This window comes from Lysinibacillus zambalensis, assembly GCF_040183165.1.
GTDB lineage: Bacteria > Bacillota > Bacilli > Bacillales_A > Planococcaceae > Lysinibacillus > Lysinibacillus zambalensis.
Window position 1 is genome coordinate 1 of sequence record NZ_JBEGDG010000006.1, and the last position, 57,671, is coordinate 57,671.

Here is a 57,671-nt window from a genome sequence, read left to right on the forward strand (position 1 = left end):
GGATATCCCTCACCACTAACACTCATAAAAATATAAATTAAATTATTCTTTAAATAAGGTTGACTAATCGTAAGAAAGGGGCTGGGACAAAAAGATTTTAGCCAATAAAAAAACCGAACTATATACAGAACGCTCATTTTGTGTTTTGTATTAATTCAGGTTTCATTATTGCTTTGTAAATTTTTCAAAAAAATTATCCGGCTTTGATATGTCCCAGCCTCTTCATTCATTTTATACGGTTAAATACATCGATTTTTAAAAATAGACCTCATTACATACAGCTAATAAACTTTTTTATAGCTTCTTCTCCCGCATGTACCCATTTATTTTTATTCCTAATGTAACCGTCTTTATCAAGAGGTTCTTGAAATTGGTTAATTCCCGTGGTACTCAATAAAGAATTTTTATCCATATCCAAACCAATATTTACAACATGCTTTATAACGTATGGTTTACTGAAAATAATGGATGAATCGTATTGGTCGAGCTCTCCTTCCAAAACTGAAAATGGAACTCTTAAGTAAATGGTTTCTCCTCCTTCTCTCCACAAAATGGAATCAAAACATCCCCGATCATAATCCCAATTTCCCCCCAATGTATATCCTAGTTCTTTAATTCGGTAATTAATATAGCCAAAAGTAGTCCTCTTTCCTTCAAGCTCCGTTTGTAACTCTAACAATATATTCCCTCCTGGCTTAAAATACTTATTACCATTCTTACCAAAAAAATATATACGTATTCAAACTAATCAAAACAATAAATAGGCCAAAAAAGCATAAACAAAATATTTTTATAGATTTCAATTATAAAAGTTTTTTCAAAAAATCCGCTTTCCTTTATACAGGAAAAACGGACAGATGCCATACGTTTTTAGTTAGTTATATGTTCTAATGTGCAAATTCTAGCAAGGGAATGATCTATAACTGCCTATATTCCTTCGACTCATTGTCACGAAGTCTATTCGCTACATGGCATGGGATATGAAGCGTGGATCAGCAAATTTATGCTACAAACGATACAAGGAAGACGTAGAACAAGTAGGAGGCGTAATTTATTGCCTGTCGCGATTGGTCTTGTGATTACAACCATTGTGGCAGTATTTTTAATATAACATTGTAAAAGCAGGAAACTCTTCTAGTAGTTTCTTGCTTTTTCTCTTCCATACAATTACGATGGTATAATTTAACTGTATAAATTAGAAAGGTAGGTAATTCAATGAAAGTATCCTATTGGTGTGGAGATAAAATACGTTTAAGAGCGCCTAAGTCTGAGGACATTCGTATGTTTGAAAATTTAGATGATGATATACTAAAAAATCTTGATTCCATCGCTTTTCCTCGGACAAATCAGCAAATTGAAGAATGGATCAATGAAATATCATCACAAGGGGCATCTACAGTGAGTGATGATTTTTACTGGATTGCGGAGGATGCTTCGAACAATGCCGTGGGGACCATTGAAGTTTCTGGATGTGATGCCAAGAACGGGACCTTTGATTATGCTATATCGATATTTCCTCCATATAGAGGAAAAGGATATGCAAAAGATATGATTTTAACCATTTTAAAGCATTATTTCTTAGAACTTCGCTATCAGAAAGCAACCATTTGTGTTTACTCCTTTAACGCATCTTCTATAGCTTTACATAAAAAACTACGATTTGTGGAGGAAGGCCGCTTAAGAAATATGATATATACAAATGGTACCTTTTACGACGAGGTCTATTTCGGAATGACCAAGGATGAGTTTACTAAAATACATGCTAATTAATAAGAGATGGCTTCTGTATATTGCAGCAGCCATCTCTTTCTCTCTTAACGCTCACTATAATATTTATGCAAATTTTCATGTAACATCTGCTGTAGTTGATGTTCGATAATACTTAAAACATAAGCTTCACACATTATTTGTTCAACCTTTATAGAAATTTGTTGAAGGTCAAAGCTCTTTGCTTCAGCGGACTTAATAACAATTGCTTTTGAGTTAGGTTTTATATCAATTATCCCCTTCTTTTGAAGCTCCTTGTAGCTTTTATGAACGGTATGAAGATTGAGATTTGTTTCAGCCGCTAAATTACGAATGGAAGGCAATGGGTCACCATTTTGCAAGTTCCCTTTTGCTATTTCAAAAAGAAGTTGCTGGGTTAACTTCACATCAATTTCGCCTTGCGTAATTGCGTCCGGACGCTGTATCTTCATTCAGTAGGTGTTTGGACACCCACTGAATGAAGATACAAAGGAATGTTACTCTTTAGATCTAATTTCACATTCAATTGTTTAAGTATCCTTTCATATTCTTTCCTTCAAAAAACATTTTATAATTACTGTAATTGTACATAAAGTTACAATTACCAAAATAATTAGGGCTGTCATCGATGGAGAAACATTGAAAGTAAGCAAGCTAAAATGGAGAAGCCCAATGACAATCAATATCGGTAATCCATAAAGCAAGCTTATTAAAACTGTAGGATTTGATTTTATTGCCTCCGATGGATTAGACCATTCAAGTAATGGATGCCTTCTATCATAAAGCGGAGACAATAAATTATAAGTCATGACTAATAGTAAAGTAATCAGTAAATGCAGTACTGTTATAAAACCAGCTCTAGCAAATAGCATATAAATAATATAGCTTATTACAACCGATATCATGCCGATACATGATGAAGTCATAACTTTTGCTAGATAAACCTTTTGTGAATCAAATGGCAGTGTCATGCTAGATGCATAGTATTTCCCCTCTCTTGAATAGGGAGTCCCACTAATATTGTTCATACAACTCATCAACAAAACCATATAGACAAATAGAAAAGATTCGTTGTCCAACATCCATTCAACCTTTAAAATAGTCGTCTGTCCGAGAATTAAATAAATGATTGTACAAATTGGCGTTAAAACCATCCCTAAAATAGCTTGCATTTTAAAATAAGGTTCAGACTGAATAATCCAATATTCACGCTGCAAATAATTGATCCAGCTGCTTTGAATATCTCTCCCCCAAACTTTAGTCGTTTTTTCTATTCTACTTACAAGCAAGCCATGTTCATAATACTTAGACGCTATTATTTTTATAGTTGCTTTAAACAATACATAACATAGTACGAATAATAAGATAAAACTTATTGCCGTATTAAATGACAAAAGCGTCTCCACCAATGACTGTTGCATTGCAAAACGATAACCTATTTCTAAAAAATCAGAAATTGAAGCACTTAAGGATGATATTGTTGAAACATCTAATTTCACTAAAACAGTGCTGATTGCATGATTATTTTTTATTAGAAAGTACAATATTGGGCTTATACCAATACCTACTATAAGCGTCATCCTAACCAGTAGATATACGGATGCATTAATAAACACACTGCGAAAATGATTCAAAATGGACAACACTAATAGAAGGATTAATACAATTAAAACGTTCATGACAAGTAAAAATACTATTGATTTTATAGCAACACCTAGACTAAACTCTTTCAGGAATATCGAAAATGTAGGTATTGATAAAATACTTACCGCCATTATCGGTAGAGTTACTCCACTTATAATTTTAGACATGACAACCTTTTTCGCTGAAATCGGTAAATGAGCAAATATAGCAAAATCACTTTGACTAAACACTACCGAAATGGCAAAATACGAAATCAATAAATATGTCACACCATTTGAAAGAAGAACATTGTAAAATAAATACTCCTCTGGGGTCGCTATGAAATAGATAATGAAGGTAAGTACAAAATACTGCATGGCTACATAAATAAATGCAATAATTAGGAGTGCTTGAATTACTGGCTGCTTTGGCTTTGCATAAAAGGATGTTAAAAAGAATTTGATTAATTGCATATTATCCTTCATTAGCTTGTTTCTCCATAAAAATAGTCTCTAAGCTCCCATCGACTAGCAATTTCTCAACACGCTCATGTAAGACGATCTTGCCATCTTTTAAAAACGAAATGGATTGACAAATTTTCTCAGCAACATCTAACAAATGAGTTGAAAAGAGCACGGTCCCCCCTTTTTCAACATACTCTTTCATACAATTTTTAAAAGCAACGACAGCAAGTGGATCTAATCCATTTAACGGCTCATCCATAATTAGGATAGGCGGACTAATTGTAAAAGCAGTAATCAACGCAATCTTATGAAGCATTCCATAAGAATACGTTCCCATAGGTTTATAAATACTTTTTTCCATACCAAAGATGCTAATAAAGCTTTGTAGTTTTTCATCATCAGTCTTTTCATATAGCTTCAAAACAAAATGTATCCAATCATATGCAGCTATATTTGGAAATACATGAATCGTATCGGGTATAAAATAAAATTGCTTTTTATATTCTAGCGATTGCGATTTCGAAACATTATTAATTATTATTTTTCCGCAATTTTGTTCTACTAATCCAGCAATACAATTTAATGTCGTTGTTTTACCTGCACCATTCCCACCAACAAACGCAAGTATTTCTCCCTTTTCTATTTTTAACTCTACTCCTTTTAAAACCTCCTGCTGGCCATACGACTTCTGTAAATCTTGTATCGATAACAAATTTTTTCACCTAATTTCATTTAAAATTTCTTTTTCGCAATGAAACTTTGCATAGTAATGATCATCAATACAACTAACAGCAGCGTTACTACAATATTGATGCCAACCCAAGATCCCACATCACCCGACATTAAAATATTTGTTGCATACATACTATTACTAGCAGGATTCACAACATCTATTAATGGATGTAGGCCAGCGATAAAACGACAAATAAATAGGCTAACAATACTTATTAGTGCAATAAATGCAGGACTATTAAAAAATGTACTCATCATTGCGACAAACGTTATGATGAATAATAGCCAAACACAATAAAATGCTAAAGCCCACATAGCTTGCGTCATAGGAACCGAAGTAAATAAATACGCTGAATAGCCATAGGACACTGCATAGCCAAGAGCTATACATATAACCGCCAATATATAATGGATGATGATTTTACTATTTAAATAAGAAGATATCGATACTGGCCTTGTTAAGATAAATGCCATCATGCCATTCGCTTTTTCTCCTTGAATAATGCTCATAGTGGCAACGACCAAAATAATAATGCCTAGCTGATCAAACTGTGAATTTAATGTTGAGGCTAGTACCTCCTGTCCCACAGGCTTTGCCATCGTAGGATCAATTATTATACCCTCAATACCACCCGCTGATTGTAAAATAACAGGTAAATAATACATCATAATCGGCTGAGTTAGCCCTAGTAAAATAAATACGATTGGGAGCCAAAATATTTTATATTCCCTTGCCATTTGCTGTACTTCTTTTTTGCTTAATGCAATAAAAGCTCTCATTTTATTACACCACCAATTCCAAAAATATTTCTTCTAGATTGTCTTGAATACCTACTTCAAATTTAGTAAACATCACTTTTGAATCTAATCCATGTTGTATTAGTCGATTAGCATCTGTTTGCAAATTTTCAACGTGTATTTTGAAGCCATCTCCACAGTTTTCGATTTTCTTCACATATGGTAAATGTTCAATCATTGGTAACCACTGAAAATCTGCCTTTCTGATCACTAAAAAGATAGCTGATTCTTGATGGCGTTTTAGCAGCTCTGACTTTGTAGCATCTTCTATTTTGCAACCATTTTTAATCATCACAAAGCGCTCACAAATTTCCTCTGCATCGCTCAATATGTGCGTTGATATTAAAACTGTCGTTTCTTGTTTGATCTCTTTTAATAGATTTAACACTTCTCTTCTACCTATTGGATCTAGCGCTGATACCGGTTCATCCATAATCATTAAAGCTGGCTTATGCAATAATGCTTGTGCGATGCCAAGGCGTTGCTTCATACCACCAGAAAATGTCCCGACATGACTATGTGCTTCCTTCCCTAAGCCGACCTTTTCTAAAAGCAATGGGATTTCTTTCTTCAATTCATTCTTTGCTACGCCAGAAAGTGTCCCCATAAAGGACAATGTTTCAAATGCTGTCATCCATGAAAAAAAATTAGGATACTGAGGTAAGTAACCAATATGATTTCTCATAGATGAAATCTTTTGACCATCAAGAAGAATTTCTCCTTTGTCTGCATTCAGAATATCGGCAATGATTTGAATTAACGTGGATTTCCCCGCTCCATTTGGTCCAATTAACCCGACACATTCATTAACATCAATGACCATTGAAAAATCATTTACGGCTGTTTTTTGTTTAAACTTTTTCGTAATATTTTTAATTTCTAAGCGCACGTTTATTTACATCCTTTCTACCAATAATGAAGTATAGAACAGAACCAATTGAATTACAGAACAAAATAATAATGGTCCACATTAGTATGTTTTCTCTCGTATCGCGGTGCCGGTATAAGTCGAATAAAGCAACAATGATTAGAACAAATCCTACGAATATAAATGGCAAAATGATTGGAAGTATACTTGCCCAATCTATTTGCTGCAAATCATCAAAACCATAGTGTAATTTCATTTCTAAAACCCCCATTCATTATCATTATCAATAATGATAACAGAAGATGTAAAAAATTTCATTACCTTTTTACTGTACATCCTTTTAAAAAACCTATAGTATATTTTTTGGTAATGTTCTCATATTGATAACATTTGATTGCTTCCCTTGATTCCATATGATAGGAGGATCGTTTTATGCGGAATAAAGCAGAGGTATTAATGCACCCTGTGAGAATGAAAATTTTACAAGCTCTCATGCACGAGAAAGAAGATGGCTTAAGCACTTTGGAGATGATTTCTATCATAAAGGATGTACCTCAAGCTACTTTGTATCGGCACATTCAAATTTTAGTGGATGAAAACATCATAAAAATTGTGAAAGAGCGAAAAGTACGTTCTGTTACAGAAAAATTTTATGCAGTAAATGAAGGAGCAGAAAAACTTAATGAGGATGATTGGGCACAACTAACAATCAAACAAAAATTAAATTATGTTTCCTACTATCAATTAACTTTACTATCTCAATATCAAAATTATTTACATTCACTTGATGAAGAAGAAAGTCTTGCAGATTGTGCAACTTTTTCATTTATTGATTTAACGTTAACGAATGATCAATTCAATAAATTTGAAAATGAATTAAATGGTTTAATTAATAGATACTATAATATGGCCGACTCAAATAAAGAGACTGATACTGAGACAAAAACAATAGCAATAAATATTATTCCAAAACCTTAAGTAGTATTTTACATAAAGAAATGGAGAAGATTTATGAAAAAAAGTAAGTCAGTTGAAAACACAAGAAAATTTATCATGATTATAATTGGCGCCATCATCGCGGCATATGGACTAGAAGCGGTATTAATTCCGAATGATGTCATTGACGGTGGCGTGACGGGGCTTAGTATTATGGGCGCAACCCTCTTTGGTATTCCATTAGGCGTACTGCTCTTTGTATTAAACATTCCGTTTATTTGGATTGGCTACAAACAAGTAGGTAAAACATTTGCATTGATGAGTACTGCTGGGATTGCCGCTCTATCTATTTCCACAGTGCTTATGCATGATGTTAAAACAATTTTAGGTCCGAATGATCCACTATTAATTGTTTTATCTGGTGGTATGTTACTTGGTGTTGGGATTGGGATTGTCTTACGTAACGGTGGCGCTTTGGATGGCTCTGAAATTTTAGCCGTGTTACTTTCACGTAAGGTTCCGTTTTCAGTCGGGGATATTATATTATTTATTAATGCCTTTATTTTCTTAGGGGCAAGCTTTATTTTTGGCTTAGAGAGCGCACTATACTCAGCTTTAACATACTTTATTGCGAAAAACGTTATCGATATTATCCAAGATGGTTTAGAAAAATCAAAAGATGTTCGTGTTGTCAGTGCAAGATCAGAGGAAATTGGTGATGCGATTCAAGCTCGTTTAGGTCGTGGTGTTACATATACTAAAGGGCGAGGCGGTTTCTCCAATGAACCAACTGATATATTAAACTGTGTTATTAACCGTATGGAAGAAAATAAACTTGTATCGATTATTAAAGATATTGATGAAGGTGCCTTCATAGTTATTTCTGATGTTTCAGAGGTACGTGGTGGGAACTTCAAAAAACGTGATATTCACTAAAGTCTACTCACTATCCAAATAAAAAAACACACATTGCTAAATGATTTTAGTAATGTGCGTTTTTATTTTGGCGAATGCTTTTGTTTATTTTCTAGTCTTTCTTTTAAATCATTAAAGTCTTCGATTACATCTTCCATTGATAATTTTTTAGCTAATGCAATCCCCTTTTGAATAGATTTAGATGCTTCTTCAAATTTATTTGCTTTGATTTGGGCATCTGCAAGGCAATACCAATAAAACCAGGCATCCATATTTGAAATTTTTTCTTTATAAAACTTTTCGATGATTGGATAGTAATTAGAATATAATTCTTCGTTATAGACCAACTTTTCACCATTCCATTTTAATACATCCACTAAATAACTATCACCAATATACATTTGCCAAACTGCTAGACCAACTTTTTGTACTCCATTTACAAAGTCCATTTTGTGATAAGGAATTTCAGCAATCTTTTTGAATGAGTTATTAATCCATTGAAACACTTCCAGATTGCTTCCCATTGCCGCCCCAATCGTCACACCAAATAAATATTCTTTTGTGCCATCACCAGTAATATCTACCAAACTAGAAAAATCCAAATCGACTCCTTGCATTTTAGTTTCCCAAATCTTTCGCCAATCTGTATTGTGTTTTTTTAGCACTATAGATCCAAACTGAAAAGGGTAACCCTTTGCTTTAATGTTATAAGTGAATATTATTTCTTTCTGTCCATCTTGGTCTAAGTCATAAAATTGAATTGGCCGTGTGGAGAAAGGATTTTTAGGGCTTATAAGTGACGCATTCGATGGCATAAACCTACTAACTAAGTCTTCTTCATGGTTCTCCTTAGCGTGAACAAATATTGAAGTAAAACAAACTGTAAAAAGTAGCAATAAAGTAAATACTATCATTTTCTTCATCAAAATGTCCCCTTTTACAGCCAAATATAATATATAGTATTGACGTAATTAGAAAAGAAATTCTTCAATAAACTTGCAAGATGACGAAATACAATCAATTGCGTTAAAATATTTTCTAAAGACGATTGATGTATACGTATCTGTCTTTAAAGGGTTCACTATCCATCACTTTGACGATTCTATCCATCATTTTGATGGTTCTATCCGTCACTTTGACGATTCTATCCGTCATTTTGACGATTCTATCCATCATTTTGATGGTTCCATCCGTCACTTTGACGGTTCTATCCGTCACTTTGGCGGTTCTATCCGTCACTTTGGCGGTTCCATCCGTCACTTTGACGATTCTATCCGTCACTTTGACGGTTCTATCCGTCACTTTGACGATTCTATCCATCATTTTGATGGTTCTATCCATCATTACTATCATCATGATATAAAAAAGGAGACATAAATGGACTTATTTATCGCAAGTAATCGTCAATTACCTATCCGTTATTACGTTAATGAAGCGATTTGGATTCGTCGCGGTTGCTTAAGTTTACATCAATTAACGCTGCCCTTTTTTGTAGAAGTAGAAATGAAAGACCCACATCATTTATTGAAAATTACAGAATATGTTCAAGAGGTCCAAAAACAATATAGCTATACAGAAATTCAAATTATTATTAAGGACAAAAATATTTTTATGCACTTACAAAAGATACTCCCTCACACTAAAGCCAATCATATTCTCACTATTGAGCAACTAATTCACCCATGAAGAAAGGTAGCATTGTACTATTAGATGCTACCTTTCTATTTTTTATAAAGCTGTAATAGGCAGTTCGATGTTAACCTGCAACATACCATCCGTATACTTCGCGTCGATTTTGCCACCATGTAGTTCTACAATGCTCTTTGCAATAGCAAGTCCAAGTCCTGAGCCTTCCGCTACACTTGTTCTTGATTGATCTTTTTTATAAAATCTCTCAAATAAGCTCGTTAGCTCTTCAGATGTAAATTCATCACTTTCATTAGCAACACAGATTTGAACATTACTTTCTTTTCTTTTAAGAGAAACAAAAATCTCACCGTCACCTGTACTATATTTAATAGCATTCATTAATAAATTATCAAAGACCCTAACAATTTTCTCAGAATCCACTGAAGCAAAAATCCGCTCCTCTGAGAAATTTTTAATAAATGTACGATGGTTTTCCTCCGCTTGCGGAATCAACTCCTCAATTAATTGATCGAGAAGCTCATTCATACATACCTCCTGTTGCCCAAGGACAATGCTGTCATTCGTTAGCTTCGTATATTCAAATAAATCTTCAATCAGGTTCTTTAACTGTTCGGATTTTGAGAAAGCAATCTTTAAATACTCATCATATTGCTCCTTTGTGTCATACCTTTCATCTCTTAACAATCGTAAATAACCCATAATCGAAGTAAGTGGTGTTCGTAGGTCATGCGAAACATTCGTAATTAATTCATTTTTTTGTTTTTCAATCTTCCGTTCCATCTCTATATTCGTCATAATAGCTTCGGTCATTTGATTGACATTCTCTGTTAATAAAGCGATTTCATCTATCCCTTTTTTCTCAATGCGATAGGTTAAATCTCCTTTTGCGATTTCCATTACCCCCTTAGCAAGCGCCTCGATTTGTTTCATTTTTCTTTTCGTTATATAGAAGAATGAGAAAGCAAATACAACAATTCCAATAAATAAAGGGATAAAACCCTCTGTCGACTTTGCAATAACCGTCCCCTCGGGAATTCCACTAACGAACAAATAAAAGTTTTTATTATCTAAAGTTAATGGATAAAAGGCAATAAATTCTTGCCGCGATTGTTCGATTGCCGGTATCTCATAATTATAGAGTGGGTGATTTATCGCAAAATCCATTACATTTCGAATTTTATTATGTAAATCAATTTGTTCCTCTTCCACTTGTTTCGTCTTATACAATACCTTACCGCTCTCATCGGTAACTAACACTTTCAACGCACCTTGATATTGTGCTAATTTGTCATTTTCTGATTCAATCATTTTCTGTAAGGATTCTATACTATTATCATTGACAGCTAATTCTGCAACTTGCTGCGCTTGAAAATTTATCTGCTGCATCCCTTGACTATAATCAACTGTAGCTGTTTCATTGATATTTAAAACAAACGGGAGCGTGACCCGTGCGGCAAGTAGTCCTAAAAATGCACAAACAATAAAAGTCGTTAATAGTTGGACTCTAATACTTGCTCGTACTTTCGTAATAGCCTTTACAATAAGTATTTTTAGTTTACTTAGTAAGTATTTGAATAGCTTAATGATCTTTCTCAATTTTATAACCTACTCCCCATACTGTTTTAATATATTGAGGATTTCTTGGATTTGTCTCAATTCTTTCTCGTATTTTTCGTATATGTACCATTACCGTATTTTCAGACTGTATAGCCTCTTCCTTCCAAACCTTTTCATAAATTTGCTCAGCGCTCATGACTATGCCTTGATTTCTTGCAAGTAATTCAAGAATAGAAAACTCCCTTGGCGTAAGCTTTACCTTTTCATTGTTGACGATTACTTCATGTGTGTCGGTATTAATTCGCAGATCACCAATCTCTATCTCACTTTCATTCATACTATCTAGTCGATTCATTTTGATATATCTACGAAGTTGAGATTTTATGCGCGCAATTAGCTCTAAAGGGTTAAAGGGCTTTGTTACATAATCATCTGCCCCTATGGATAATCCCACGATTTTATCCATATCTTGAGACTTTGCTGACAGGATAATAATAGGCATCTCGGCTATTTCCCTTACCTTCATACACATTTCGATGCCATCCACGTTCGGCATCATAATATCTAGAACAATTAAATGTACTTTATGTTTCTTTAAAAGATTTAAGCCCTCCTCTCCATCACTTGCTTCTAGAATATCGTAGCCTTCATTTTTTAAATAAATAGCAATAAGATTTCTAATCTCTTTTTCATCATCAACTATCAGTATTGTTTCTTTCGTCATCTAATCCCACCAAATTTCAAAGTATTTTAAATTATCAGATGCCTATTAATCAGACCTAGCATCATAACACGAGGTTGATTTTCGTTCCAACTTGGCGCTTTCCTAGGGCGTTCAGTCTTCGTTCCAATCAACCTATTTCATGAAAATATTCCCACTCATAATTACAGTTCCTAATTTTAACTATTTTTTTATTTTTCGTATATAAAAATAATAAAATCACTCTGATACCGACTTTAATTTTCGTGTATAAAAATAATAAAAACATACTGCAATACTAACGAAAGCACCAAAGTAAATACCGTATTTCGTCGCTATCATGGAAATATTTTCAATGTGTTTTCCAAAGAACAAACCAAGTGTAAAGTAAATCAGTGTCCAAACAAAACCTGCTGAGTAGTAATACAAAGCGTATTTTTTAAATGACACGTTATTCATACCTACTAAATATGGAAGTATATGTCTCACGATTGGTATAAAATAGCTTATCACTAAAGCAAAATGACCGTACCTATCTAATAATTTTTTTGACTGTAATAAATATTTAGCCTTGTTCTTTTTCACCAATTTATCCAGTATTTTATGACCAAACACCTTTCCAAGAATAAACCCTAAGGAAAGTCCTGAAACTGCGCCAAGATAAGTTAGTACAAAAGCTTTCAACACACTCATTTTTCCTAACGATGATAAAAATCCACCACTCATCACAATCATCTCATCCGGAAGGGGCATACCAACGATTCCTAGCCATAAGCTGAAAAATAAAGCAAAATAACCGTATTGCTCAATATATGATAGAAGATCTTGTAATCCCATTAGCTAGCCCTCACATTTCCAAGTTTGCAGCTGAGTACATAGGCAGGTGGAAGGTTAATCCATACTTTTTCATGTGAAATGTCTTCAAAATAATTTTGGATAAATGATTTTCTAACAAGTGAATATTGGAATGTGATAAATTCTCCATCTTCTAAGCACTCCTTTACATTATGTAAAATACGTGATGAAATGGCAGGATTCAATGATGTAAAAGGTAATCCAGATACGACATAATCAATTTTTTTAATATTTAATGCTGACATATAATCGCATAAATCCTCTGCTGAACCATGTATTACGATTATACTCGGCTCATGTTCAAATTGTTCACGAAGCTTTTCACAAAAAACTTTATTATTTTCAATAAGAATTAACTTTGTTGACTGCTCTTTTCTTTTCACTAATTCTTTCGTAAATGAACCCGTACCCGGACCTAGTTCAACAATATACCGGGCATTTTCAAAAGAAATTTGGTCGACCATTTTTTTTGCTAATTTTTTAGAACTAGGTGAAATTGCACCTATCGTTTTTGGATGTTTTATAAATTCAGTAAGGAACGTTAACATACACTTTCTCCCCGATCAAAGTATTATTTGAATACTTTTAATATAAAGAGCATTTCTTAAAGATTTCCGAGGAGATTTCTTAAATTTTTCTTAAGAGACCAGAAAAGATTGTTAGGTCATTGGTTCTAATAATTATTTCCTTTACAAAATTGTCATACAATTGCTTCCAGTAGAATAGAAACCTATATAAGGAATAAATGATACGGAAAAATAAGTGGGGTGTGAAAGGATGCTTAAACTAAATAATGCAAAAGAATTGGTACTCGGAATCGTGCAACAAGACCCATTGTTTGTCGTAATACAAAATACACCTTCAGAAGAAATACTTTATAATGACGGCTATTTAGCGCATATTGAGGAAACAAATTATTATTCTACTTCAGAAGTCGCTAGCTGGTTTGAAATAACGGATGCGATGCTTCGCTATTATATTAAACCGTTCGAACAGTATATTTTTGATAATGCTACGAATAGCCCAAATACCAATATTCGTTTGAACCTTCCTGCCATCTTAAGACTTCGCATGATTTTACTGCTAAAAGATGAACACCGCGTTAAGGGCTTAAAGCTTTTACTAGGAATTGATGACAATGGTCAACACATCAAACACCAAATAACTGCAACAACTATGGGTACTGATGATTTAGCGAACAAGGTTGATGTTCTTGGAAATGTTCTTCAGCAAATGATACAAACTGGGCTTTTTAACATTCTTCCCGACGAAGAACATGGCACCCTACAAGTGACGATCAATCAAGACTTTCTCGCACAAAAAATTCAATTAGTATCCTCTGAATCGGATCTTCAAGTAGAAGAAATTCAAAAAGAAACAGCTGAGCTTAAGCTAGAAAACGAAAATTTACAAAAACAAATTTCAGAACTCCAAGAGCATAGTGTGAAGGATATTGTGCAAAAAATTCGTGAGCGTCATATTGAAAATGAAATTGTGTCGACATTACGGACAGAAGCACTACAGCAATATTCTATAGAGAATAATGCAGGCTATTTTAGAAAACTTTTTCGTTCCTCTCAAATTGAGATGGAAAAAGAGCAATTTGTGTTGGGTTATATTTCGAAGCACCTAGAAGAACGTTTAGAAGTAGCACTGAATAATTATTATGGCGAATAAATATCTTCAAGCTGTTGGTACATGTAAAATTGTCCTCACTTGGCGGAGAACATGATGGAGTCTTTTTAAAGAAACCATTCATGTTCTTTTTTTATATCGCACAGCCATTTAGCTCACACTGTTTAGTGTTGCATTGTATAGTAATTTATTTTTTAAAAATTAGTTTTATAATCATTATAAAGAACAGTCGAAGGGGTGAAATGTATGGCAATGATTGAGGTCAATAATCTAACAAAAAAGTTTGGAGATTTTTATAGTGTACAGAATGTGGACTTACAAATCGAAAAAGGTGAAGTGTTCGGATTTTTAGGACCCAATGGTGCAGGTAAATCTACAACAATTCGGCACTTAATGGGCTTCTTACAGCCGACACAAGGTCAGTGTTTTATTAAAGGGTTAGATTGTCGCCAATCTACAGCCGAAATTCAAAAATTCGTAGGCTATTTACCTGGAGAAATTGCATTTATCGATAAAATGACTGGACATCAATTCATCAAGTTCATTGCCCAAATGCGAGGGTTAAATGATTTAACAAGAGCTCATGAACTCATGCAATACTTTGAATTAAATGCTACTGGGCTTATTAAGAAAATGTCAAAGGGTATGAAGCAAAAAGTAGGTCTCATCTGCGCATTTATGCATAACCCAGAGATAGTTATTCTAGATGAACCGACAAGTGGATTAGATCCTCTTATACAAACAAAGTTTATCGATTTTATTTTAGCTGAAAAAGGAAAAGGAACGACCATATTCATGTCCTCTCATATGATTGAAGAAATTGAAAAAACTTGTGACCGTGTAGCAATCCTTAATGCCGGCAAGATTGTTGCAACGGAAGCAATCGCTGACTTAAAAAAGCGAAAATCTAAAAAGTATTTAATTGAATTTCAAAGCGAGCAAGAACTATCTCGTTTTTTAGGCGCGCAACATACTATAGAACAAATTGGACCAACACAAGCAATTATAAAAGTTCAGGGTAATGTCCAAACATTACTGCATACATTAACAGACTATAAAATTAATGACCTCGATATCATTTCACAATCTCTTGAAGATATATTCATGCATTACTACGAAAGTGGAGGAAAAGAGTCATGAACTTTACTTTGCTAAAACATGAGATGCTAGCTACTATTAAACTTTTTACTATTATACTCGCTGTATTAATGCTCTATATCATTAGTATTGTCTATATGTATAACCCTGAAATGAGCAATACTCTTAATAAGCTTACCGAAACAATGCCAGAATTGATGTCAGCATTTGGTATGAGTAACATAGGCAATTCATTAATTGAATTTCTATCTACTTATTTGTATGGCTTTTTATTACTTATTTTGCCGTTAGTCTTTATTATTATGTTGGCAAATAAACTAATGATGGGCTATATCGATAACGGTTCCATGGCATACTTAATTGCAACACCGAATACACGTTTTAAAATTGTCTTCACGCAAGCATTTTTTTTGATTGCCAGTATCTTTATATTGCTCACGGTAACAACTTTAATAGCCATCTTATTTTCAGGGATTCTATTTCCAAATGAACTGGATTTAAGTGCTTTTTTGACATTAAATATCGGTCTTTTTTTCTTACACTTTGCCATTAGTGGCTACTGCTTTTTAGTATCCTGCAGTAGCAAAGATTTAAGAACCTCTTATGCATATAGTACAGGGATTCCTATTCTATTTTATTTAATTCAAGCGCTTAGTAATATGGGTGGTTCTTTAGAAAAGCTTAAGTACTTCACCATTTACTCATTGTTTGCACCTGAAAAATTAATGACTCAAAATAGCTCGTCCATTTGGATGCTAGGAGCATTGTTTGTAATCGGGCTGCTATGCTATATGCTAGCTATTCGTGTTTTTGTTAAACGTGATTTACATTTGTAAAGCTAAACGTCAGAATCTGCTTGCTTTCTTGTAGCAAGCAGATTCTTAAACTTAGGAATATAAAAATTCATTTCTGCAAAGATGCCAAATTACCAATGAAGCGCAATAACCTAAAATGAATCATGGCTAACTCCTCCACATTTAAATTCTCATCTCCACTGCGTAACCACTCTTGAATAACACCTAAAATCGCGGAAGTTAAAAAAGCCTCAAAATATTGTAGAAACTCTGGGTCAAGCCCTTCTTCTCGAATCACAGAGATTTTATCCAAAATATGATTACTAAAAACTTTCTTCATTCTCCTGCTAAAGGCGGGGCTCCCCTGCTCCCCTAAAATAATTCGAAAAGCTCTTGCATGCTCTTTAATAAATTGAAATACTGTAATAAATGGCTGATATAGTTGGCCTATTTTTATCGAGTGAAAAGCATCTAGCGGTTGAACGTTTTTTACATAGCTCTCTAGTTCATTTAATAATTCCTGCTGCAAATCCTCCATCACTTCAAATTTATCTTTATAATGTAGATAAAAAGTTCCTCGATTAATGTTTGCAGTAATAGCTAGGTTTTTTACTGTTACTCGCTCAAAACCTACTTTCTCTATTTGTACAAGTAATGCAAGTTTTATAGCTCGTTTCGTTTCAAAATTCATGATATCGTGAATAGACATTTAGAACCCCCATTGTATTATCACTTTAATCCGTTAGTATTTAGCCATGTTGTTAGATGATTACCTCAATAATTACAACAAGTTCAAAAAGTAGTAGTCATTACAGCATTTACCTTATTTATCGGGTCTTTTTTATTAATTTCCAACAATCTAATTTAGTAAAATAGTTATTTTTTAAAATTTTTAGTCGGTATACATTCTTATTTGTTAAAAACTGCAATATTCCTCATCGAATTTGATGATTATAGCTACTATGTACAACGAATTTGTTTGGACTAGGCAATCTGATTTCATCTAGCTCGAAAATGTTGAAATCCAAAATCACTTAACACTTTTTAGTTATTTGTTTATTGTAATTCCCAATTCACTACCTTAAAATTTCAAGTATCAACACTGTGTTCAGTAAAGGAGAGATGGATATATGGGAAACAATGCAATTTCATTAAACTCCATAGAAAAAAAGTTTCACCAAAAACAAGTAATTGCCCCGCTTTCCTTAGAAATTCCTAAGGGACAGCTTATTGGCTTACTTGGCCCTTCAGGCTGTGGGAAAACGACGTTAATTAAAATGATTATGGGAATGATCAAGCCCGATAATGGTCATATTCAAGTGTTAAATCATACCGTCCCCCATAAGCAACTACTGACAGATATCGGTTATATGGCACAATCTGATGCACTGTATTTGGATTTAACCGGTGAAGAGAATCTCCATTTTTTTGCTAAGCTTTATCGATTATCCAAAAAAGAACGTGCGGAGCGTGTCAATTATGCTGCAGGCCTTGTTCATTTAAAGGATGATTTAAATAGTAAAGTGTTGAATTATTCTGGGGGAATGAAACGGAGATTATCCCTTGCCATTGCCCTTATCCAAAATCCTCAGTTGTTGATTTTAGATGAGCCAACTGTTGGGATTGATCCCGTATTGAAAAAAGAAATTTGGCAGGAGTTAATTCGTCTAAAAAAAGATGAGCATAAAACAATTTTAGTAACGACACATGCAATGGATGAAGCAGAGCGCTGTGACCAGCTAGCTATGCTACGTAATGGTCATATTATCGCGAATGGTACACCTCATGAATTGAAAGCTCATTATCAGGCAAAGGATTTTGATGAAGTGTTTTTAAAGGCTGGAGGTGAAGCACTATGAGAATCGGCGCAATTGTTACTAGAATTATGCAGCAAATGATACGTGATAAACGTACACTTGGCTTATTATTTTTTGCCCCTCTTCTTGTGCTTTCGTTAATGTATTTTGTTTTTAATAGTAACGAACCTGACATGACACTAGTCGTATCAAATGGTCCTGCATCAATAATCGAAAAGCTTGAAGATTCGGATTTTCGCGTTATCCCAAAAAATGATTTTTCTATTGCCAGTCTAAAAGATGAAAAATATGATGGCTGGTTAGCTTTTCAGCAAACTCAATTGAAGCTCACTATATTAAATGATGATCCTTCAACAGCTAAGGCTTTAAAGATGAAGCTTTCTCAGGTTTTACAGCCTGAACAATCTGCCATGATGAAGTTGACGACTGAATATGTATATGGCGATGATAATACCGCTATTTTTGATATTTTTAGCCCGATGCTAACAGGCTTCTTCGTGTTCTTTTTCGTCTTTTTAATTACTGGTATAGCGTTGTTAAAAGAACGAACTTCAGGGACTTTGGAACGCTTACTAGCGACACCGATTAAACGTTCTGAAATTGTTGCTGGTTATATGATTGGTTATGGATTGTTTGCTTTTATTCAAACGACTATTATTGTGCTATTCGGGGTTTATGTCCTTGATATTGTACACGTCGGCTCCATTTGGCTTGTGCTACTAATCAATATGGTTGTTGCACTAGTTTCATTATCATTAGGAGCTCTGTTATCAAGTTTTGCCGCTTCAGAGTTTCAAATGATGCAATTTATCCCGCTTGTCATTGTGCCGCAAATTTTCTTTTCAGGTATTTTCCCACTGGATAATATGGTGGAGTGGCTACAAAATATAGGTCGAATTATGCCACTATACTATGCCGCTGACGCGTTGAATGGGGTTATGTATAAAGGATATACCTTTAGTGAAATTCTAGCCGACTTAGCGATACTTGCTTGCTTCGCTCTTGTATTTATTACATTAAATATTGTAAGTCTCAAAAAATATCGATCATTATAATTGAAATGGTTCTGCTCAAAAATTGGGCAGAACCATTTCAATTATAAACTAGGATCATCACCCCACGCATGAAGATACAACACAAATATTCAAAAATAGGAAATTACACCAAAATTCCATTAGTAAAAGAACAAATATTCATCTATACTAATTTTACAGATAATGTCTTGAATTTCGTAAGTACGAACATATAGATACGAAAATGACTTACAATAAAAAGCCTAAAAATAAAGGTGTGTAAAGATGAATCCGATTATGGAAATACAGAACATTTCTAAACAGTATAGAGGTAAAAAAATCTTAGAAAATGCTACATTTTCTATTTACGCTAATCAAATTATAGCTATAGTAGGAAAGAATGGAGCAGGTAAGAGTACCCTTCTAAAAATTATTGCAAAATTAGTTGACGCTGACAGTGGTTCTATTGTGAAACATCGACAATCATTAAAAATTGGCTATGTGCCAGAAGTGACCCCTTCACATATTTTGTTTACGCCTGAAGAATATCTTTATCATATGGGCCGTATTCGAGGTATGACCACTAAACAACTTCAGCAAAAAATAAATGAGTTACTTGAATTATTTCATTTACAGGAAGCTCGGAACATTCGGATTGTTAACTTTTCTAAAGGTATGAAGCAAAAGGTTATGATTATGCAGGCAATGCTTGAAGACACAGATCTGCTAATCTTAGATGAGCCACTATCAGGACTTGATCCTAAAGCTCAAAGTGATTTAGAAGAAACCCTTTCGATATTAAAGGCTAAGGGGTTAAGTATCGTTTTAACATGTCACGAACCAAAATTACTTCAACATCTTGTTGATACCGTTCTTATTATTCAAAATAACAAAGTCAATCAAACTGATTCATTACATAAGAGTCATACATTGAAAAATAAATTAATTTTTGAGATTTCAAGCGTGAATTTATTGGATGACATGCTACCTATTCTTGAAATACAGCAACAACATCTTTTAGACAACGGTTGTTATGAGGTTATCACCATTATTAAGGCAGAGGAAACAGACAGAGTATTATTAGAGCTACTACACAAAAAAACCTCAATTAAACAATTAATCCCGATCAATGAAAAGGAGGAACAATTCTATACCCATTTTTAATGAGGAAGAATAGACGCCCATATGACTAGTTTATTACGTTATCAATTTATTAATTATTTAAGAACTTATCATTACGTTCCACCTTTTTCAATTTTCATATTATACCTTGTTGTTAATTATACTTTTGTACCAAATCCAATATTAGATAGTTATTCGTTTACAGCTATCATTCTATTTTTTCTAATGGGATGGTTTACAATTACACTATTTCACGCGGAAGATGAAGGACAAAAGGTAATTACAACACTTCATGCCAAAAGCCGAACACACTATAATTTAGGAATTTTTATAATTTGTGTACTCATTGGTTTTTTCTTAAGCTTTGTATCAGTAGTCTACCCTACTCTTATTGGCGCCTTTGGAGAAAAACCAAGGTTTATACATCAATTACTAGGATTCCTCTCACATTTTAGTTTAGCTGTACTAGCGATTGCACTTTCAGCTCTATTTACGAGAGAACTCGTTAAAAATAAACAAAATACTTGGTGGGGTGTACTTGGCATCTTAATTGTTTCTGTCGTGATTGCTACTTTAAAAGAAACAATTCTTCAGATCAAAGGGCTCATTTGGTTACTTCCCCCTGTCCGCCTTTCATTGGAAATGATGGGCTCAGAAGACTCCATTAAATCAATTCCTAGCAGTTTTTATTGGCAATTTATTTGGATCTTCGCCTATTCGGCCTTCGTCATCATGTTGTTCTTCCTCCTTTCGAATCGAAAAAGGAGATAAATATCTAAAGAAGGAGAGTTCTTATGGTTAATAATACTAGGGTGCTAATTGTAGAAGATGAAAGCGATATTGCAAATATCATAAAGGACTATTTAAGCGTCAATCATTTTGATCCTCATATCGCTGGAACTGGTCATGAGGCAATCCATTATATGAAAGAAAACTCTCCTGACTTTATCATTCTTGACCTTTCTCTCCCTGATTGCGATGGAATTAAATTATGTCGCCAAATTCGTGAAAATAGCAATGTTGCTATACTAATTTTAAGTGCCCGCAGCAGTGACACTGATAAAGTTCTTGGTTTAGGATTCGGTGCGGATGATTATATGACAAAGCCTTTTTCTTTAAGTGAGCTTGTGGCTAGAATAAACGCCCATTTGCGGAAACAGGATAGATGGCTACAGGACACTGCGAGCCAGATGGATATAATTCGAATCGATCATATGGAAATCAATAAAAATGAGTATACTTTTTCCTGTGATAAAAAGCATGTTCCTCTATCTGCAAAAGAATTTGAGCTACTATTTTTTCTAATGAAAAATCGTAATCAGGTTTTCTCCAAAAATCAGTTACTCGATGCCGTTTGGGGCTATGACGCATATGGTGATGAAAATACGATAACCGTTTACATTAGACGTATACGCGAAAAAGTTGAAAACGACCCATCTTGTCCTGTCTATATTCAAACAGTTTGGGGCGTTGGCTATAAATTTACTACTCAAAACTATTCGTAGGAGAGCGCAATGTATTTAAAAAATTGGATGAAGAGATGGTTATGGGCGATACTACTCTGTGTTTTAGTGTTGTTTATTTGTTTCCTAACACTATTTTTTACAAATTTAAATCGTAATGAGAAGCCAGAAAATGAATACGTTATTAATCAAATTCGTTTAGCAGTAAATGAACTATTATTGTACATAGAAGACCATTATACAAATCTTGAACAGAATCCAAATTTACGCAGTTCCCTCCAAGAAATGAGTAATAGTGAAGGAATAGATATTACAGTTGTTCAATTAGATGGGAAAGTTATTTTTAATTCAATCGAGGGAGACCCTTCACAGTTTATCAACTTAGAAGAGGATTTACATTATGATTTATTTACGTCTCAGCAACAACCGGGGATTATTAAAATTGCCTTTCCTATAATTAGTCAGACGAATGAACAACTAGGGAACGCTATTTTCACCATTGATAAAGATGTACTCTTACCCGTAGAACAGTCTAGTCTTAGCAATTTTATGATTTTATTCATAAGTGTTCTATTATGTTTTTTAATCATGGGACTTGCCTTGTACATTGTACGGAAGTCTAAAAAGGAGCTCCTTCTTCCTTTAAATCGTTTGAAAAAAAATTCTGAAGAAATTATCAAAGGTAATTATGAACAGAATATTGAATATTCGCGGGCAGATGAAATCGGTGAATTATATGCAGTGTTTGATCAAATGCGCTTGGAAATACAAAATCTTACGATACAACGAGATGAACAAGAACAAAACCAAAAAAAGCTTATATCTAGTATTTCGCATGAAGTAAGAACACCTCTAACAACATTAAAAGCTTATTTAGATGCTATTTCTGAGGGAATTTGTCCTAACATGGATTCGCTTATGTCGTATATTCAAATTATGCAGACAAATACAGAAAAAATGTCTCGGTTAATTGATGATTTATTTATTCACACCTTGAAGGAGCTTGGGCATATTCCGGTTAACTTAAAAGAGCAATATAGTAAAGATGTTTTTACGAATATTTTGCACCCCATTCACCATTATGCCCAAACGACTGGCATTCATTTTATTGAGCCAAAGTCTATCCCTAATGTACTGATTAGAGTCGATGAGCATCGACTAGAGCAGGTACTTTCAAACCTTATGACGAATGCACTAAAACATACTACTAAAGGTGATTCAATAACCGTTTCTATAAATATTGAAAGCCAATTACTTTACATTAATGTCATAGATACTGGTAATGGAATGCTTCCAGAAGATATGCCTTTTATTTTTGAACGCTATTTTAGAGGTATTCAGGCTACAGGTGAGACTGCTGCAAAAAATGAAGGGGCAGGACTCGGATTATCTATTTGCAAGCATATTATGGAAGCACATAATGGTTCAATTTCTTTTAAAAGTAAGCAAAATGTAGGAACAACATTTACGTTAACACTTCCTATTATTTAAATTTCGCAAGAAGAAAGAGAGTAAAACTTTAATCAGTAAGGGTTTTCTTAAGCCCCTACTGATTATTTGTCTCCATCAATCGGTATTCTATGGCGGTTAATGCCGGATAAAAAAGTACCTATTGCCCTTTATTATTACGATCATCTGATTTGTTTTGATGATATGTTATAACTAAAGAAATGGTTAGTAAGCTTCCAAAAAATGAATCTATGATGCGTACAACCATTACTCCATAGCTGCTAATTGGTACCCTATCGATCATGCACCAAAGACAAACATATAGTAGCGATAAAATAAATATTAATGCCCAAAAATAGAGTTTCTTTTTAGAGCCAATGTTCGAAGTATCTTCATTCTTATTTAATGATGCTTTGTAATACATATAAACGATAATTAGTGAAATCCCCAAAAGTGTACTACCATGTTGTAAAAATTTATAAATGGGTATTTGATAGCCATACAGATTGAAGGTATAGGTCAGAGTTGGGAAATTCCTTACCATAAATCCATTTGTATGTGTAAAAGAATCCCATACTACATGAGTTAACATTCCAAATAATGCTGAGTAACAAAAAATGACTGTCTTCCATTTTTTTCTTCCTGCCACTTTGTAGCTAGATGTATCCTGCAGAAAGTTAGGTAAATGGTGGATTACATTCAAACGTATCATTCGATGATACATAAAGTAAATCATTACTACTAATGGGAGATTGAATAGAAAAAAACCTGTGTAAGTATGCCCTATCTCTCCTATAGGTTGACCTCGTAAAAAATATTCAAAGTCAGGCGCCATACTACCTAAAACCATTGCGGAAAAATTAATATATTTACTTTTTCTGGTGAAAGGTAATACTGCCGCCGGATGAGCAAATGTTAATGGCATAGTATTCCCCCTTCTATTTAACTTCTTTCAGCGGGTGTCAAGGTATCGGAAAGGAGTTCTTTGTGCATGCACAAAGCCGATTCCAGACGCAATTATGCCTAGGCATAAATTGATCAATATATTTATTACAACGTTTTTCATTTCTAAAAGTTACTTAGAAATGTAAAGATCAGCTGATCCCTCAACAAATTTTTACGCTGTAATAATTTATTAATAATTTAATAAGGACCTTATAATAATTCCCCCTTACACTAAAGGAAATAAATTTGAAGGAGGTATTCTCGTGGATAAAGAAGTACTTATTCGTGCCCAAAATCTATGTAAGACATATTCCACAGGGAGTGAGCAATTTCATGCAATAAAAAATATTAATATCGAAATTTATAAAGGCGATTTCACTGTCATTATGGGGAACTCCGGTTCGGGTAAATCTACACTGCTTTATCTTTTAAGCGGTCTTGATTCCATTACAGCTGGTGAAGTTTATTTTCATGGAGAAAGGCTGGATACATATACAGAACAGCAGTTAGCTACATTTCGCTCTAAAAAAATTGGTTATGTTTATCAAAGTAGTAATCTCGTTCCGGATATGACATTGCTAGAAAACATCACTCTCCCAGGATACATTGCAAAATACCCTAAAAAAGATGTGATAAAAAAAGCGGAGATGCTATTAAATAAAATGGGACTTGAGGAACAACGGAATCGTTTACCTTCGCAAACCTCTGGTGGACAGCAACAAAGGGCAGCTATTGCTAGAGCATTAGTAAATGACCCAGAGATTCTGTTTGCAGATGAACCAACGGGTAGTTTAAATTACGATCAAGGTATAGCTGTCCTAGATATTTTAACGAATTTAAACAAAAAAGGTCAGTCTGTAGTAATGATTACGCACGATTTAAAAGCCGCCTGTCGTGCTAATCGACTTATTATCATTCAGGATGGAAAAATTGGAGGTATTTTAAACTTCGATCAATACGATAATGCTAGCATACAAGAGCGTGAGCATATTATCTTCTCGTATGTTGCGGGAAAGGAGTAAAATATGCGCGCAATTATTACTCTCTGCTTTGCACATATTAAGAAAAGGAAAATCCAAAATGTACTATTAGCAATCCTAATTATGCTATCTACCCTTTTATTAGCCACATCTGTAACAATTATTATGAATACAAGCAATATCTTTGAAAAAACACATCATGATTCAAATGGGGCACATCAAATTTTAACGATGGGTAAGGATATTCATAATCCAAACACTGTCAACAATTGGTGGCAAGAACAACAAGGGGTTTCTGCCTCGAATCTCATTCCTTATAGAAATTTATCTGGCTTCACAGCGAATGGTGCAGAAACGCCAAATGATCTCTACTTATTCATGATGAATACACCAAAAATGCCCTTTGCTATTGATCGATTACTATTTTCAGAGAGTAAAAATCAGGACTATCCTACTGAGGGAACGATTTGGATTCCAACATCGATGGCTTCTACTTCGAATATTTCACTTGGAGATGCTATTGAATTTAACACCGGCGAAAAAGCCTTTTCATTAAGCGTTTCTGGTATAGTTGTAGATTTGCCATATGGTGGACCCTTTTCAAATAATGCTCGTATTTGGATGAACGACACTGACTATCATAAACAATTTGATACGATGATAGGGTCTGAACAATATATGATGGCTCTCCGCTTTGATGATTATCAGCAAAGTGCAAACTATTGGATAGAATTCGAAAAATTTTTAAACGGCCCCTACCTTGAATCAAAAATGGAATACGTGGATCTCTATTCGTTTTATTTAATTATTAATAAAATTATCGGCTTTATCATGATCGCTTTTGGTGTAGCAATGTTATTCATTTCATTGTTTATTATTGGCTTTAGTATTTCAGATGCCATTTTAACTAACTATAAAACGATTGGTGTCATTAAATCTCTCGGACTTACTTCTCGAAAAATTAGTGTGACCTATGTTTTACAATTTGCTTTATTATCCGTGGTCTCGATTATTCCTGGCCTTATTGCCAGTACAATCCTTTCCAGAGTAATTATAGAAAGCTCTTTATCTTATTTAAAGTCCGAAAAACATTTAACGATTATTCAAGATATTAGAATCACCATGTTACTTGCTGTCATAATCCTTGTCATTGTTATTCTTACAGCGTTCATTTACTCAAACAAAACACGCCACGTTGAACCAGTACAGGCAATTAAATACGGTATGTCAGAATTTGCAAACAAGAAATTGAATCGGCGTTTAAATAACTCTAATCGCCTTTCTAATTTTGTTAATTTGCCGATTCAACTTCAAATTGGCATTAAAAACATCACTAAAAATATGAAAAGTTCCATTCTTATTATTGTTCTTACAGCCATTACTTCTGCTATTTTAGTGTTTAGTGCAGTCATGCTTAATAGCTTTATTTCCATCAAGCAAAACACACCAGCATTTGGCTACGATTCATCACATGTTGTCGTATCGGTTTCTAATGATGCAACATTTTCAAAACAACAGTTCGAACAATTTTTACGCTCAGATGAACGCATTAAAAATCACGCTTGGCTAGATCAATTTACAGGGGTTCTCCCTAATGAACCAAATCAACCGTTAAATATAAAAGTCGATACTCTTGAAGGTAGTTTTGATGCTGCTGGATACGAGACAATTTCGGGCCGTAATCCTGTAAATAAAAATGAAATATCCATAGGCCTTAATGTCGCGAAGGCTTTACATAAAAATCTAGGTGACATTGTGGAAGTCTATATCGAAGGCAAGCAGCATCATTTGATTGTTTCTGGTATCTATCAATCGATAGCAAATATGTCTAATTCTGCGAGAATTACCGCCGATGTTATCAAATTTTATAATGCTACCTATTCTGCTTCAAAACAAAGTATGATCAATTTGGTAGATGAGACATTATCAGATCAAATCGTTGATGATTTAAACAATAACTTTAAAAGCTCTGTCAAAGCTGACACACAACAAACATTATTAGATGATGTCTTTAAAGTGGTGGTCGCTGTTTTAATAATCCCATTATCTGTTATCGGAATTTTATTTATCACTGTAACATTCATCATTATTTTTAGTGTTTCTAGAATACATGTAAGAAAAGAAAGCGGAACTTACGGAATTTTTAAATCTATTGGTATGACCTCAAATACTATTAGATGGTCGATTACATCAGGAGTTCTGTTTCTTTCAGGGCTAGGGACTTTATTCGGAATTTTTATCGGTATAAAATTAATACCCTTAGCCTTACAAAGTATTCTTCTAGAATATGGCTTACTGGAGTTACCCCTTGCGATAAATTGGCCAATAACTATTGGATTATCTCTCTTAAGTGTTGTGGCAGCCTGTCTTGGTTGCTGGGTATCAACAAAAATCATCGCCAAAACCTCACCGAGAATTTTGCTTGTTGAATAAATATGCCCCCATCCTACCTTAGGTAGTGGGGGCATTCATTTTTATATATTCATAACTACCGGGTTCATGTTATAATATTCCAAAAAATAAAAGAAATTTACTTCTCTTGGTAATCATTTTGTCACTGTCATTTTACCAAGAGATCCTTTCTTTCTTAATGGGTATACCGACATCTGCCTAGCACAAATGTTTACAGTACACCGTTTAGACGAGAAAATAACTATCATATGTAAATATTTTTTGGGAGATGATTGTATGAAACGAGCACATATTCATGAATTAAATATTACTCGTGCATTAGCCATTTTAGCTGTACTTATTATCCATGCTACTAGCACACCTGTTACGGTTTTACCAAGTGACTCAAAACTATATCCGCTATATATATTTTTTAACATTTCCTCTAAATTTGCTGTCCCTGTATTTATTTTCTTAAGTGGATTTGTTTTATTTTACAATTATATACAAAAAGACTTAACAAAAGAGCTGGTCGTTAGTTTTTATAAAAAAAGAGTGACGCAAATTCTCATTCCTTATCTCTTTTTTTCTATTTTCTATTATGCTGCCATTCAAATTTTTTTGACGGGTGATTTATCATTAACATGGAATGCACTATTTAGTGTGGAATTTTTTGAAAAACTTTTAATTGGAAAAGCGTATACGCATTTATACTATATTTTTATTATTGTACAGTTCTATCTGATGTTCCCTTTATTCCTATATGTTTTAAAGAAAAAACCTGCCCTATCCTCTCATCTAATTTGGATTGGATTTGCCCTTCAATGGGGCTTTATTTTGTTAAATGCAGAGTTTTGGCAATATCCATATAGAGGGAGTATCTCATTTTCTTATTTTGCCTATTTCTTAGCAGGTGGATTTTTAGGCATCTATTTTGAAAAATACAAAAGATGGATCCATCTAAAAAAAGGGGATTTCCATATTGCTATCCTCTTTATCTGGATTATATGGCTATCTTCTACTATTTATAATGTATATTTATATTATTTTGTATTCTCATCTAAAACCTATTTAACTAACAGTACTATATTTGAAGTTGTTTTTCAGCTACAGTCTATAACAGCAAGCATTGTCTTATTACAACTTTCCTTCTGGATTTATAACAAATGGAATAAAGCGTTTGTAAATTGCTTGATTAGCTTAGGCACACTATCATTTGGCATCTATTTATTACATCCATATTTCCTTTTCCTTTATAGACAAATTCCTATAAGTGGAAACAGTATTTTATTTCATGTATGGAGTGTTGGTGGTTTTCTTGTTGCTCTATTCGTCACTTGGGCTATTGTATTTTTAATAGGAAGATATTTCAAATATCATTGGATTGCATTTGGACCTATTCCGAAAGAGTTTCCATACAAAAAGTAAGTATAACAAGACCTCGTACACGCGGTAGTAGCGTTTACGAGGTCTTGTTAACTATTTGCTTGGTCCTGCAAATCGCCCATTCAATTTAGTGCAATAATTTAAAAGAAAAGCTCTTACCTATCAAGTATGCTAAAACAACTCCAAAAAATCGTCTTCAGAACAAACAACAATACTATTTCTTCTTAGTAATGCAGTAGTTACGCCTACACCACCTAATTTTGTACCATTGAAATCACCATTGTAAATCATTGCACTGCCACATGATGGACTATACTCTTTTAATACAACCTTAGTTGCACCTATTTCAAGTGCTTTATGTAATGTTGCATATGCGCCCTTTAAATAAAGCTCCGTAACATCCCGACCAGATATTTCAACAACCCTCGCTCTTCCATCTAGAACGTCTTCACCATCTCCATCAACAATTTCAGCGGGCTCACGAGGTGTCGAAAAACCTCCCATAAGTTCAGGGCATACGGTTAACGCCTTATTTTCTAACACAAGCTTTTGAATTCTTTCATCTAAACTATCTGTTCCGTTATATCGTACCTTTAATCCCGCTAAACAAGCACTTATTAAAATCATACGCACACCTCATTTAAGTAATATCGTATAAGGAAAACTTTAGCTCATTAAATGAGTCTGTCAACATCTATTAAAATGCTAAAAAAACTTACTTACCCTACTTTATTCTCTTTTTAAAGAGTAATATTGATATTTTGAAACTGTTGTTTATTATTAGTAGGACAACCATTTTACTGGGGTTGCCTATTTCATTATCTAAATCTCTTTTATGAATTCATTCTATCATTTAAAAAGGAGGAAAAAGACTTGGTTGAGTTTACAATTTGTTTTCTTAAAAAGGGTGACCAAATATTATTGCTAAATAGGGATTTCCCACATTGGATGGGAGCTTGGAATGGGGTTGGCGGAAAGATTGAGAAAAATGAAACGCCACTTGCTGGTGCATTACGAGAAATTAAAGAAGAAACGGGCATCGTACTGGACGATATTACATTCAAAGGAAAAATATCATGGACGGATGGAACAACCGACTTTGGCTGTATGTATGCTTTTATTGCTGAATTGCCAGAATCTTATCCATATGTGACACCGATTAAAGTCGCGGAAGGCATTTTAGATTGGAAACGTCTATCGTGGATTTTTCATCCCGAAAATGTAGGAATAGCCGATTTAAAACATTACTTACCAAAAATGCTAGATGAAACAATTAACTATGAATATATATTTACATATAAAGATAGTGAATTGATTGACATTACGAGTACCCCATTCGTACAAACTGTTACTATCTAAGTAAAACAAGACCTCGTACACGCGATATTGTCGTATACGAGGTTTGGTTAATTATTTTCTTGGTAGTGCAAATCGCATTCTGCACATCGACCAATTCAAGGTTGTTTTTTGAATTTCATCATAGATGTTCCACAGGCTATCGACTATCCGTAATTCAACATTACATTTAAACATTTCATCAAATAAATTTTCTAGTTCAAATTTAGCTATAGGATATTGTGTTGTTTCACTCGTATAATAACCAGCATTTTTATCTTGTAGCGTAAATCCATTACTATCAAACTCATATAAGTAAAGTTTCGTATTTTTCATCGTCTCAAACCACTTGCTTTCAATTACGACAACATGCGAACATGATGCAGATGCTATATAGGCTCGTTTATCCTGTTCGGTTGTATCGGCACCAATATGATAGCAAACTCGCGGACAATTTCTAGGGGTTAAAAAATTAGGCAAACATGTATCGTTAATTGCCCATACTAGTCCTTTCTCTGGATCTAAATCTAGTCGATCAGGTAATCGGGGATGGAATACGGTAATATCGTTTTCCTCACTCACATGAAATATACGCACATGCTTCCCTCCTTTATTTTCTTAATTTAAATACAATAAAATCTGCACAATGCAAATCTTCCTCGAATTGTGGATACTTTATTAGCATCTCTTTTGAAGGCATCGGTTCGATAACGTCCTCTATAGAAAAGCCTGCTTGAATAATTGCTTTCATATAGCTCGTTAATGTTCGGTGATAAAATACAATTTTGTCATCGGAATCTAGTGGAAGCTTTTGATCATATACCCCTTCATAAAAATAACGCTGAACCTTCCAATACTGTTGGTCAAGCCGTTCATTTCTTATCCATCCACTATTCGGCGTAACAAAGCACGGGTGGAGAATAGAAAAGATGAAAGTACTATTAGGTTTTAAAAGACGATACATTTCACTTAAAGCTGCCTTATAATCTGCTAGATCTTGAAGGACCATATTGGAAACAATACAATCAAACTGTTCGTCTACTAAAAAATCTAGTTTTTCGCAATTTCCATGTTCATATTGTATCGGAACTTCCTCATATGTTCTTTCTCTAGCAATTTCTAGCATCTTTTCTGAATAATCAACTGCTGTGACAATAGCCCCTTTTTGAGCAAGTATTCTACTTAAATAGCCTTCTCCGCACCCTGCATCTAATAGCCTTTTTCCTTTCACCTCTTCTAATAATGAAAAAATGGCTGGATTTAATAATACTTCACGGTGTATGCCACCATGTTCATCGTAGTTTGCTGTAAACCTTTCTGCATGTTGATCCCAGCGTTTAATCGCCTCTTCTGTCGGTACTTTTCTTGCCATATAATTCCCTCATCTCTATATAGAATCGTAACGTTACGTCCCTTGTGCGCATTACTATTTTTTCATATATATCCAAAAAGTTATAGACTTTTATTTTATTTTTTTATATCATTTAGATTGAGGCACGGCATCTTTAAGCAAAAACATAAGCCAGAAATTCCCAATGGGATTTCTGGCTTTTCTTATTTAAGGATTAGATTGAGTTTTGATAGGTAATGCATTGTCTAAAGTGACCTGTCGTTTAACTGTGATCCATCTTCCACTTAACATGATAATTAATGCAAAAAATACAATGACTCCTGCAAAGACAAGCGCTGCTTTATAACTACTATAAACCGCCACAAGCTGGCTCGCGATGATTGGTCCGATAATTTGACCAAAAGCATAAAACGTTGTTAACAATGATACGACTGGACCGCTTTGTGTTGGGAATAGCTGACGTGCATAAGAGGTCGTTAACGTCACAATGCCTACAAATGTTAAGCCAAATAAAAATGAAGATAATAATACGCTCCATACTGTTTGTGAAAACACTGGCAACAAGATGCCTACTACTTGCAATACATAGGCAACAAACAAAATTTTGATGGCAGAAAATTTTTCTAATAATACAGTCCAAACAGGTGCTGACGGGATAGCCGCTACCCCAACAATGACCCAGCTATACGAAGAGTATGCTTGTAGTGAAGGAATATTATGAATGATATCGACTAAAAAAGTGCCTGTAATAATATAGCCTAATCCCTCAAAACCATATGCGACAATTAACCATGGCATAAAGCCCTTTGTCATTTTTGTATCAGAGGATTTAGCAGTTTTCACACTATCTTGTACATGCAAGCCTCTCCAAAGTATATATGTCACCACTAATAAAACAGCAGATAAAATCCCTAAGCCAATCCATGTACCTTGCCAAGCAAAACGCGCTTCAATAGCAGGGACTAATAAGCCTGAAATAGCAATTCCTAATCCAATTCCGCCAAATAAATAGCCTGACCATTTTGTGAGTGAATGCTTTGCTAAATAATCCATAATAATACTACATGTTAATACAAAAATCAGTCCCCCTGTAATGCCCGCAATTAGACGAAGCACAAGCCAAACACTATATACTTCAATGATTCCCATAAGAACAACAGAAAGGACATTTAAGACAACACTTAACAATAAAAAGTTCTTCTTTTGGCGATTAATAAACCCTGCCCACAATGCACCAATGAAATAGCCAATATAATTACTCGATGCTAAAAATCCTGCAACTTCAAACGAAAACCCGACATCATGACGCATAAATGGCAAAATTGGCGTGAATGCAAAGCGGCTAATCCCCATAGCCACTACAAGTAATAGCACCCCACCAAGTAAAATCCCGATGTGCTGTCGATTCATCTTGTCCCCACCCCCTAATACCTTCTTATAATTAAAAGGATACATAGTGAAAATTAATAAATCTAATATATAATTTATATAAAAGGATAAAAAATTTTTATATAAGGTGGGATACATAATGAATTTACATGCTCTTAGATTATTCACAAAAGTTGCCGAACTCAGTAGTGTTTCGAAGGCCGCGCAAGCACTAATGATTAGTCAACCTGCCGTTACCATTCAAATGAGAAATTTAGAAAAAGAACTTGGCCTAACCCTTTTAGAATCTAAAGGTCGAGGAATTACCTTAACACCAAACGGAGAATATTTATTTAAACAGGCACGACGGTTATTTGATTTAGAAATGGATATTGAAAATAAGTTGGAGCAATTAAAAAACACAGGTAATGAAGAATTACAGATTGCATCTACCCATGTTCCATCTCATTTTTTACTACCAAAATGGCTCGCAAAATATAAACAAGCCTATCCGAATACTCATATCCACATAAAAACGGCTAATTCCCAGCAGGTTATTGAAGAATTACTTCACTATAAGGTTGATATGGCTTTTATCGTAAAAGAGGATGGTCATCATCCAGATATTAATTATCAATTTCTCATGAATCTCGATTATTGGTTTATCGTCCCCTACGGTCATCCGCTGGCAGATCAGAAAGTGACATTAGTGGAATTAATGCAGCAGCCATTTGTTTCACGAGAAGATGGTAGCTCTACGAAAGAATATTTAAACGCTTTATGTAAAGTTCATAAAATCCCACCACCACGAGTAGGGCTACAACTGGACGGCATCAACGAATCCATTCACGCGATTGCAGCTGGATATGGTACGATGTTAGCTCCGTCCATAGCGGCTTCGGGCTTTATTCAACGACAGCAAGTAGCTCGAGTTTTTATAAAAGACATCGATATTCAGCGACCTATTTATCTTTGCACAAGAAAAAATGAACAAAATTCCTCTTCGACCTTTAATACTTTTATTAACATCATCAATGATTCAATTTCATAACAGATATTTTTCACAAGTTTGAACTACATAAAGTCCTAGTCCTAGATTGCTTAAATATTCGAATGCACAACTTTCAATTAAGATTGTGCATTTTCTTATTCGAAATATTTTCTGAAATTTCTGTCCGTTTTTCTATTTTTTTGTTATACTAGAGCAAAAAAGTAGGGATTAAAATGATATACGACGTAATTATAGTTGGTGCAGGCTCGATGGGGATGGCTGCAGGCTATCATTTAGCGAAAGCAGGAAAAAATGTCTTGATGATTGATGCCTTTAATCCTCCTCACGCAGAAGGTAGTCATCATGGGGAAACGAGAATTATTCGCTTTGCGTATGGTGAAGGCGCTAGCTATGTCCCTTTTGTCAAAAGAGCAGGTGAATTATGGAAAGAACTTGAAACGTTAACGGATGAAGCTTTATTTTTACAAACAGGGGTAATGAATGTCGGTGAAGAGACCCATCCTTTTATTCAAAATGTGAAAACAAGTGCTAGGCTCTATGATTTAGCATTAGAGCAGTATTCTGCGGCTGAAGCAATGATAAAATGGCCTGGATTATCCTTACCTGAAAACTTTGTTGCTTGCTTTGAGCCTACTGCCGGTGTCCTTCGTGTAGAAGCCTGCATTAGTGCTTATAAAAAATTAGCTATTGAGGCAGGAGCAACCTTACATACAAATGAAAAAGTGCAGAACATCAAAGCTGGAGAAATTGTCCGTGTCCAAACATTAAATAATATTTACGAAGCTAAACATTTAATTGTAACTGCTGGTGCTTGGGCAACTGAGTTACTACAAACAATGGACATCACCATCCCTGTAACACCGACGCGAAAAACATTTGCATGGTTTGAGGCTGATGAGCAGCTTTATCGTGAAGATATTTTCCCAGCCTATTGTTTTGAATTTACTGATTCCATGTACTATGGTTTTCCTAATATCGAAGGAGCAGGCCTAAAGCTTGGCAGACATGATGGTGGTGAGGCTGTCAATCCAAATGACCCGCTACGCCCATTCGACGAACAGGATGTAATAGATTTACAAAATTTTATCAATCGCTTTATGCCTCAGCACGGTGTCTTGAAATTCGGCAAAACATGTAAATATTCGATGACACCAGATGAGGATTTCATTATTGATTTTTTACCTGAGAATCGAAATATTATTATTGCAGCGGGCTTCTCAGGACATGGTTTTAAATTCAGTAGTGCAATGGGTGAAGTACTAGCAGATTTAACGCTAAACGGAAAAAGCATACAGGATTTATCACCCTTTAGGCTTAGTCGATTTAAGACAGACTAACACTTCCCTTCTATGAAATCCCCCACTCAATGCTCTTACTACAGTGTGCGTATTACTGGGATAAGACTGCCATAAAGGCAGTCTTATCCTGTTTAGGAAAACTTATTGTTTCATTATCTTTTTCTAAATAGATAAATGCATCCAACAAAACACCGTATAATAACCCAAGCACAATGCAAACGATATAGCTAATGAGCGTAAAATCATTAGCAACCATATACTCTCGTACTGTGCCGTGATAGAGCAGCCACGTGAAAAACGTCATCAATAGTCCCTTATTATCTTGACCTTTGTGATTCAACCCCTTATTCGAAAACCTTGTCTTTTTCTCTTAGAAGGTTCAGGATTTGCTGTTGCTTTTGTTTTTGTTTTTGTTGTCGCTTTCGCACAGATAATTTGCCACGGGACGTGGCGTTCTTAGACTAGTTCCTCTAATTTCAATGAGTGTTTAGACGCCCGCTGAAATAAGTTAAATCTATTTATGAATAGTATCCCTTTCTAGCATAAAATTAGGTATAATGCATTATAATTAACAGTTTCAAAATAATAGCCTATTTTCATCAAAGGAGGTAAGAAGTTGGTAAATATTTTAGTAGTAGATAACCATAAGGCTGTTGGTGAAGGAATAAAATTATTGTTAGAACAAGAAGGAATTTTCCATGTCACGGTTGTAAGAACTGATGAGGAATCTTTGAATGCTCTCTCGCAACAAACATTTGATATATTTTTATTTGATATAAACATGCCCTTTTTAAAGGATCTAGGATTGTTAAAAAAAGTAAAAAAATTAAATTATGATGTAATTAAAATTATCTACACAGGATACGACATTGAACCTTTCTTCGATATATTAGTAGAATCCGGGGTCTCTAGTTTTGTTAGCAAAACAGCATCTACAGAAAATCTTATTGCGGCAATATACTCCGCTCTAGATGGGAATGCCATGATGCCAGTACAATTATTACAACGATTAAAAGTAATTGATCGCCAAAAGAACAAAATGGAACTAATGAATCAGTTATTCCAATATGACCTCCAAAAAAATGAACTAGCCTTACTTAAATTAGTGGCCGCTGGAGAAACAAATAAAAAAATAGCAGAAAATTTATTTGTCAGTTTACGCACAGTCGAATATCGTTTAACAAAGATTTTCAAAAAACTACAAGTACATTCAAGAATAGAAGCAGTTAAAAAAATTAGGGACATTGGTTTGTTATAAAAAACCGCATATAAAGGGAATTTTTCTAATTAAAAACCATAAAAAAATGGGGAACCGAGAAAAAGATTATGGTTTTTTTGTGGTCATACAGTTACGATACCATGATAGAAGACATCAAAAATTTTATACCCTTATTTTGTAGAGAGTAGTGTATACTACTCTCTATTTTAATTAACACTTGATTGCAAGAACGTTATGTTTGTCACCAGTAAGCCAAAGAACGTTTTTTCATCGCTTCACGGTATTGCTCTGTTGAGATCGGCAATGCTTTATTTGTTTGGTAATCCATAATAACACCATATTTTCGAACAACATCCATTTGATTAATTTCACCTTTGTTATACATCTGCTCAACTTCAATTGGATCTGTTTCCAGCCATCGATGGCGGTTATTGCGGATATAATCGCGTTCTTTTACTGTTGCTGCCATATCAATTTCAAAGGCATCCATATCACGGTCAATTTCATGGATGACTACGCCATAATCAAGCTTTGCACGCTCAATCGAAACATATTCATCAATTACATCCTCTAAAACAGCGTTTACATCTCGTGCTAATGGGTCACCCAAACCACCGCCTCCAGCTGATGGACGTGTAAAGGAATCTCCTTTCTTCAACTCAACATTGGAGAAGATTGTGCCTAAAAATCTTTCTTCCTTTTTGTTTGGATTTAAAATAGCCCCTTGTGCAATAGAAGGTAATCCGCCCATAATGCCCCATGTAATGGAACGAGACCGATCACAGCAATAGGACATCACTGTTTGGTTTACATTCGTTAAAACGCCTCCCTTTTCTACACCACAGCCGCCACGGTATTTACCTGGACCAGCAGAATCTATAATGATTTCATGCTTGGTTGTAACAACTGGTGACAAACGTTCTTGCCCCTCGCATGGTTGAACACTCAAGCCTACACCGAACACTGGTGAGGTAGTATTCGCACCATCACGGTTAATACGTCCACCGTGGCCACCAGCCATCCAGTCATACCACATAAAGTATTCACTACCGTCTCTTCGTTGATCATACCCACCTACTAATAAATATTCTAAATTAAATGAACATGCGATAGCGCGTTCAGGCATAATATTTGACCATAATTCAAAGCAAGCATTCATAATTTTTTCAAACGCTCCTGAACAATAGCCAGAGACAGCTACTGGACTAGGTGCGTTGACGACAGAGTTTTCAGGGAGGAATATTTTCACAACACGATAAAATCCTGAGTTCAGCGGAATCTCTGGGAAAAATGTTTTGGTTCCTGCATAAGTACCAGAAAGCGCTGAGCCAAATCCTGCATTTAAAAAACAGCTAATATAAGGATGTGAATCACTTAAATCATAAGCTATTTCATCCTCCGTAATGGTCATTTTCACACGAATTGGGATGAGACCATCCCCTACTTGTGGGTCCATATCGATATAGTCCACCGTTTCCCACTGACCTTTTGGTAAAGCTTTAATCTTCGCTCTCATTAATCGTTCTACATAATTTTGAACTTCTTCAAAAGCTACTAGTACTGTCTGAATGCCGTACTTTTCAATCATTTCCTTGAGTTGTTTTTCCCCAACTTTCGCCGCTTCCACTTGAGACCGCAAATCTCCAATACGTTCTTCCGGAATACGCATATTCATAACAATAATCTTCACTACATCGGTTAAATATTGACCTTTACTATAAATGCGGACAGGGGGGATCCGTAGACCTTCCCCGTAATGTTCTTTAGCTGTAATATCAAAAGAACCTGGATTAGAACCGCCGACATCTGCCCAATGTCCATTTGTTTGCATGAGTGCAATTAGTTTATCATCATGAAACACTGGTAAAATCACACGTACATCACTGAAATGTGTTCCTCCACGATAAGGATCATTTACTAAAAATACATCACCTGGATGGATATCATCCGCGAAATCCTCTAAGACAGCTTTTGCCGTTAAATGTAATGTCCCTACGTGAACGGAAATATCTTGCGTTCCTTGCATAACGGTATTCCCCTGTGCATCGCATAATGCACAGCTAAAGTCTCGATTATAAATAACAAACGAGTAGCATGTACGCAGCATTTGTTCAGCCATTTGATCTACTAAATTGACAAAGCCGTTTTTTAACACTTCAAATGTTACTGGGTCTAGATTTTGGACCTTATGATTTGTCTCCAATTTCGTTGTACTCATCGCCCATTCCTCCTTATCGCTATTAGTTCACTGTTATAATGATATTTTTATAGACATCTACTTCCGCAGTAAATCCTGGTGGAATAACGGTCGTCGTATCTAGCTGATCGATAATAGCTGGACCAGCAAACTGTGTGTCAACAGGTATTTTATCGCGGTTATAAACGTTTGTTTCTATATATTTCCCCTCAAAATAAACAGGCCGTGTTTCTTTTAAAGCATCCTCCAGCGAGCCTTCAGCAACATATTGTGGGAAATTAGGCTTTGGTACTGTTCCTATAGCCGTTACTCGTAGGCCAAATATTTCTACAGTTTGATCCTTATCAGAAAATGCAAATTCGCGTTTATGTTCTTTATGGAAAGCTTCTAAAATAGTATCTAAGGAAGTGATTTGATCGGATACAAGAACAGCTAGAGATCTCCATTGTCCCTTATAACGCAAATCTATATAATTCGTTAATGTTGATGTGTTTTCTGCTATTCCTTCCTCTTCTAATAAAGCTCTTGCCTCTTCTCGCAATTCATTAAATTGATTTGTCAGCTCCTCTTCACTTACTTCATCAAATTTTTTCACATACGTTTTAGAAATATCATGGCGTACATCTACTAGTAAACATCCCATTGCTGCAGCTACACCTGGATGCGTAGGAATAATGACTTTTGGAATGTTTAAATCTTTTGCCAAATAAGCACCGTGTAATGGGCCTGCACCACCAAAAGCTACAAGTGCAAAATCACGCGGATCATAGCCTCTCCGTACTGAAATCAAGCGAACTGCATCACTCATATTGGCGTTTGCAACTTCTATAATGGCACTTGCCGCTTCTTCAACTGATTGATCGAATGCATTTGCGATTGTTGTCACAGCCGCTCTTGCCGCCTCTTTATTTAATTGCATCGTTCCATCTAACAAATCTACACCTAGGCGTCCTAACACTAAATTTGCATCTGAGTTTGTGGGCTCCGTGCCTCCTTGGCCATAGCAAGCTGGCCCTGGTACTGCCCCTGCACTTTGTGGTCCATTTCGTAAAGAACCGCCTTCATCTTGCCAAGCAAGGCTACCTCCACCGGCTCCTATTGTTAATATTTCAATGCTTGGGAAACCGATTGGATAGCCATATTCTATAGACCAATCCTTTGTGATCCGTATATCCCCCTTATACATCAGTGAAATATCAGTACTTGTACCACCCATATCTAAGCCAATGGCATTGTCAAATCCACACAGCTTTGCGATATGCTTACTTGCAATTGCGCCTGCAGCTATCCCGGAACTTGCCAATCGAGCAGCATAGCGAGGAACTGTACTTGAAGTCATGACACCGCCACCAGAGTGTAATACTAATATTTCATCGTCATAGCCCTTTTTCTCCATTTCAGTGCTTAATTTACTAATGTAATTACTCATAATTGGCCCAAGAACGGCATTAATAATTGTTGTACTCATACGCTCATGCTCAAAAATTTCCGGAAGCACCTCACTTGAAATACAAACATAAATATCCGGTAATTCTTCTTTTAAAATCTCTTTGACTTTCGCCTCATTTTCCCCGTTCACATAGGCATTGATGAAACATACTGCAATGGATTCAGTTCCCCGACGTTTTAACTTTTTTGCTAATAAACGAATTTCCTCTTCATCAATAGCCTGAAGAATATTTCCTTCATAATCTATTCGTTCTGTCACTTCAAATCGATCCCGTCGTTGAATATAAGGCTTCGCAGTATCTTTGTATGTGTCCCAAATATCTTCTTTCGTTCCCCGGCGAATTTCGATGACATCTCTAAAGCCCTTTGTCGTAATAAGAGCTGTTTTTGGCAGCTTACGTTCAATTAACGCATTCGTTCCAACTGTTGTGCCATGAGAAAAAATTTTAATATCCTTACCATTTAATGCTGCTTTTTCTACTCCATTTAATATTCCTTGCTCCGGATTTGAAGGTGTAGAGGACGTTTTTATAACGAATACTTCCCCCGTCTCTTCATTAAAAACAAATACATCCGTAAACGTTCCACCGACATCTATTGCTAAACGACTTTGTGCCATAGTTCTACCTTCTTTCGTTTAATAAATTTAAAACACCAATATTATCTTTTTGTATAAAGTTAATGCCTCAAGCGAATGCCCCAGATTTTTTTAAAAGATTGCACTACAATTTGAGAAAAATCTGGGTCATTACACCGAGGCATATGTGACGTATATTTTTTTGTCTTCTATTTTAAATTTCTTTCACGATAAACTTTTCACTCACTTTTTGTGCCAATCGTAATGGTTTTAAATGTTGTAAAGAACTCTTTCGCCGCCTGTCCCTGCTCACGGGCACCAGTACTTGAGTTTTTCACCCCTCCAAATGGTGCTTGAGGCTCTGCTCCACCCGTTTCATCGTTAACCTGTACAAGTCCAACTTCACTACGATTAATAAAATCAAATGCTTTTGGAATGTTATTTGTATAAATAGAAGCACTCAATCCAAAATTAGTATCATTCGATAATCGAATCGCTTCTTCATAATCTTTTACTTTGATGACAGCTAAAACTGGTCCAAAAATCTCATCATGAGCAATCGACATCTCGTGGGTTACATTCGTAAAGATGGTTGGATCAATATAGTATCCTTCTAACATACCTTTTGTAGGACCTCCGCCAAATTCAAGCTCCGCACCCTCATCTTTTGCTTTTTCGATGGCGGATAAAATAGAATCATACTGCCCTTTGGATGACACAGGCCCCATCGTGACACCAACTTCAATTTTTTTAGCTTCTTCGATTAATTGCTCTAATACCTTGTCATAAACTGTTTCCTCGATGTAAACTCGACTAGTTGCTGTACAACGCTGTCCCGTTTGCTTCATCGCACCTTCAATTGTTAATTTTGCAGCTTGATTTATATTAGCATCAGCTAAAATGATCGCTGCATTTTTGCCTCCAAGTTCGAGCTGAATTTTTTTATTCGTAGATCCAGCTGTATCTAAAATACTTTGACCCACACCATTCGAACCTGTAAATGTAATCGCCTTTACTTCAGGTGCCTCCAATAATACTTGCCCTACCTTTGAACCTCGACCTTGTACGACATTTAATACATTTTCTGGCAGGCCTGCTTGTTGGAATAATTGGCCAATCATTTTACCGGTTAAAGCGCTTTCAATAGATGGTTTCCAAACAACTGTATTGCCATATACTAATGCAGGTGCAATTTTCCATAGTGGAATAGCGACAGGGAAATTCCAAGGCGTTATGGCAGCAACGACACCAAGTGGTACTCGCATTGTGTACAATAATTTTGCTTCATTGGCAGAAGGTAATACTTCTCCTTTTGCACGCATTCCTTCTTGTGCAAAATAACGTAAAATGGAAGCACCACGTTTCACTTCACCAAGCATTTCATTTTTCGTTTTACCCACTTCACTCGAAGCTATTTCAGCTACTTTATCAATATTTTTCTCAAGCAAGTCTGCTGTCACACGTAAAATTTCTCCACGTGCAACAGAAGACGTATTTTTCCAACCTTCAAATGCATCCTGAGCTGCAACGATAACTTCTTTCGTTTCATCTATTGTCAAAAGCTCAACTTGGCCAATACATTGGGATGGTTTCGCCGGATTAAATTGCTCTCGTATTTCTCTAACGATCGTTGTCATGAAAATCCTCCTTCAAATAAAAATCATTTACACCTATATCAATTATGCCTCGGCATAATTGCGTCCGGAATCGGCTTTGTGCTACACAAAGCCGTTTCCGTGACATCCGCCGGAGGCTTTTTAACTTCTTTCAGCGTTTATAGCTGACGCTACCAAAACATTTGCTGAAAGAAGTTAAATCGCTTTTTCAACAATTGTTTTACGTATATGCTCAAATGTCTCGTCTAAAATACGTAACATTTCATCTAGCTCTACTTTTGATAGAATGAGAGGTGGAGAAAAAACAACTGTATCTTGATCATACGTAACCGTTCGTAGAATCAATCCTCGTTTCATCGTTTCCTGAACAAAAATCGGACTAAGAGCAGTCTCAAACAATTCACCCGTCTCACGGCTCTTCACTAATTCAATGGCTCCAAGTAATCCAAGCGTACGCACACGACCGATAAAGCTATACTTTTCTTGCAATGCTCGGAATCCTTCTAACATGGCATCCCCCATGTTTGCAGCATTTTCAACGAGATTTTCTTGCTCAAGAATTTCTATATTTTTCAATCCAACTTGGCAAGCGAGTGCATGACCGCTGTAAGTATATCCGTGCATTAATGTCCCTTTAGAAAGCTCACATAAATCTTGATGAATTGTTTCGGATATCGCCACACCACCAAGTTGAACATAGCCACTTGATACTCCTTTAGCGAAAGACATCATATCAGGCACTACCCCGTAATGTTCCATACCGAAGAATTTTCCTGTACGACCAAACCCCGTAATAACTTCATCCGCAATGAATAAAATACCGTACTCATCACAAATTTTTCGCACTTCTTTAAAATAATCTTTTTGTGGAATATTAACTCCACCTGCTCCTTGTACGGGCTCAGAAATAAATGCAGCGACAGTCTCAGGGCCTAATGTTTCAATCGTTTCACGTAAATTACGTACAGATTCGCTGTATACATAGTGGAAATCAGGGGCGTGTGAATTGGTAAAGTCACGGAATGCTTGTAAGCCTGTCGCACTTGTAGCCCCCATAGCTACACCATGGTATGAATGTGTACGAGAAATAATTTTTTGACGCTCTGGCTGCCCTTTAAGTAACCAGTAATGACGTGCTAATTTAATCGCTGTATCGTTCGACTCTGAGCCACCTGAAGTGAAAAATACAGTATTTAAGTCTCCCGGAGTTAAAGATGCGATTTTCGTCGCTAAACGGATAGCTGGTTCATTGCTAAATGATGCGAAGCAGGAACTAAATGCTAATGTAGAGATTTGCTCTTTCGCTACTTCGGCAATTTCTTTACGGCCATGCCCGATATTTACATTCCATAAAGACGACATGCCATCAATGTATATATTTCCTTCTATATCTTTTAAATAAATGCCATTGCCCTCTGTAAAAATGGCAGCTGGACCTTGTGTTTGCTGTTGTTCGATCGACGTTGTTGGATGTAGAAAATGTTTTTGATCTAACGTTTTTAACTCTTCTTTTAGTTGAACTGTCATTAATGCCAACCTCTTTTCGTTTAAAATTTCATACACTTTTTTAATAGCAATTCTCATGCCAACTGATGAAAAAAATCTCTTTTAACGAAAAAAGATGCTTTTAGCCTTCGTTCCTCTATCGCTGATCCCCAAGGAGTCGCCCAGCCTCCACTCCAATCAACTTATTATTATTGGCATACCTTTTAACAAAACAGATCTTTCTTTTTGTGATGAGTGAAAAAATCAAAACGCTTCACAACACCTGCAACAAAATGAAAAAGAGACGTTTTCTTTTTTGAAAATGTCTCTTTTCTTCAAAATCTATTAACATATTAACGATGTATTTCATCATTTTCCTTGTATTAATTAGTGAGTATTGCAATATTACTAATTATTGTGCTTGAATGAGATTTCGATGCGAAAATACATCACTAATCCTTATATGAAATTTGTTTCGTTAATTGGAACTTTTGTATTTTACGTACTAATGTTGATTGATCACAGCCAAGTGATTTAGCAGCCTGCCGGATACTCGGAAATTTTGATAGAGCTTCCTTAATAATCTTCTTTTCAAACGCCACTACTTGTTCCTTTAATGTACCACTAAACTTCGGGGTTACAACTTGTTCCTGGATGTTTTGTATTTCTACAGGATTTTCTATATCACGTATAATTGGGTTACTATCTAACTCTTGTTGCACAATATATGCTGTTATTTCTGGTTGAGTTGCTAGCAAGCAAATACGCTCAACCATATTTTTAAGTTGACGTACATTTCCTGACCAATCATAACACTCTAATATTTTCATAGCAGACGACTCAATTGTTCGATGGATCCCATATTTTTCTTCAACAACAGCTAAAAAATGGTAGACTAGCGGGATAATATCTTGACGACGATATCTTAAAGGAGGAATTTCAATCGGGATAATATTTAAACGATAATATAAATCCTCACGAAAATGACCTTGCCTCACCATTTCAGCTAAATTTCGATTTGTCGCAGCGATTATGCGTACATCAATTGGAATAGGTTTCCCACTCCCTAAACGCTGAACCTCAGATTCTTGGAGAACACGTAATAATTTCGCCTGTAGTAGTAAAGGCATCTCACCAATTTCATCTAAAAACACTGTACCACCAGACGCAATCTCAAATAACCCTGCCTTACCACCTCTTACTGCACCCGTAAATGCTCCTGCTTCATAGCCAAAAAGTTCAGATTCTAATAAATTATCAGGGATTGCACTACAGTTGATCGTTAATATTTGCTTATTATTACGCCGACTATTTGCATGAATTAGCTTTGTAATCTCTTCCTTACCAACGCCCGATTCGCCACCAATTAATACAGTTGAGTCTACCTCTGCAACTCTCATAACCCGCTTTACAACCTGCATCATTTCTGAAGACACAGCGATTAAACTACTTTTTGTTGTTTCTTTATTATGTAGGGCCTGTAGCTTATTTTTAAAATTCTCATTTTGAACTTCTAATTTTTTTACTTCTTTCTCTAACAGTTTTAATTGTGTCATATCACGGGTAATTGCTACTACGTATTGTAATTCACCGTACTCATCAAATATTGGCTTACCAGAAACTAAAAAGCATTTTCCATTAATAAACGTCTGCAAAATCGTAACTTTTTCTTTTGATTCAATTACTTTCATCGAAATGGAATCACTCATTAATCCTTCAGCGATTACGTCTTTTGCATATCTACCCATTAAATCAATGCCAACAATTTCAATATCAATATCATTTTGAAATAAAATTTTGCCATCGCTACCACATACTGTAACCCCATCAGATATGGAGTTTAATACTTTTATGGACAACGGGTTCATAAAATCTATATAGCTATACTGCGTGAATGGTTTGACATAAAATAAGCTACCTTGCGAAGTCTCTAATACATGAACAAAATAGCCTTCTACCTCAAAGCTTTCCGTTCCTTTACTATATTTTTTTATTATTTTTTCAAGAAGCTCTATTTGGATATCACTTTTAATCATGACCTCATCATTTTTTACAATAAAAAAATGCTCATCTTTATGTAGTTGAGTTATCGACATCTAGATCACTCCCTCTCGAACTTTAAATCTTTATCAAGTACTAGGTGTACTGGTTAACCATTCTTATCCATTCATACAAAAAAATTCGCTCTTTCTACGGGGCATCTATACTTCGCGAAAGAACTTAAAGCATCCTTTAAATTCTTTCGCGGCTTGATATCTCGCAGGAATATCGCGAATTTTTTGTATTTTATAGAATTCTACTCTGAGGCTAGCTTTTCCTCTATTTGCTCCGCAGGTCTTGTCGACAGCTTTCGCATGATCATGAACAACACAACTGAGCCAATTAGTACTAATGTACTTAAATAAAATTGTGAACGTAAAGATTCGATGAGCGCCTGGCAGAAATAAACGACTATTAAAATACCAATTGTGACATACGATAGATATGGAAATAGCCACATTTTAATCGATAATGCCTCCTCTGAAACTTTGTCATAATGACGTCGGAAACGGATTTGTGAAATAGCAATGAAAATATAAACTGCAATCATTAACCCTCCAACGCAATTCCCCAAAAAGTAGAAAATAACTTCAGGTGAAATGAAGTATAACATCGCACAAATATACGCAACCACCGTACTACCAATAACGGCTGGGACAGGCACACCACGACTATTTTTAATTTGTGAGAATATTTTTGGTGCATCGCCTTGACGTGACATTTCTAGTAACATACGTGAACTTGTATAAAGAGCGGAATTTAAAACAGAAATTAATGAAATGAAAATGACTATTTGAATAAGTTGAGCGGCAATTGGAAGCCCTGCCATTGTTAAAATATTTGCATAAGGTGCTGCCAACATTTTTGTATCATTCCAAGGTATAAGTAAAACCATAATAGCTACTGAGCCTACAAAAAATAAACCTAATCGAAAGACAACATTGCGAATAGCGCGGACAATATTTTTCGCTGGATTTTCAGACTCTGCTGCAGCGATGGCTGCAACCTCAGCACCACAGATCGAGAATATAACAAAGACAATTGCCGTAAAAATCGGGACAATACCATTTGGTGCAAATCCACCAAATTCCGTTAAAATACCTAATCCCTTCGGTTCAGAATTTGGCCAAATCCCTAAAATCATAGTTATACCAACTATTAAAAATACAACGATAGCTGTAACTTTAACGAAGGAAAGCCAATATTCAAATTCACCAAATGATTTTACTGAATAAATATTAACGATTGTCATTAATAACGTTATACCTATACTTCCAAGCCATATTGGAATCATCGGAAACCAATTGTGCAGCATTCCCCCTATAAGTGCTGCTTCTAACCCCACAATAAATACCCAGCTTGCCCAATAAAGCCAACCTACTGTAAATCCTGCCCATGGTCCAATATACTTCCCTGCATATGAGGCAAATGAACCTAACTCTGCTGAACCTCCCGATTTCTTTCCTAATACTATTTCTCCAGCTGCCATTTCACCAACCATTTGCATGATCAGAACTATGAGTAAGCACGCAATCGCATATGAAACCACCGCTGCTGGACCGGTACTTAAAATATTTTTCCCTGTCCCAACGAAAAGCCCTGTGCCAATAACACCACCAATGGAGATCATTGTAATATGCCGTGTTTTCAGTGATTTTTGCAAAGCCCCCATTAAACCACCCCTTTGTGTTTTATGTAGACATTTACTAGCCCCTTTCCTTTACTAAAATGTCTACCGTTTAATGAGCAATTCTGATGCCAAACCTATATAATTATCAAAAATTTCAAAATATTTTTATTTACATCGATTATTGTTGCCGAAAATTGTCTTATCACAAAAATTCAGGGATGAGGATGTTTGGACACCCGCTAGAATGAAGTTAAAACATATGCCTTGTATATGTTGATTGGAGTGGAGGCTGGGCGACTCCTCGGGGATCAGCAATAGAGGAACGAAGGCTAAAACCATCACATCCTGTGATAACGCATTCGTGACCAACATCCTGTTGCCCCAAGCGGCTCATCGGACGCCCCCCGGAAGCTCTGCTCTGTGCGAAAGCGTAGTGCTAACGTAGCGACAGCAAATGTTTTATCTGTGCGAAAGCGTAGCGACAGCAACAACAAAGCGCCCAGCCGGAACGGAAATCAACCTCACGCTATGCTGATGAGCTTTAAATTTACTTAGTTAGGAAAATCTACAAATCTTTTAATATGCAATTTTCAAGTTTTGATGCAAAAATACATCAATGACTATTCTTTTACATCATCTATCCTATCCATACATTCGATTAAAGGAACTCATAATATTCATCTCTTCCCTGTACTTCGCTACTGTTCGTCTGGATATTTGGATACCTTCAGCACCCAAAGTATTTGTAATCTGTTGATCAGTTAAAGGCTTTTGTTTATCCTCACCTTCGATCAACTGTTTGAGCCGCTTTTTAATATACATAATCGAATCCATTTTTCCAGAAATATTCATTACTCCTTTTGTAAATAACGATTGTAAAGCATACACACCATGAGGGGTTTTTATATATTTCCCACGCACTGCTCTGCTAATTGTTGATACATGTAGGCTTAAAATATCCGCTACATCTTTTAACCGCATTGGCTTCAATGACTCCATACCCTTACGGAAAAAATCTGCTTGCAATTCCACTAGCAATCTAGCTAACTCATACAGTGTTTTATCACGTTGTTCAATTCCTTGTAATAATAAAAGAGCATCTCTCATTGTATCTTTGAAATATGTTTTACAATTCGGATCATTTTTTAGCATTTCAACATACTGTTTATCGATAGTAACGACTGGTAAATATCCACGATTTAATTTAATCAGCCATTCCTCTCCTAATCTTTCTACTTCGATTTCTGGCATGACATATGGAATCGCTTCGAATTGATCTCCCATCATCACTGGATTTAAATTTTTTATATAGTGAATCGTTTTCTGCACTTCATGTAGAGACGTTTTATACTTTTTACTTAACTGTTTAATAGCTTGCGCTGCTACTAGCTCTAAATCCGTTTCGATAAATCGAGAGGCCAATTTTGGAGCAAGCGCATCACTGTCTACTTGAATGAGTAAAAACTCCTGATAATTACGTGCCCCTACTCCTACTGGCTCGAAAGTTTGAAGTAAGTCCAATAATGCCTCTACATGCATAACATCCGTTTTACATATAGTAGCGACAACTTCTAAATCAACATCTAAAAATAGACGTTCATCTAAGGATTGGATTAAAAACGTTAAAATTTTCAAATCTATAGAAGATAGATTTTTATGCATAGGTACTTGTTCCAGTAAGAACTGCTCATAGCTTTCTTTTACAGCAAACTTCATCTCAATGGGATTAAATGAATGATGTTGAGGCGCATAATGTTGCGCGGAATAACTTTTATCCGAATAGCTTGCTAATTGCATAATTTCCTCATAATGCATTTTCACCTTAGCATCAGTGACTACTAACAGTGGGTTTTCGTTAGCCTTATCATAAATATACTGTTCTAGCTCATTCGTTGTATATTGCAGTATTTCCAAATGCTGTACTAATTGTGGTGATAAAACTTGCATTATTTTTTGGGAAGTTTCGATAGCCAATTGCATACCCCACACCTCCAAAACAGAATTTTCTACATAGTAACATGTTTATTCTGTAACTTTCCATTTTTTAATCAAATTTTTATTTTTACACATAGCTCATTAGCAAAAGCTAAAAGTCGTATGGTGATACGTCATAAAACTTCTTTACTCCATCTATAAAATTTTCTAATAATTCCAAAAAGTAATTGACTACACATATTAGTAATCATAAAATACACATATACGATAATAATTACCACATTACGGTAAAATTTAAGGAGTGAATCAAATTGTTTCATTTACCAACTGTGCAGTTTACACAAGAGCAAGAGCAATTTCGCTTAGATGTTCGAACGTTTTTACAGGATGAATTAGCAAAAGGAACCTTCACGCCTAAATGTGATTCTTGGCTCAGTGGAGATGATCCTGAATTCTCTAAATTAATCGGTCAAAAAGGTTGGATTGGATTAACTTGGCCTAAAAAATATGGCGGCCAAGAGAGAAGTACTATCGATCGATACATTTTAACAGAGGAATTTTTAGCCGTTGGTGCCCCAGTTGCTGCACATTGGTTTGCTGATCGCCAAACAGGTCCCCTTCTTTTACGTTATGGAACAGAAGAGCAACGTGACTATTTCTTACCGAAGATTGTAAAAGGTGAATGCTACTTCGGCATAGGTTTGAGTGAACCGAATAGTGGTTCTGACCTCGCTTCGGTCAGCACACGTGCAGAAAAAGTAGATGGTGGATGGATTGTCAACGGTCAGAAAATATGGACGAGTAACGCACATCTCTGCCATTATATGGTTACTTTAGTACGGACTAGTCCTTTCGATGGCAAAAATAAACATGCTGGGCTCAGTCAGTTGATTGTCGATTTACATGCAGAAGGTGTAACTGTTGTTCCCATCAAATTTTTAACTGGTGAACATCATTACAACGAAGTGTTCTTTGACAATGTTTTTGTACCTGACAATATGGTTGTTGGAGAGGTTGGTAATGGCTGGATTCAAGGATTAGCAGAACTTGCGTTTGAGCGCAGTGGCCCAGAGCGAATATTGAGTACCTTCCCATTAATCGATGAGCTTATTCAAGAGTTAAAGCGCCAAAATAATTTAGAAGGGTTACAGCAAGCGTCTAAAATAGTAGCTCGACTTTGGGGTTTACGTAATTTATCAATTGGTGTAGCTCAACTTCTAGAATCCGGTAATGGTGATGATGTATCTATTCCTGCAGCACTTGTGAAGGCTCTCGGTACGAAATTTGAGCAAAGTATTCCTGAAATCACACGCTTAATCGTACAGACTTATCCAACACTTGACGCGCATCGTAAAATTGATCGCTTTATGGCTGAATCTATTTTACATGCACCAGGTTTTACTATTCGAGGAGGAACTTCAGAAGTACTGTATGGCGTTGTAGCGAAAGGGGTTATAGCACAATGAGTGAAATGAAAGACATGATCGTTGATGTTGTAGAGCGTATGTTAAAAGAAAAAGTTGATAAAGATTTAGTCGATACAGTGGAACAAGGTAATTGGGCACCAGAACTTTGGGAACTGTTTAAAGAAAATGGAATGACTGCTGTAGCTATTTCAGAAGGAAATGGCGGTGCTGGTGGCGACATAGAGGATTTATTAAATATTGTTCGTTTAACTGGAAAATACGCTGCACCGATTCCATTTATAGAAACAACATTTGCAAATTATTTATTGCAGTTTACGCAGTTACAAGTCATTGAGGATTTGGCTACGTATATGCTATGCCCTAATCAAGCCTTTACGTTAGAAAATGGGAAATTAACGGGAGAGGCGATTCAAGTCCCTTGGGCACGTCATACAAAACACCTAGTGACACTTGCCAATAGTACGGAGGGTACACATCTTGTAGAAATAAATTTAAGCCAAGCTGAAATTAAGCTAGGTAAGAATTTAGCAAGCGAACCGCGTGATACCGTATTATTCCAACATGCTACGGCTTCACAAGTATCCGCTGTGTTACCTGCTGATAAGGTACACACTATAACAACACTTAATTCTGCGTTCCAATTAGCACTGATGACCGGTGCGATCGATAAAATAAATGACTTAACTATTCAATATACGAAAGAACGTGAGCAGTTCGGTCGACCGATTCATCGCTTCCAGCTCGTTCAACAGCATATTGTAAATTTAGCAGGTGAAACGGCGATTGCTCTTGCAGCATTTAATAATGTTACAGAAGCCCTTCAGATGAACAGTCAAAATAGTGAGGTTGCTTACGCTTGCATTCGTTTTGAAGAAATTATTCAAGCAGTGACAACAATTGCGCATCAAGTACACGCTGCAATTGGTACAACACACGAACATAGTTTACATCAATTTACACGCAGACTTTGGTCATGGCGCGATGAAGGAGCCAGCACCTCTTATTGGACTCAAGTTGTTGCAACACAACTATTAGAAAAAAGCGGAGATAGCCTATGGGGATATTTAACTTCGTTCAGCGCAAGCTCACCGCTTCTTAACGTAGAAGCATAAGGGCGGCAATGTTACAAAGTTTAAATTAATTGAAAACTACTAATGACATGATAAGGAGTGTTATTAATGACTGATTTACTTTTTGAAGTGCAAGACCATGTTGCCACTATTACATTAAATAGACCTGAAGCGTACAATGCTTTTAGTGAAGAGATGATCTCTAAATGGATAGAAGCCCTTGAAAATGTCCGTGATTCAGAGGATATTCGTGTCGTTATCGTAAAAGGGAATGGTAAATCATTTTGCGCTGGTGGGGATATTAAAGCGATGCAAGCCGGTGAAGGATTTTTCCAAAGTGAGGACGATATCTCTTCAACAGGTTTAGCACGCAAAAATTCTCTTTGGAAAAAGATTCAGCGTATCCCCCTTCTCCTTGAAGAAATTGATAAGCCCGTTATTGCACAAGTACATGGGTTTGCAATGGGCGCAGGACTTGATATGGCCTTAATGTGCGATATTCGGATCGCTGCAAAATCTACAAAGATCTCAGAAAGCTATATTAACGTTGCGATCGTGCCGGGCGACGGTGGTGCTTATTATTTACCAAAATTAATCGGCATCGACCAAGCATTAGACATGTTCTGGACAGCTCGTGTATTAACTGCTGATGAAGCAAAAGACAAAGGTGTAGTGACATTTGTTGTAGAGGACCAAGATCTTGACGAATACACATTGAATTACGCAAAGGAATTAGCGAGTCGTCCAACTACTACATTGCAATTCATTAAGCGCGCTGTGTATCAAAGTCAACGGATGGATTTACGTACTGCCCTTGATTACATTTCTTCACAAATGGCGATTGTCACAGAGCTAGATGATTTTAAAGAGGGTGTAAACGCAGTAGTAGAAAAACGTAAGCCTGTTTATAAATGAAATGTTTAGGAGGACGAACAATGCAACCTCTTGAAAATATTCGAGTGTTGGATTTATCTCGCGTCTATGCTGCCCCTGCTGGATCCATGATGTTGGCCGATCTAGGAGCAGAAGTAATTCGCATAGAACATCCAAATGGCTCTGATAGTATGCGTGATTGGGGGCCATTCGTAAATGGTCAAAGTACGTATTATTTATGTGCCAATCGCAATAAAAAATCGATTACATTAGATTTAAAGACAATAGAAGACAGAGAAAAACTTAAAGAACTTGTCAGAGATGCTGATGTCATACTCGAAAATTTTAAGACGGGTGACATGGAACGAATGGGACTAAGCTATGAGGAATTAAGAAAAGTGAATCCTAGAATCATATATTGCGCAGTAACAGGATTCGGTCAAACAGGTCCTCTTGCGCATGAACCAGGCTTCGATCCAGTTATTCAAGCGATGAGTGGTTTAATGCATGTTACTGGCTCAGCTGAAGGAGAAGCAACAAAAGTCGGTGTCCCTATTGCAGATATTTTAACCTCTAATTATGTAGTCATTAGTATTTTAACTGCTTTACGAATGCGTGACCAAACAAATACAGGGCAATTTATCGACTTAGCATTATTAGACGTTCAGATGAGTAGTTTAGCAAATGTAGCAAGCGCATATTTAAATACAGGCTTTATCTCAGAACGTCTAGGGAATCGTCATAATAATGTTGCGCCATATCAAGTATTTCACTGTGAGGATGGTCCATTAATGATTTGCGTCGGTACAGATGGACAATTTAAAAAGTTTTGCACGATGTTGCAACGTGAAGAATGGGCTAATGATCCGCGTTTTTTAACAAATACGATGCGCAAGCAAAATGAAGCGGAGATAGTGCAAATGATTACTGACATTACGATGACAAAAACCCGGGATGAATGGATTACCCTATTACAACAATACAAAATTCCAGGTGGTCGTGTGAACACCATTGCTGAAGCACTAGAACAACCTCAATTTATTGCACGCGACATGATTGGTGAAATAGAGCACGAACAATACGGTACGATCAAATTCATCAAAAGCCCGATAAAGTTCTCTAATTTACCTATTCAATATAAATTAGCACCACCGATACTTGGAGAACATACGAACGAATTCCAAAAGTCCTCTCTACAAAAATAAAATTGCGCTATAATAGAGGTAAAATGTATTAATAAAGGTAAATCCTCCGGCATATGTCGAAGAAAATTTTATTACGTAGGTGACGGGATGAATCAAGAGATTTTCGAAAAAAACTATACAATGTCATCGCTGCACAAAGCTATTAAAGTACTAAAAGCTTTTTCAAAAGATGAGCCTAGCCTTTCCCTAACTGAGTTAAGTAAAAAAACAGGGATAAGCATTTCTAGTTTACAACGCTTCGTTTCTACCTTTGTGTACGAAGGCTTTCTTCACAAAGATGAGCGTACTAAGCGCTATCAATTAGGGCATTCACTTCTGTATTTGGGTAATTTAGTAAAAGAAGAATCCAGTCTTATTATTGTCGCTGACCCTATTTTAAAAAAGCTAAACGAAGAAATAGGCGAAAGTGTTTCCATGAATATTATTGACGGATTGGAAAGACGATGTATTTTAAACTATGATTCAACATATCCGCTTTCGACGAAAATGTTTGTAGGTGACACCTCTCCCCTTTATGCAGGTGCATCATCTAAAATATTACTCGCATTTATGACAGATGTTGAAGAATATGTACAGAATATTATTCTTGAATCTATAACTGATCAGACAATACTTTCAAAAGAGCAGCTGTGGGGGGATTTACAGCAGATTCGTAGTCATCGCTTTGCGAGAAGCAATAGTGAGCGTGTACGTGGAGCATGTTCTTTATCTGCGCCGATTTTAAACGCTTCCAACCAAATCATCGCATCCGTGTCACTCGTTATACCAGAAGTACGCTACAGTGACTACGATGAAAATTTATTAATTAAAACGATTCAAAGCGTTGCATTAGAAATCGAAAAGCGATTGTATTGATTAAAACAAAGAATAAACCCGAATAGGTTCACTTTTTAAGTGCCCTCTATTCGGGTTTATTTCTTTAATTATTTACTAATTCTAAAAAAACTTGCCAATGTTTTAAGCGTGGCAGTTCAACATGTTGATTATAGGATTGATTTTTTAAAATTACTTTCGTCTTCACATCTTGCAGTGTTTCTAATACAGCTGGTTTATCATCCACATAAACATCTAAAGCTAGCTCTTTGATGATCGCCACTTTTTCTATATCCTGCATTCCGCAGAAAAAATGACCTTCTGTGATTGGAAAACCTTGCGCTTCCATCCAAGCTCTTGTTTGCTCACAATACTGTTTTGGACGTGAAGTAATATAATAAATGTCATGTCCTTGCTGTGCCAAAGCTTGAAGCGTCTCGAGTGCTCCCCCAAAAGAAGGACAATCCGTAAAATAAATTTCCTCTAATGAATTATTCCACATTGCCGATCCTTCAGCATCTGTTAATCCAAAAGGTTCGTGAATTTCAACTCTTTTCAAAGCTTGAAATGTTTCTAGTGCAACATTTTTACTAAGTTTTTTATTATAGAGCCTAAAGGCATGTGCTCGTAAATCGATGAGTGTGTCATCTATATCAAAGCCAAATTTCATCTTGTTTTTCTTCCCTTCACGAAGCCTTGTTAATGAAGTTAGTCGCAAATGTTTGCTCTTTTTCAATTTGCGTCGCTAATACTTCCTCAATAGCTTGCTCGCGCATTTGTTGAAACTCTTGTACGTTAAAATGAACAAGCGTATCTTTATTTAATAGTGATGCAAGACAATCTGCATCCTTGAGTGCACTATTGAGACCAAACGCCCCAGTTGGTGTCATCGTGTGAACAGCATCCCCTAATAGCACAAGCCCTTTTGTCCCCCAGCAGTTACAATGACTACTGAATACGTCAAGCAATACAAAATCTTGCCAAGATCGAATATGTTCGTTAACAGTATCGGATAGTTCCGGAAATTGCTCTGAAAGCTGTTGGATAAATGGTGTAAATGCATTTTTTCTAAGGTGAGGAAAACTTCCTTGTTCAATATTCCAGCCGATTTGAATAAACCCACCTACCTGCGTAAATAATGATAGCTGTTTATCACCGATTAAAGCCATTTTTATCGACGGCTCCCATCCGTGAGGTGCAGGAATTTTTGCCCATAATAAATCAAAACCATGCTTATGCTTTTGACTTTCAATGTGCGCTTGCTTGCGAATTGTAGAGTAACGACCGTCAGCACCGATAATTAACTGACTATTTATTTCTATTGTTTCCCCATTTTTTGTTGCAATGACACCTATATATCTGCCAAAAGAATCAACTATGAGCTGCGTCACCTTCGTATTTAAGAAACATGAAAAGTGCGGATGCTGTGTTTCTTGTAAAATTCCCTTTAATAAATTTGCTTGCGGCACATGAATTCCTAAATGTCCTACAGCTTCATCAGGAAAAATAGTTTTAAATGCTCTACCTTCTGTGTAATATTCAAGCTTTCTCATACGTAATAAACCGAGTGCCTCGACCGCTTCAAAAAGTTGATGACTTTTTAAAACTGCCTCACCCTCTTCATTTAAATGCTCACCGCGAAATGCCTGCCCCAGTGCTACGTTTTTTTCCAGTAGGATTACAGAAAGACCTTTTTTCGCTAGTAAGTGCGAAAGAAGTACTCCACCTGGCCCAGCCCCTACAATACAAACATCTGCTTGATAATTCACTTTTCCTCACCTATCTTTGGATAAGCAATGATACGTAAATCTTGCCCAACCTGCTCAAACGAAGCAAATTCTACATCCCACGATTCATCCATAGAAGTTGGATTGTGACCAGCAATCGGTGTTAAAGATAAACGACCACCGAGAACCTTTGGCGCTATGTAAATTACATATTTGTTAATAGCACCTTGCTGCAAAAATGAAGCGTTTATCGTACTTCCACCCTCTACTAAAATATCCGTAATGCCATATTGATATAGTTTTTCAAGCATATCATCAACAACAAGCCCCTCAGATTCATGGCGAACTGGCAATACAGTCACGCCTTTTTCCTCAAATGCTGTTATTTTTTCTGGATTAACATTTTCACTACATACAATAATTGTTTTCGCTTCTTCTACATTTAGGACATTGGCATGGGCCGGTGTACGAAGTGAGCTATCCATAATAATGCGTACTGGATTTTTTCCGTAATCTTCTTTTAATCTTGTCGTTAAGGATGGATTGTCAGCTAAAACAGTTCCAACCCCAACTAAAATGCCATCCACTTCATGACGAATACGATGAACATCCTCACGCGCCGCCTCACCAGTTACCCACTTGGAATGTCCTGTATGAGCTGCTATTTTCCCGTCTAAAGTCATCGCATATTTCGAAATAATAAATGGTCGTTTTGTTAGCATATTATGAATAAAACGTTCATTTATACGGCGAGCTTGTGCTTCTAAAACACCGACCTCTACCTCAATGCCCGCATCTCGTAACAGTTGAATACCACGTCCAGCAACAGCCGGATTTGGATCTTGCATCGCTACAACAACACGACTAACTGCAGATTCCTTCACTAAACTTGCACAAGGAGGTGTTTTTCCATAATGCGAACATGGCTCAAGAGTTACATAAAGTGTAGCACCTTTAGCATGTTCTCCAGCCATACGGAATGCATGCACCTCTGCATGTGGTTCACCTGCTTTTCTGTGTAAACCTGTTCCAACAATTACACCATCCTTGACGATTACAGCGCCTACTAATGGATTGGGATTCGTATTTCCTTTTGCACTAGCAGCT

55 protein-coding genes (1 of these 55 running past the window's edge) are annotated in these 57,671 nt (G+C 35.8%); 26 read left to right on the plus strand and 29 right to left on the minus strand.

Annotated features, from left to right (window positions below):
• Window positions 1–271: 271 nt before the first annotated feature.
• Window positions 272–679, minus strand: a complete 408-nt coding sequence (locus ABNX05_RS09615) for a YugN family protein (protein WP_349659520.1) — start codon at window positions 677–679, stop codon at window positions 272–274.
• A 536-nt stretch (window positions 680–1,215) separates the two neighbouring features.
• On the opposite strand from ABNX05_RS09615, the gene ABNX05_RS09620 reads away from it, so the two are divergent.
• Window positions 1,216–1,770: a GNAT family N-acetyltransferase gene (locus tag ABNX05_RS09620; protein WP_349659521.1), complete on the plus strand. Its 555-nt coding sequence runs from the start codon at window positions 1,216–1,218 to the stop codon at window positions 1,768–1,770.
• Window positions 1,771–1,814: 44 nt separating this feature from the next.
• Here the strand turns inward: ABNX05_RS09620 and ABNX05_RS09625 are convergent, their stop codons facing one another.
• The 6 genes from ABNX05_RS09625 to ABNX05_RS09650 all read right to left on the minus strand — a co-directional run bounded on the left by ABNX05_RS09625 (window position 1,815) and on the right by ABNX05_RS09650 (window position 6,487).
• The gene (locus ABNX05_RS09625) at window positions 1,815–2,198 is read right to left on the minus strand and encodes a GntR family transcriptional regulator (RefSeq protein WP_349659522.1); all 384 of its coding nucleotides are present in this window, start codon (window positions 2,196–2,198) and stop codon (window positions 1,815–1,817) included.
• Between the two features lie 90 nt (window positions 2,199–2,288).
• Window positions 2,289–3,854 (minus strand): hypothetical protein, encoded by a 1,566-nt coding sequence (locus tag ABNX05_RS09630; RefSeq protein WP_349659523.1) that lies wholly within the window; start codon window positions 3,852–3,854, stop codon window positions 2,289–2,291.
• Complete coding sequence (locus ABNX05_RS09635) at window positions 3,844–4,545, minus strand: ABC transporter ATP-binding protein (protein ID WP_349659524.1); 702 nt, start codon at window positions 4,543–4,545, stop codon at window positions 3,844–3,846. Before ABNX05_RS09635 ends, ABNX05_RS09630 begins: the two co-directional genes overlap by 11 nt.
• A gap of 20 nt (window positions 4,546–4,565) precedes the next feature.
• Window positions 4,566–5,345 carry an ABC transporter permease gene (locus ABNX05_RS09640; protein ID WP_349659525.1) on the minus strand — a complete coding sequence of 260 codons (780 nt, stop codon included), beginning with the start codon at window positions 5,343–5,345 and terminating at the stop codon, window positions 4,566–4,568.
• Between the two features lie 4 nt (window positions 5,346–5,349).
• Complete coding sequence (locus ABNX05_RS09645; protein ID WP_349659526.1) at window positions 5,350–6,252, minus strand: ABC transporter ATP-binding protein; 903 nt, start codon at window positions 6,250–6,252, stop codon at window positions 5,350–5,352.
• On the minus strand, window positions 6,236–6,487 hold the full coding sequence (locus tag ABNX05_RS09650; RefSeq protein WP_349659527.1) for a PLD nuclease N-terminal domain-containing protein: 252 nt from the start codon (window positions 6,485–6,487) through the stop codon (window positions 6,236–6,238). Before ABNX05_RS09650 ends, ABNX05_RS09645 begins: the two co-directional genes overlap by 17 nt.
• 176 nt (window positions 6,488–6,663) lie before the next feature.
• Between ABNX05_RS09650 and ABNX05_RS09655 the strand changes: the two genes are divergently transcribed.
• The gene (locus tag ABNX05_RS09655) at window positions 6,664–7,209 is read left to right on the plus strand and encodes a helix-turn-helix domain-containing protein (RefSeq protein WP_349659528.1); all 546 of its coding nucleotides are present in this window, start codon (window positions 6,664–6,666) and stop codon (window positions 7,207–7,209) included.
• 33 nt (window positions 7,210–7,242) lie between these two features.
• Window positions 7,243–8,103: a YitT family protein gene (locus ABNX05_RS09660; protein WP_349659529.1), complete on the plus strand. Its 861-nt coding sequence runs from the start codon at window positions 7,243–7,245 to the stop codon at window positions 8,101–8,103.
• A 62-nt stretch (window positions 8,104–8,165) separates the two neighbouring features.
• Here the strand turns inward: ABNX05_RS09660 and ABNX05_RS09665 are convergent, their stop codons facing one another.
• Window positions 8,166–9,005, minus strand: coding sequence for a hypothetical protein (locus tag ABNX05_RS09665; RefSeq protein ID WP_349659530.1), 840 nt, complete (start codon window positions 9,003–9,005; stop codon window positions 8,166–8,168).
• Window positions 9,006–9,078: 73 nt separating this feature from the next.
• On the opposite strand from ABNX05_RS09665, the gene ABNX05_RS09670 reads away from it, so the two are divergent.
• Together ABNX05_RS09670 and ABNX05_RS09675 are read left to right on the plus strand one after the other, a co-directional pair.
• Window positions 9,079–9,459, plus strand: coding sequence for a hypothetical protein (locus ABNX05_RS09670; RefSeq protein WP_349659531.1), 381 nt, complete (start codon window positions 9,079–9,081; stop codon window positions 9,457–9,459).
• Window positions 9,460–9,768 carry a hypothetical protein gene (locus ABNX05_RS09675; RefSeq protein ID WP_349659532.1) on the plus strand — a complete coding sequence of 103 codons (309 nt, stop codon included), beginning with the start codon at window positions 9,460–9,462 and terminating at the stop codon, window positions 9,766–9,768. It begins immediately after the preceding gene.
• A gap of 42 nt (window positions 9,769–9,810) precedes the next feature.
• On the opposite strand, the gene ABNX05_RS09680 is transcribed toward ABNX05_RS09675, so the two are convergent.
• The 4 genes from ABNX05_RS09680 to ABNX05_RS09695 all read right to left on the minus strand — a co-directional run bounded on the left by ABNX05_RS09680 (window position 9,811) and on the right by ABNX05_RS09695 (window position 13,392).
• The gene (locus ABNX05_RS09680; RefSeq protein WP_349659533.1) at window positions 9,811–11,328 is read right to left on the minus strand and encodes a sensor histidine kinase; all 1,518 of its coding nucleotides are present in this window, start codon (window positions 11,326–11,328) and stop codon (window positions 9,811–9,813) included.
• Window positions 11,312–12,013 (minus strand): response regulator transcription factor, encoded by a 702-nt coding sequence (locus tag ABNX05_RS09685; protein ID WP_349659534.1) that lies wholly within the window; start codon window positions 12,011–12,013, stop codon window positions 11,312–11,314. Before ABNX05_RS09685 ends, ABNX05_RS09680 begins: the two co-directional genes overlap by 17 nt.
• Before the next feature lie 216 nt (window positions 12,014–12,229).
• Window positions 12,230–12,826: a DedA family protein gene (locus tag ABNX05_RS09690; protein ID WP_349659535.1), complete on the minus strand. Its 597-nt coding sequence runs from the start codon at window positions 12,824–12,826 to the stop codon at window positions 12,230–12,232.
• Window positions 12,826–13,392, minus strand: a complete 567-nt coding sequence (locus ABNX05_RS09695; RefSeq protein ID WP_349659536.1) for a class I SAM-dependent methyltransferase — start codon at window positions 13,390–13,392, stop codon at window positions 12,826–12,828. Before ABNX05_RS09695 ends, ABNX05_RS09690 begins: the two co-directional genes overlap by 1 nt.
• A 229-nt stretch (window positions 13,393–13,621) precedes the next feature.
• Here ABNX05_RS09695 and ABNX05_RS09700 point away from each other — a divergent pair, with 229 nt between their 5' ends.
• From ABNX05_RS09700 to ABNX05_RS09710, 3 genes are all read left to right on the plus strand, one after another.
• Window positions 13,622–14,521 carry a hypothetical protein gene (locus tag ABNX05_RS09700; RefSeq protein WP_349659537.1) on the plus strand — a complete coding sequence of 300 codons (900 nt, stop codon included), beginning with the start codon at window positions 13,622–13,624 and terminating at the stop codon, window positions 14,519–14,521.
• Between the two features lie 210 nt (window positions 14,522–14,731).
• On the plus strand, window positions 14,732–15,619 hold the full coding sequence (locus ABNX05_RS09705) for an ABC transporter ATP-binding protein (RefSeq protein WP_349659716.1): 888 nt from the start codon (window positions 14,732–14,734) through the stop codon (window positions 15,617–15,619).
• Window positions 15,616–16,413, plus strand: coding sequence for an ABC transporter permease subunit (locus ABNX05_RS09710; protein ID WP_349659538.1), 798 nt, complete (start codon window positions 15,616–15,618; stop codon window positions 16,411–16,413). Before ABNX05_RS09705 ends, ABNX05_RS09710 begins: the two co-directional genes overlap by 4 nt.
• Window positions 16,414–16,480: 67 nt before the next feature.
• On the opposite strand, the gene ABNX05_RS09715 is transcribed toward ABNX05_RS09710, so the two are convergent.
• The gene (locus ABNX05_RS09715; RefSeq protein WP_349659539.1) at window positions 16,481–17,080 is read right to left on the minus strand and encodes a TetR/AcrR family transcriptional regulator; all 600 of its coding nucleotides are present in this window, start codon (window positions 17,078–17,080) and stop codon (window positions 16,481–16,483) included.
• A 421-nt stretch (window positions 17,081–17,501) separates the two neighbouring features.
• On the opposite strand from ABNX05_RS09715, the gene ABNX05_RS09720 reads away from it, so the two are divergent.
• The 6 genes from ABNX05_RS09720 to ABNX05_RS09745 all read left to right on the plus strand — a co-directional run bounded on the left by ABNX05_RS09720 (window position 17,502) and on the right by ABNX05_RS09745 (window position 23,277).
• Window positions 17,502–18,230, plus strand: a complete 729-nt coding sequence (locus ABNX05_RS09720) for an ABC transporter ATP-binding protein (RefSeq protein WP_349659540.1) — start codon at window positions 17,502–17,504, stop codon at window positions 18,228–18,230.
• Window positions 18,227–19,243, plus strand: coding sequence for an ABC transporter permease (locus tag ABNX05_RS09725; protein WP_349659541.1), 1,017 nt, complete (start codon window positions 18,227–18,229; stop codon window positions 19,241–19,243). Before ABNX05_RS09720 ends, ABNX05_RS09725 begins: the two co-directional genes overlap by 4 nt.
• 243 nt (window positions 19,244–19,486) lie before the next feature.
• Window positions 19,487–20,365 carry an ABC transporter ATP-binding protein gene (locus ABNX05_RS09730; protein ID WP_349659542.1) on the plus strand — a complete coding sequence of 293 codons (879 nt, stop codon included), beginning with the start codon at window positions 19,487–19,489 and terminating at the stop codon, window positions 20,363–20,365.
• 21 nt (window positions 20,366–20,386) lie between these two features.
• Entirely contained in the window at window positions 20,387–21,094 is a 708-nt protein-coding gene (locus ABNX05_RS09735; RefSeq protein WP_349659543.1) for an ABC transporter permease, read from the plus strand.
• A gap of 23 nt (window positions 21,095–21,117) precedes the next feature.
• Window positions 21,118–21,828: a response regulator transcription factor gene (locus tag ABNX05_RS09740; RefSeq protein WP_349659544.1), complete on the plus strand. Its 711-nt coding sequence runs from the start codon at window positions 21,118–21,120 to the stop codon at window positions 21,826–21,828.
• A 9-nt stretch (window positions 21,829–21,837) separates the two neighbouring features.
• Window positions 21,838–23,277, plus strand: coding sequence for a sensor histidine kinase (locus tag ABNX05_RS09745; protein WP_349659545.1), 1,440 nt, complete (start codon window positions 21,838–21,840; stop codon window positions 23,275–23,277).
• A 118-nt stretch (window positions 23,278–23,395) separates the two neighbouring features.
• Here ABNX05_RS09745 and ABNX05_RS09750 read toward each other — a convergent pair whose 3' ends face one another.
• Entirely contained in the window at window positions 23,396–24,160 is a 765-nt protein-coding gene (locus ABNX05_RS09750; protein WP_349659546.1) for a DUF4184 family protein, read from the minus strand.
• A gap of 283 nt (window positions 24,161–24,443) precedes the next feature.
• On the opposite strand from ABNX05_RS09750, the gene ABNX05_RS09755 reads away from it, so the two are divergent.
• The 3 genes from ABNX05_RS09755 to ABNX05_RS09765 all read left to right on the plus strand — a co-directional run bounded on the left by ABNX05_RS09755 (window position 24,444) and on the right by ABNX05_RS09765 (window position 28,979).
• Window positions 24,444–25,202: an ABC transporter ATP-binding protein gene (locus tag ABNX05_RS09755; protein WP_349659547.1), complete on the plus strand. Its 759-nt coding sequence runs from the start codon at window positions 24,444–24,446 to the stop codon at window positions 25,200–25,202.
• Between the two features lie 3 nt (window positions 25,203–25,205).
• Window positions 25,206–27,593 carry an ABC transporter permease gene (locus ABNX05_RS09760; RefSeq protein ID WP_349659548.1) on the plus strand — a complete coding sequence of 796 codons (2,388 nt, stop codon included), beginning with the start codon at window positions 25,206–25,208 and terminating at the stop codon, window positions 27,591–27,593.
• A 255-nt stretch (window positions 27,594–27,848) separates the two neighbouring features.
• A complete protein-coding gene (locus ABNX05_RS09765; protein ID WP_349659549.1) occupies window positions 27,849–28,979 on the plus strand; it encodes an acyltransferase in 1,131 nt (376 codons plus the stop codon).
• A gap of 129 nt (window positions 28,980–29,108) precedes the next feature.
• Here the strand turns inward: ABNX05_RS09765 and ABNX05_RS09770 are convergent, their stop codons facing one another.
• Entirely contained in the window at window positions 29,109–29,564 is a 456-nt protein-coding gene (locus tag ABNX05_RS09770) for a 2-thiouracil desulfurase family protein (RefSeq protein ID WP_349659550.1), read from the minus strand.
• A gap of 246 nt (window positions 29,565–29,810) precedes the next feature.
• On the opposite strand from ABNX05_RS09770, the gene ABNX05_RS09775 reads away from it, so the two are divergent.
• Complete coding sequence (locus ABNX05_RS09775) at window positions 29,811–30,296, plus strand: NUDIX hydrolase (RefSeq protein WP_349659551.1); 486 nt, start codon at window positions 29,811–29,813, stop codon at window positions 30,294–30,296.
• 51 nt (window positions 30,297–30,347) lie between these two features.
• Here ABNX05_RS09775 and ABNX05_RS09780 read toward each other — a convergent pair whose 3' ends face one another.
• From ABNX05_RS09780 to ABNX05_RS09790, 3 genes are all read right to left on the minus strand, one after another.
• Window positions 30,348–30,869, minus strand: a complete 522-nt coding sequence (locus ABNX05_RS09780; protein WP_349659552.1) for a DUF6886 family protein — start codon at window positions 30,867–30,869, stop codon at window positions 30,348–30,350.
• A 13-nt stretch (window positions 30,870–30,882) separates the two neighbouring features.
• The gene (locus ABNX05_RS09785) at window positions 30,883–31,644 is read right to left on the minus strand and encodes a class I SAM-dependent methyltransferase (protein ID WP_349659553.1); all 762 of its coding nucleotides are present in this window, start codon (window positions 31,642–31,644) and stop codon (window positions 30,883–30,885) included.
• Window positions 31,645–31,830: 186 nt separating this feature from the next.
• On the minus strand, window positions 31,831–33,033 hold the full coding sequence (locus ABNX05_RS09790; RefSeq protein WP_349659554.1) for a YbfB/YjiJ family MFS transporter: 1,203 nt from the start codon (window positions 33,031–33,033) through the stop codon (window positions 31,831–31,833).
• A 118-nt stretch (window positions 33,034–33,151) separates the two neighbouring features.
• On the opposite strand from ABNX05_RS09790, the gene ABNX05_RS09795 reads away from it, so the two are divergent.
• A complete protein-coding gene (locus ABNX05_RS09795) occupies window positions 33,152–34,042 on the plus strand; it encodes a LysR family transcriptional regulator (RefSeq protein WP_349659555.1) in 891 nt (296 codons plus the stop codon).
• 173 nt (window positions 34,043–34,215) lie between these two features.
• Window positions 34,216–35,340 (plus strand): N-methyl-L-tryptophan oxidase, encoded by a 1,125-nt coding sequence (gene solA, locus ABNX05_RS09800; protein WP_349659556.1) that lies wholly within the window; start codon window positions 34,216–34,218, stop codon window positions 35,338–35,340.
• A 52-nt stretch (window positions 35,341–35,392) separates the two neighbouring features.
• Here solA and ABNX05_RS09805 read toward each other — a convergent pair whose 3' ends face one another.
• Window positions 35,393–35,605, minus strand: a complete 213-nt coding sequence (locus ABNX05_RS09805; protein ID WP_349659557.1) for a hypothetical protein — start codon at window positions 35,603–35,605, stop codon at window positions 35,393–35,395.
• A 312-nt stretch (window positions 35,606–35,917) separates the two neighbouring features.
• Between ABNX05_RS09805 and ABNX05_RS09810 the strand changes: the two genes are divergently transcribed.
• Entirely contained in the window at window positions 35,918–36,559 is a 642-nt protein-coding gene (locus ABNX05_RS09810; protein ID WP_349659558.1) for a response regulator, read from the plus strand.
• Window positions 36,560–36,761: 202 nt separating this feature from the next.
• On the opposite strand, the gene ABNX05_RS09815 is transcribed toward ABNX05_RS09810, so the two are convergent.
• The 7 genes from ABNX05_RS09815 to rpoN all read right to left on the minus strand — a co-directional run bounded on the left by ABNX05_RS09815 (window position 36,762) and on the right by rpoN (window position 49,494).
• Window positions 36,762–38,738 carry a hydantoinase B/oxoprolinase family protein gene (locus ABNX05_RS09815; RefSeq protein WP_349659559.1) on the minus strand — a complete coding sequence of 659 codons (1,977 nt, stop codon included), beginning with the start codon at window positions 38,736–38,738 and terminating at the stop codon, window positions 36,762–36,764.
• Between the two features lie 22 nt (window positions 38,739–38,760).
• Window positions 38,761–40,785, minus strand: coding sequence for a hydantoinase/oxoprolinase family protein (locus ABNX05_RS09820; RefSeq protein ID WP_349659560.1), 2,025 nt, complete (start codon window positions 40,783–40,785; stop codon window positions 38,761–38,763).
• A gap of 197 nt (window positions 40,786–40,982) precedes the next feature.
• Window positions 40,983–42,380 (minus strand): aldehyde dehydrogenase family protein, encoded by a 1,398-nt coding sequence (locus ABNX05_RS09825; RefSeq protein WP_349659561.1) that lies wholly within the window; start codon window positions 42,378–42,380, stop codon window positions 40,983–40,985.
• A 174-nt stretch (window positions 42,381–42,554) separates the two neighbouring features.
• Window positions 42,555–43,886 carry an aminotransferase family protein gene (locus tag ABNX05_RS09830; protein ID WP_349659562.1) on the minus strand — a complete coding sequence of 444 codons (1,332 nt, stop codon included), beginning with the start codon at window positions 43,884–43,886 and terminating at the stop codon, window positions 42,555–42,557.
• Between the two features lie 410 nt (window positions 43,887–44,296).
• Complete coding sequence (locus tag ABNX05_RS09835) at window positions 44,297–45,940, minus strand: sigma-54 interaction domain-containing protein (RefSeq protein WP_349659563.1); 1,644 nt, start codon at window positions 45,938–45,940, stop codon at window positions 44,297–44,299.
• Between the two features lie 200 nt (window positions 45,941–46,140).
• Window positions 46,141–47,556, minus strand: coding sequence for an amino acid permease (locus tag ABNX05_RS09840; protein WP_349659564.1), 1,416 nt, complete (start codon window positions 47,554–47,556; stop codon window positions 46,141–46,143).
• 600 nt (window positions 47,557–48,156) lie between these two features.
• Window positions 48,157–49,494, minus strand: a complete 1,338-nt coding sequence (gene rpoN, locus ABNX05_RS09845; RefSeq protein WP_349659565.1) for an RNA polymerase factor sigma-54 — start codon at window positions 49,492–49,494, stop codon at window positions 48,157–48,159.
• A 260-nt stretch (window positions 49,495–49,754) separates the two neighbouring features.
• Here rpoN and ABNX05_RS09850 point away from each other — a divergent pair, with 260 nt between their 5' ends.
• From ABNX05_RS09850 to ABNX05_RS09870, 5 genes are all read left to right on the plus strand, one after another.
• The gene (locus ABNX05_RS09850; RefSeq protein ID WP_349659717.1) at window positions 49,755–50,915 is read left to right on the plus strand and encodes an acyl-CoA dehydrogenase family protein; all 1,161 of its coding nucleotides are present in this window, start codon (window positions 49,755–49,757) and stop codon (window positions 50,913–50,915) included.
• Complete coding sequence (locus ABNX05_RS09855) at window positions 50,912–51,988, plus strand: acyl-CoA dehydrogenase family protein (RefSeq protein WP_349659566.1); 1,077 nt, start codon at window positions 50,912–50,914, stop codon at window positions 51,986–51,988. Before ABNX05_RS09850 ends, ABNX05_RS09855 begins: the two co-directional genes overlap by 4 nt.
• A gap of 66 nt (window positions 51,989–52,054) precedes the next feature.
• Window positions 52,055–52,861, plus strand: coding sequence for an enoyl-CoA hydratase/isomerase family protein (locus tag ABNX05_RS09860; RefSeq protein WP_349659567.1), 807 nt, complete (start codon window positions 52,055–52,057; stop codon window positions 52,859–52,861).
• Between the two features lie 20 nt (window positions 52,862–52,881).
• Window positions 52,882–54,024 carry a CaiB/BaiF CoA transferase family protein gene (locus tag ABNX05_RS09865; protein WP_349659568.1) on the plus strand — a complete coding sequence of 381 codons (1,143 nt, stop codon included), beginning with the start codon at window positions 52,882–52,884 and terminating at the stop codon, window positions 54,022–54,024.
• Between the two features lie 87 nt (window positions 54,025–54,111).
• On the plus strand, window positions 54,112–54,879 hold the full coding sequence (locus ABNX05_RS09870; protein WP_349659569.1) for an IclR family transcriptional regulator: 768 nt from the start codon (window positions 54,112–54,114) through the stop codon (window positions 54,877–54,879).
• A 64-nt stretch (window positions 54,880–54,943) separates the two neighbouring features.
• On the opposite strand, the gene ABNX05_RS09875 is transcribed toward ABNX05_RS09870, so the two are convergent.
• The 3 genes in view from ABNX05_RS09875 to ribD are tightly spaced (at most 16 nt apart) and all read right to left on the minus strand, a layout consistent with a single transcriptional unit that may run on beyond the window.
• Window positions 54,944–55,507, minus strand: coding sequence for a 5' nucleotidase, NT5C type (locus ABNX05_RS09875; RefSeq protein WP_349659570.1), 564 nt, complete (start codon window positions 55,505–55,507; stop codon window positions 54,944–54,946).
• Window positions 55,508–55,523: 16 nt separating this feature from the next.
• The gene (locus ABNX05_RS09880) at window positions 55,524–56,606 is read right to left on the minus strand and encodes an FAD-dependent monooxygenase (RefSeq protein WP_349659571.1); all 1,083 of its coding nucleotides are present in this window, start codon (window positions 56,604–56,606) and stop codon (window positions 55,524–55,526) included.
• Window positions 56,603–57,671 carry the 3' portion of a bifunctional diaminohydroxyphosphoribosylaminopyrimidine deaminase/5-amino-6-(5-phosphoribosylamino)uracil reductase RibD gene (gene ribD, locus ABNX05_RS09885; protein WP_349659572.1) on the minus strand. The gene runs 41 nt beyond the window's last position, so the window shows 1,069 of its 1,110 coding nt (coding positions 42–1,110); its start codon lies off the right edge, out of view — the gene reads right to left on this strand; the stop codon is at window positions 56,603–56,605. Before ribD ends, ABNX05_RS09880 begins: the two co-directional genes overlap by 4 nt.

Excerpts from the sequence above, each read along its gene's own strand:
- ABNX05_RS09620 (WP_349659521.1), top strand. The coding sequence starts at position 1,216 with ATGAAAGTATCCTATTGGTGTGGAGATAAAATACGTTTAAGAGCGCCT.
- ABNX05_RS09625 (WP_349659522.1), bottom strand. The coding sequence starts at position 2,198 with ATGAAGATACAGCGTCCGGACGCAATTACGCAAGGCGAAATTGATGTG.
- ABNX05_RS09630 (WP_349659523.1), bottom strand. The coding sequence starts at position 3,854 with ATGAAGGATAATATGCAATTAATCAAATTCTTTTTAACATCCTTTTAT.
- ABNX05_RS09640 (WP_349659525.1), bottom strand. The coding sequence starts at position 5,345 with ATGAGAGCTTTTATTGCATTAAGCAAAAAAGAAGTACAGCAAATGGCA.
- ABNX05_RS09650 (WP_349659527.1), bottom strand. The coding sequence starts at position 6,487 with ATGAAATTACACTATGGTTTTGATGATTTGCAGCAAATAGATTGGGCA.
- ABNX05_RS09655 (WP_349659528.1), top strand. The coding sequence starts at position 6,664 with ATGCGGAATAAAGCAGAGGTATTAATGCACCCTGTGAGAATGAAAATT.
- ABNX05_RS09660 (WP_349659529.1), top strand. The coding sequence starts at position 7,243 with ATGAAAAAAAGTAAGTCAGTTGAAAACACAAGAAAATTTATCATGATT.
- ABNX05_RS09665 (WP_349659530.1), bottom strand. The coding sequence starts at position 9,005 with ATGAAGAAAATGATAGTATTTACTTTATTGCTACTTTTTACAGTTTGT.
- ABNX05_RS09675 (WP_349659532.1), top strand. The coding sequence starts at position 9,460 with ATGGACTTATTTATCGCAAGTAATCGTCAATTACCTATCCGTTATTAC.
- ABNX05_RS09685 (WP_349659534.1), bottom strand. The coding sequence starts at position 12,013 with ATGACGAAAGAAACAATACTGATAGTTGATGATGAAAAAGAGATTAGA.
- ABNX05_RS09690 (WP_349659535.1), bottom strand. The coding sequence starts at position 12,826 with ATGGGATTACAAGATCTTCTATCATATATTGAGCAATACGGTTATTTT.
- ABNX05_RS09695 (WP_349659536.1), bottom strand. The coding sequence starts at position 13,392 with ATGTTAACGTTCCTTACTGAATTTATAAAACATCCAAAAACGATAGGT.
- ABNX05_RS09700 (WP_349659537.1), top strand. The coding sequence starts at position 13,622 with ATGCTTAAACTAAATAATGCAAAAGAATTGGTACTCGGAATCGTGCAA.
- ABNX05_RS09705 (WP_349659716.1), top strand. The coding sequence starts at position 14,732 with ATGATTGAGGTCAATAATCTAACAAAAAAGTTTGGAGATTTTTATAGT.
- ABNX05_RS09710 (WP_349659538.1), top strand. The coding sequence starts at position 15,616 with ATGAACTTTACTTTGCTAAAACATGAGATGCTAGCTACTATTAAACTT.
- ABNX05_RS09715 (WP_349659539.1), bottom strand. The coding sequence starts at position 17,080 with ATGTCTATTCACGATATCATGAATTTTGAAACGAAACGAGCTATAAAA.
- ABNX05_RS09720 (WP_349659540.1), top strand. The coding sequence starts at position 17,502 with ATGGGAAACAATGCAATTTCATTAAACTCCATAGAAAAAAAGTTTCAC.
- ABNX05_RS09725 (WP_349659541.1), top strand. The coding sequence starts at position 18,227 with ATGAGAATCGGCGCAATTGTTACTAGAATTATGCAGCAAATGATACGT.
- ABNX05_RS09730 (WP_349659542.1), top strand. The coding sequence starts at position 19,487 with ATGAATCCGATTATGGAAATACAGAACATTTCTAAACAGTATAGAGGT.
- ABNX05_RS09735 (WP_349659543.1), top strand. The coding sequence starts at position 20,387 with ATGACTAGTTTATTACGTTATCAATTTATTAATTATTTAAGAACTTAT.
- ABNX05_RS09740 (WP_349659544.1), top strand. The coding sequence starts at position 21,118 with ATGGTTAATAATACTAGGGTGCTAATTGTAGAAGATGAAAGCGATATT.
- ABNX05_RS09745 (WP_349659545.1), top strand. The coding sequence starts at position 21,838 with ATGTATTTAAAAAATTGGATGAAGAGATGGTTATGGGCGATACTACTC.
- ABNX05_RS09750 (WP_349659546.1), bottom strand. The coding sequence starts at position 24,160 with ATGCCATTAACATTTGCTCATCCGGCGGCAGTATTACCTTTCACCAGA.
- ABNX05_RS09760 (WP_349659548.1), top strand. The coding sequence starts at position 25,206 with ATGCGCGCAATTATTACTCTCTGCTTTGCACATATTAAGAAAAGGAAA.
- ABNX05_RS09765 (WP_349659549.1), top strand. The coding sequence starts at position 27,849 with ATGAAACGAGCACATATTCATGAATTAAATATTACTCGTGCATTAGCC.
- ABNX05_RS09770 (WP_349659550.1), bottom strand. The coding sequence starts at position 29,564 with ATGATTTTAATAAGTGCTTGTTTAGCGGGATTAAAGGTACGATATAAC.
- ABNX05_RS09785 (WP_349659553.1), bottom strand. The coding sequence starts at position 31,644 with ATGGCAAGAAAAGTACCGACAGAAGAGGCGATTAAACGCTGGGATCAA.
- ABNX05_RS09790 (WP_349659554.1), bottom strand. The coding sequence starts at position 33,033 with ATGAATCGACAGCACATCGGGATTTTACTTGGTGGGGTGCTATTACTT.
- ABNX05_RS09795 (WP_349659555.1), top strand. The coding sequence starts at position 33,152 with ATGAATTTACATGCTCTTAGATTATTCACAAAAGTTGCCGAACTCAGT.
- solA (WP_349659556.1), top strand. The coding sequence starts at position 34,216 with ATGATATACGACGTAATTATAGTTGGTGCAGGCTCGATGGGGATGGCT.
- ABNX05_RS09805 (WP_349659557.1), bottom strand. The coding sequence starts at position 35,605 with ATGACGTTTTTCACGTGGCTGCTCTATCACGGCACAGTACGAGAGTAT.
- ABNX05_RS09815 (WP_349659559.1), bottom strand. The coding sequence starts at position 38,738 with ATGAGTACAACGAAATTGGAGACAAATCATAAGGTCCAAAATCTAGAC.
- ABNX05_RS09820 (WP_349659560.1), bottom strand. The coding sequence starts at position 40,785 with ATGGCACAAAGTCGTTTAGCAATAGATGTCGGTGGAACGTTTACGGAT.
- ABNX05_RS09825 (WP_349659561.1), bottom strand. The coding sequence starts at position 42,380 with ATGACAACGATCGTTAGAGAAATACGAGAGCAATTTAATCCGGCGAAA.
- ABNX05_RS09830 (WP_349659562.1), bottom strand. The coding sequence starts at position 43,886 with ATGACAGTTCAACTAAAAGAAGAGTTAAAAACGTTAGATCAAAAACAT.
- ABNX05_RS09835 (WP_349659563.1), bottom strand. The coding sequence starts at position 45,940 with ATGTCGATAACTCAACTACATAAAGATGAGCATTTTTTTATTGTAAAA.
- ABNX05_RS09840 (WP_349659564.1), bottom strand. The coding sequence starts at position 47,556 with ATGGGGGCTTTGCAAAAATCACTGAAAACACGGCATATTACAATGATC.
- rpoN (WP_349659565.1), bottom strand. The coding sequence starts at position 49,494 with ATGCAATTGGCTATCGAAACTTCCCAAAAAATAATGCAAGTTTTATCA.
- ABNX05_RS09855 (WP_349659566.1), top strand. The coding sequence starts at position 50,912 with ATGAGTGAAATGAAAGACATGATCGTTGATGTTGTAGAGCGTATGTTA.
- ABNX05_RS09860 (WP_349659567.1), top strand. The coding sequence starts at position 52,055 with ATGACTGATTTACTTTTTGAAGTGCAAGACCATGTTGCCACTATTACA.
- ABNX05_RS09865 (WP_349659568.1), top strand. The coding sequence starts at position 52,882 with ATGCAACCTCTTGAAAATATTCGAGTGTTGGATTTATCTCGCGTCTAT.
- ABNX05_RS09870 (WP_349659569.1), top strand. The coding sequence starts at position 54,112 with ATGAATCAAGAGATTTTCGAAAAAAACTATACAATGTCATCGCTGCAC.
- ABNX05_RS09875 (WP_349659570.1), bottom strand. The coding sequence starts at position 55,507 with ATGAAATTTGGCTTTGATATAGATGACACACTCATCGATTTACGAGCA.